This is a genomic window from Paenibacillus tritici, assembly GCF_013204885.1.
Lineage (GTDB): Bacteria > Bacillota > Bacilli > Paenibacillales > Paenibacillaceae > Paenibacillus_AQ > Paenibacillus_AQ tritici.
In genome coordinates this window covers 461,374-519,044 of record NZ_JABMKX010000003.1, presented here as the reverse complement: position 1 = coordinate 519,044, position 57,671 = coordinate 461,374, and the positions used below count along the sequence as shown (strand labels likewise).

The window sequence follows — 57,671 nt, the reverse complement described above, 5'->3', positions numbered from 1 at the left end:
TTGTCAGCCAGACCTACTTTGGCGAGCAGCTCCCGGCTTTTGGCCGTGATCTGCTGCACACTCTCGCGCTTCAGCGTTCTCGGAGCCAGCTCCAGGTTATCCCTTACGCTAAGATGCGGAAAGAGATTGAAGTGCTGAAACACCATGCCCATGGTCGAGGTGATTTCCCTAATAGCTGTGCTGCTGGTGTAGCTGCCGTTCTCGACAAGCATTTTGCCGCAGATCGAGATGCTTCCTCCAGTGACCTCTTCCAGATGCACCAGACTGCGGAGCATGGTGCTTTTGCCGGAGCCGGAAGGTCCGATCACGGCAACGACTTCACCAGGGGTGACGTCAAAAGTGATTTGCTTCAGCACATCCAGACTGCCGAAGGATTTCTGTAATTGCCGTACTTCAATCATACTGCTCATAGCCTAACAGCCCTTCTATTCAAATTTGAAACGTTTCTCCAGGATCTTGAAGAATAGCGTAAGCACCAGCGTCATCAGCAGATAAATGACGCCCGCTACGACAAAGGGAGTGACGGTAAAATCACGGTTCACCGCGGTTTTGGCGAAATTCAGCAGCTCAGGCACAGCCACGGCATACAGCAGAGCCGTGTCCTTAACCAGGGTGATGGACTCATTGGCGACCGCCGGCAGCGCCACCCGGAACATCTGGGCAAGAATCACCTTGCGCAGGGTCTGCCATTTGCTGAGCCCGAGCACCTTGGCGGCCTCATGCTGGCCTTTATCAATCGAGAGCAGCCCGCCACGGAAAATCTCGGCGAAATAAGCGCCGTAATTCAGAATAAACCCAAGGCTGGCCGCCACAAAACGGTCCATGACCAGATATTGCCCGATCACGGGGATCTGCGGCAAGCCAAAACAAAAGAAGAAAAGCTGCAGCAGCAGCGGAGTTCCGCGCATAACGTAAATATAAGTGTGTGCGATCCAGGCCAGCGGCTTAACTGTGCTTTTGGCCATCAGGGTGACCAGCATCCCGAGCGGAATGGACAATACGATTACGATCAGGAACAGCAGCACCGTGGTCCGGGCGCCTTCCAGCATCGGTCCGGAAATTCTGATAATGTAGTCGATATTCATGTCTTAGTTCAGAACCTTATTCTCGCCGAACCACTTGGTGGAGATGTCAGCGGCGGTGCCGTCACTGCTCAGCTCGTCCAGCGCCTTCTGCAGCTCCGTCAGCAGGTCTTCATTGCCTTTCTTGATGCCAATGCCGTATTGCTCAGGAGCCAGTGATTCTTCCATCAACTTGTACGTGTCCGGTTCCTTGGCTATGTAATATCTGGCCACAACCTCATCAATGACAACTCCATCCAGACGCCCGGACTTCAGATCGGTCAGAGCCAGCACATTATCGGTGAATTCGGACACGCCTGCAAGCTCCGCCTTGATCGGATTCGCATCCAGGGCATCGGCAGCAGAGGAGAGGCTTTGCAGACCGATTTCGTGGCCGGCCAGATCCTGAAGCTTATTCAGCGCTGAATCCGCCAGTACGACTACCACCTGACTGTTCTCAAGATACGGCTTGGTGAATAATACCTTGTCCTTGCGCTCATCCGTGATGGTGTATCCGTTCCAGATCATATCAATCCGCCCGCTGTTCAGCTCCGACTCCTTGGCAGACCAGTCAATCGGCTGGAAGGTGACCTCTCGGCCCATCTTAGCAGCAGCCGCCTTGGCATAGTCGATATCGAAGCCGACAATCTCATTGTTATCATCTCTGAAGCCCATCGGGGCAAATTTGTCGTCGATGCCGATCACCAGCTGCCCGTCCTTGCCTCCTGAACTGGAACAGCCTCCGATTATGGCAACCGCCAGTATTACGAATAGAACCCATATTCCTTGTCTCTTCATCTCTCTAATCCCCCTAGTAGATTGCGTGCAGTATCGGTTACTTTAGTTCGTTAATACGTTATCAGTGTATCATGATAGCATATCACGCGAGCTACTGTCGATAGAGTTGAGAGAGGCAGATGTGTCCAAAATAGATCAAATCGCAGACTGAAACCGCCTCCATCCCGGCGAAGCCGAAAGGGAGGCAGTTAGTGGAAATCTGTGTATAGTTTACGCCAGCTAACTAACCTAAGCTAACCTAACCTCAATATTGCGTATTGCCCGATTGGCTGGTCTTACCCGAGGCAAAACCCTTGAACAGGGTAGGCACATTGCGGTAGCGGGTATTGGTGATTTTGGCGGCGCTGCTGCTGCTGTCTGTGCGGAAGATGGAATCCTTAACATTCGATATATCCGAGTTGTCCAGGGTGAAGTTCACGGCATAGGAGGTGCCGCCGTTCTGACGGGCCAGCTTGCCGATATCGTCGGCTCTGAAGTTCTTGATGTTGATGGTGCCCGCAGCGTTCGCCTGGAATACTTTATCGTAAGCTTTGTACGCACCGCCGCCTGTGATATTGACTGTACCGGAGGCCTTCAGCGTCAATGCGTCCTCGCCGACATCCTGCCAGGTCACATTGGAGAGGGTTGCATTTCCATAACAGTGCACCCCGTCTGCGCCGGGAGCGCCGATAATTACATTTTTAAGGGTAGCATTCTTTTCCAGCCGGAAGATGGGCTTCTGGTTCTCTGCCTGGCTGCCGTCTCCAAGGGTGCTGGGATTGGCCACATAAGTCTGGCCGCTGCCGTTAAAGGTCTGGCCTGCTGGAACTACAATCGTAGTATTGACCACAATGGGGGTCGCGGCAGATACCTTGGGAGGACTGGCAACATAGAACGAAGACAACATGACAACCGACAGAAGCAAGCCTACAACCTTTTTCAAAAAACATTCCGCCCTTCAACAGTAGAATTGAGGTCCGGCGTACCGGTACCTTGCGGGCAATCGAGCCAGATGTGCACCTCTGACCGCACCCGATATCTAAGGTATTTCGGAACACGTGTGCATAGAACAAAAACCTTACATGGAGATGAATTAGCATATTTCGGACATCATTGGGACGGAGTCACAAGCTTGGGAATGAAGTATAACCATAGTAGAATAGTAGAATAGTAGCGAAGAGTATCAGAACGGAGGAGATTAGATTGCCCCAGGAAGAGCTTGACGAGATGATGGAGCTTCAGTGGCAGAGAGAGAAAGAAGAGAAGGTGAAGAAGTATTCTATTCTGAATACATATGCAAAGAAGGGGCAGACAGTACTGGCGGGCTCCTCGCTGATGGAGTTTTTTCCGGTGAATGAATTACAGCAGACGCTGGAGAAGCAGCCGATTCTGTATAACCGCGGGATTGCAGGCTATGTGTCACGTGAATTATTGGAGTCGCTGGAGGAATGTGTGCTGGAGCTTGCGCCTTCCAGGCTGTTCATTAATATTGGCACCAACGACATCAGCTCAGCGGATGGTGAATATGAGCTCGGGAAGCTGCTTGCGAATTACGATGACATTCTGACCCGGATTGGCGCAAGGCTGCCTGAGTGCAAGGTGTATGTCATGGCTTATTATCCGGTGAACGCCAAGGCCGACTTCCCCGGGATGGATCAGGAGACGAAAGAGAACTACTTCCGGACGAGAACGAATGCGGCGCTGCTGGAAGCAAATCAAGCTGTGGAGGAACTGGCGCTTAAGCATGGATATCTATTCATTAATGTCAATGAAGGGTTAACTGACGAAGAAGGGAACTTGAAGGAAGAGTACACGATGGACGGTGTTCACATGTACGGGAACGGGTACGCGGTGGTGCTGCAACAGTTTCAGGCATATTTGTAAAAGGCAGGAGCAGAGGGGGGCTGCTGCCCTCCCTAATCCGGCTCTCAGATCAATTCCTGTCTCCGCTTCAAATATACATACAGCACAATCCCCGACACGGAGCAGACGGCCGCGCATAAGCCGATGAAGCCGTACCCCGCCTGAAGACCGCGCAGCAGGCCAAGCTCTGAAGTGCTGCCATATACTCCTTTGACGGTCTCAATCACCCAGCCGATGATGTAATTGCCGATGACGCTTCCGAGACCCATCAACGTGACGACAAAGGTAATGGCTGTATCGCTTCCGTTCGGGTAACGGCGGGCAATAAAAGCCATCACGGTAGGATAGATAATAGCGATTCCGGCCCCGGATATAGCGAACAGAAAGGCAAGACTCTCCCCGCCGACCAGCGCGATGAAGGTACAAACCGCCGAGAAGCAGGAGAAGATAATCAGCGAGAGTACGAAGCCAATCCTGTCTGTCAGCGGGCCGATCAACAGCCTTCCCAGCGAGAAGAGCAGGAAGAAGGCCGACAATAAGCCGGAAGCGCGGACGGTATCCCAGGCATAGGCTTTTTCCAGAAAATTAACCAGCCAGCCGCCCACGGCCAGCTCTGAGACAACGCCGAACGACAGAATCATCACCATCATCCAGAGCGCGGGATCACGCATCAGGGTACGGAAGGAGGTACGGTCCTCATTCGGCAGATCATCACCGGGAAACGTGCCGCGCAGCGCCGACAGGATCGGCAGCAGACAGAGCGATAGCATAACCAGATACATCCCCCGCCAGTCCAGCGTATGCCCGAGTACACTCAGCGACATCACCCCGGTAGCCAATAACGGTGCTACAGTCGAGCTTAGTCCATAGAAGAAATGGGACAGGTTCATCATCATCCCCGTGTTTTTGACGAAAATACGTGCCCCCAGAATCGCCAGTCCAATCTCCAGCATCCCGTTCCCGATGTACATCAGGAAGTAAGAGGAAGCGAACAGCGGATAGCTGTGCGAGAGGAAGATCAGCACACCCGAGAGTACCATCGAGGCGAACGAAATAATGGTGACTGCCTTGATGCCCCATTTGCGGACAAGCACTGCGGTGAACGAGCAGGCGATCAGATAACCAAGCGCATTCAGGGAGAGCAGCGTGCCGAGCTGTCCTTCATTAAGGTTGAAGGCCAGCTGAATCCGCGGGATGGCGGGTCCTTTAATATTTTCAGAGATGCCAAAGACCACAAATCCGAGAAAGATAGTGACGAGCTGCATGATATAGACGGTGTTGCGTTTGCTTGCAGAATTGCTTGTTAGAGCTTTCACTATATAATAGCCTCCTGGATGATGAATGGTTATCGCAGCTCGCTCGGTGTCCGCAGCTTGACCTGCTTAAACACACGGTTGAAGGTACGGATATTGGAGAAGCCGCATTCCAGCGCGATGTCCAGAATGGTTTTGTCGGTATCCAGCAGCAGCCGTTCTGCCTGGTTGACGCGGATGCTGTTCAGGTACGCCACGTAGCTCATGCCAGAGATGCTTTTGAAAAAGCGGGAGAAATAGAACAGGCTCATATTGGCGTGCCGCGCGGCGTCGGCCAGGGTGATGGGGTGCATGTAATGGACGTCGAGGTATTCCAGCACCTCCTGCATGATCTTCATATTCGTGATGCGCCGCTTGTCCTTGTGAGGGTTGACGATATCCAGAGGCATATGCCGAAGGAGCAATGCACACAGCTCATGCAAAAGCCCGGTCATCAGTTGTTCGTGATGCGGAAGCTTCCGGGTATGTTCCTGGAGCAGCTCCTGCATGATCGCGGGCAGGCGGTGATAGGTAATCTCTACTTCCGGTGTAGACGGCTGGTTCTCCAGAAAAGGGGACATCAGCCGCATATTCAAGGGCCAGCCCGCAGGATATCCGATCAGGGAAGGATTGAAAATAATCATCAGCAGCTTGGACTGGCTGTTCTTGCTGTCATAATAATGAATATCACCGCTGCTGCATACGGCCAGATCCCCTGCGGTCAGCACCCGTGTCTCGGAGTTGATCCCCATGCGGATGGATCCCTCCAGGACATAGACAATCTCCAGATCATGATGCCAGTGGGCCAGGAAATCTATATTGTGACTTACAAAGGCGGTGAAGGGGAACGCCGACCCATACGTTCTGTTCTCGTGAAAAGCTCTCATGATTGCTCCTGTTCTCATCCTCCCGGCGATTTCCCCAGGAAGCGGTTTCAGTGATACTCTGCTAATCGCAGCATACAACCTTAAATTTAGCAAAAAATGACCATTCCCACAAGCAAAATGACGAGCAGGAATGCCCGCAATGGATTACAATTTCTTCAGGCAAGCTTAATCATTCTACAATCTCAATTTAATCTTAAGATACAAAGGAGAACTTGATATGGCAAAGAAGGCATTGATTGTAAAAGGCGGATGGGATGGTCATGAACCGAATGAGGTTGCTGCGATTTTTGCGGATATCCTCACCAATGAAGGATTCGAGGTTGAAGTGTCGGATACGCTGGACAGCTTCAACGATGCTGAAGCGCTGAAGGCGCTGAATCTGATTGTGCCAGTGTGGACGATGGGCGAGATCAAAGGGGAGCAGTGTGCGTCGGTTCTAGCGGCGGTGGCTTCCGGCGTAGGTATTGCGGGCTGTCACGGCGGGATGTGCGACTCCTTCCGTACCAGTACCGAATGGCAATTTTTGACCGGATCACAATGGGTGGCGCATCCCTTCAACGATGGGGTGGATTATGAAGTGAATATCGTGAAATCCGGCTCGAGCCCGATTGTCGAGGGTATGCAGGACTTCATGGTGAAGTCGGAGCAGTATTATCTGCATGTTGATCCGGCGGTGAATGTACTGGCTACTACTACTTTTGTCATGAGCGAAGGGGAGCATTCGGCCAATGGTGTCATCACAATGCCGGTGGTCTATACGAAAAAATGGGGTCAGGGCAAGGTATTCTATAACGCGCTTGGACATCATGCGGATGTATTCGATATTCCGGAAGCCAAGGAACTGATGCGTCGGGGCTTCTTGTGGGCAGCCAAATAATAAACCGGGACAAGGTGGGAAACAGTGTGCGTAAAGTAAAGGTAGGGATCGTCGGCTGCGGAAATATCAGCAGTATTTATTTTGAGAATTTGACCGGAACCTTCGTGAATACAGAGGTCTATGCCTGTTCGGATCTTAACCTGGAGCGGGCACAGCAGGCAGCGGACACCTATGGAGTCCCTAATATCTGGACAACAGAGGAACTGCTTGCTTCAGACGAGATTGAGATTGTCGTGAATCTGACGACGCCTAATTATCATTTCGAGGTGTGCAGGCAGGCGCTGCTCGCAGGTAAGCATGTCTATGTGGAGAAACCGTTGTCGCTGTCGCTTGAGCATGGTACGGAGCTGGTTCAGCTGGCACAGGAAAAAGGGTTGTTCCTCGGCTGCGCCCCGGATACCTTCCTTGGTGGAGGCTTGCAGACCTGCGCGAAGCTGATTGCGGACGGCTATATCGGTGAGCCGGTAGCAGCCACGGCCTTCATGCTCTGCCATGGTCATGAGAGCTGGCACCCAGACCCTGAATTCTATTATCAGGCCGGAGGCGGCCCGATGTTTGACATGGGTCCGTACTATCTGACGGCACTGGTGTCCTTGCTGGGCCCGGCTACAACGGTCTGCGGCATGACCAAAACCTCCTTCCCCACCCGGACGATCACGAGTGAGAAGAAGTTCGGCAAGGTGGTGGATGTCGAAGTGCCTACGCATGTGGCCGGAACGATTCAGTTCGCCAGCGGTGCCGTGGCTACGATGATTACCAGCTTCGATGTCTGGCACAGCACGCTGCCGCGAATCGAAATCTACGGCTCGCTGGGCACCTTGATTGTGCCTGACCCGAATACCTTCAGCGGACCAATCCTGCTGCGTCCGGCGCATAGCCCAGAATTCAAGGAAATCCCGGTGGTTCACAGCTATGAGGGGAACAGCCGGGGCATTGGCGTGGCCGATATGGCCCGCTGCATCGAGACCGGTGAGACTCCGCGGGCAAACGGCGAGCTGGCGAATCATGTGCTGGAGATCATGCACGCCTTCCACACCAGCTCCGATTCGAGGCGTTACGCCGAGCTGACCACCACCTGCGAGCAGCCGAAGCTGCTGCCGCTGGGTCTGGTTAAGGGGTATTTGGAGTAATCATGAGTAAGAGAGTTATGGAAAGAAAAAAGAGTTATAGAGAGAAAAGAGATGTAAAGAAAAAAGAGTTATAGAGAAAAAGAGATGTAAAGAGAAAAGAGATATAAAGAGCTAAAAGAGTTATAGAAAGATACAAAGAGATTCAAAGAGATTCAAAGAGGTATAAATAGGTGCAGTGAGGTAAAGAGGACTAGTAATAGGCAGCGTTTCTGTCTCCGGTATTCGGGGAGGGGGCGCTGTTTTTTTATTGTTTGGGAAATTATGAGAGTGCACCCGTTCTCACCTGACGCGTGCTAATAAGCTAATGAGGAGCAATAGTGCACCTGAATTTAGTGAGTGCGTGCTAAATCAGCTAATGAAGAGCAGTAGTGCACCTGAATTCGGTGGGCGCGTGCTAAATAAGCTAATGAAGAGCAGGAGTGCACCTCATTATGCCGGATGCCGCCAGAAGTAGACGAATGGAGAAGGGGGAGGGCAATCAGCTGTGTACTTCGTCTCGTCGCGCCAACTGCGGAACAAAGTCGCTGTCCCTCGCCACGCCACCGCTCCGCTGGAGCCTGCTTGAAGCAAGTGGAAAAAAGGCACTTGCTTTAACGCAGAAATACAAAAGTAGGACAACGAGTGGAAAAATTACATTTAATTTTGCTTCAAATGCCCAGAGGCAGGGGAATGGAACCTAGTAGATGCTGTTTATCCAATTAAATTCCCTCTGAAGCCTATTTGACGGAATTTAAATGTACAATTTCCACCTGCTTACCTTATATCCGCGAGTTTCCTGCCCCAGCTATCAATCAATCAACTAACTACCTCTCAACTACCTATCAATCAACTATCTACCCACTACCTACCAACTACCTATCAATCAACTATCTATCCACTACCTACCAACTAACTATCAATCAACTATCTATCCACTACCTACCAACTAACTATCAATCAACTATCTACCCACTAACTACCTATTAACTACCCATCTAATAATCCAACATCTACCAATTCACCCGTTAATCCCCTGCCGGACCAGCTACTTATCCACTCTTGATCCACCCACTAAATCACTCGTTAATTCACCTACTAATTATACTCCGCAAGGATAACCGGTAATCTGATTTGAGCTGGGGGCAGCAATGCTGCGACTGCAGTTCGCTCATGGCAGTCAGTATTATATGCATCATCCTCCAATAGTCAGCTAGTCAACTCTGCAACATCTTCCAATAGTCAGCCATATTGACAACCTGTATATACAGGTTTACACTGTGTGAGGTGTTTGATCTTGTATATACAAGTGTAATGAATGACAATAAAGCGATTTTTGCTGGAGGACAACACAGAAATTCTACATGGAGGTGCTAACTTTGAGCCAAGCCCGGCATTCGGAATGGTGGCGGCGGTCCACAGTGTATCAGGTGTACCCGAAGAGCTTCAAGGATACGACAGGTAGCGGAACGGGAGATATAAGAGGTCTGACGGAGAAGCTGGATTATTTGCAGGAGCTGGGGATTGATATCGTCTGGCTGCAGCCGGTATATGTCTCGCCCGGACATGATAACGGTTACGATGTTGCCGACTATGAGCGGATTAACCCGGATTTCGGTACGATGGAGGATTTTGACGAGCTTGTGGAGGAGCTGCACCGGCGCGGAATGAAGCTGATGACGGATATCGTTGTCAATCATACCTCGACGGAGCATGAGTGGTTCAAGCAATCCATTTCCAGCAAGGATAATCCGTACCGTGATTATTATATCTGGAGAGACCCGGCTCCCGGCGGCGGCTTGCCGAACAACTGGCAGTCCAAGTTCGGCGGACCCGCCTGGCAGTTCGATGAGGCTTCCGGCCAATATTATCTTACCTTGTTCGACAAAACACAGGCTGATCTGAACTGGGAGAACGAGCAGGTCCGACAAGCGGTGAATGAGATGATGCTGTTCTGGGCCCGCAAAGGGGTGGACGGCTTCCGTATGGATGTCATTAACTTAATCTCCAAGGACCAGCGCTTCCCGGACGATGACGGGAGTGTGCCACCGGGGGACGGGCGGAAATTCTACACCGATGGTCCACGTGTCCATGAATACATCAGGGCGATGTATGATGAGGTGTTTGGCCCGCATGAGATGATCACGGTCGGCGAAATGTCCTCCACTACGCTCGAACAGTGCATCCGGTATTCCAACCCGGAGCAGCGGGAATTCTCTATGACCTTCAACTTCCATCATCTGAAGGTGGATTATCCGAACGGCCGGAAGTGGGAGCTGATGCCCTACGATTTCGAGGCTTTGAAACGGCTGTTCAGTGAATGGCAGACCGGCATGCAGGAGGGCGGTGGCTGGAACGCTTTATTTTTCAACAATCATGATCAGCCGCGGGCCCTCTCCAGATTCACCGACGATGAGACTTACCGCGAAGAAAGCGCCAAGCTGCTGGCAACAACACTGCATGGGCTTCAGGGCACACCGTATATCTACCAGGGTGAAGAGATCGGGATGCCGAATCCGAGATGGAAGAGCATCGAAGAGTTCCGTGATATTGAATCGCTGAACATGTACCGTATTCTCTGTGAGCAGGGGGCAAGCCCCGAGGAAGCTCTTGCTATCCTTCAGGAACGCTCGCGGGATAATTCACGTACCCCGATGCAGTGGGAGGACAGCCCGAATGCCGGATTCACTACCGGTACGCCTTGGCTGAAGGTGGATGAACGTTACCCGGATATCAATGTGCAGAGGGAGCTGGAGCGGCCGGATTCTATTTTTCATCACTACCGTAAGCTGATTGCGCTGCGCAAAAAACATGAGGTCTTCATCGAAGGCTTATACCGCAGGCTGGACGAAGGACATCCCGAGGTGTTTGCTTATGCACGGACGGGAGACGGTGAGGCGCTTGTGGTGGTCTCGAACTTCAGCAGCAAAGACGTCAACTTCCGGTTCCGGGAGGAGCAATGGGCGTACTTAAATGTAGCCGGTAAAGATAAGCTTCTGCTAGGCAATACGGAAGAGCATCCAGCATTCACGCAAGAGCTTCAGCTCAGTCCGTATGCTTCATATATGTGGCTAATCAGCCAGGAGTAATCATAAACTACGCGAGGAGTGAAAATATGGCTATAGACCGCAAAAATGTTGAAGAGATTGTCCGGGCGGTTGGAGGCAAGGAGAATATTGAGGTTGCAACGCATTGTGTGACCCGGCTTAGATTCTCGCTCTATGACGAGAGCAAGGTGGATTCGGCGGCGCTGGACGCAAATGACCTGGTCAAAGGACAATTTTCTTCCCAGGGGCAATTCCAGATTGTGATCGGACCGGGAACGGTAGATAAAGTATATGATGAGATGATTCAACTGACCGGCGGTGCCCGTTCCTCCAAGGATGAGGTAAAATCAGCCGCTGCCCGCAACCAGAATCCGCTTCAGCGGGCGATTAAGACGCTGGCCGATATTTTCATTCCGATTCTTCCGGCCATCGTCACTGCTGGTCTGCTGCTTGGAATCAACAATCTGCTGACGGGCCCGGGGATTTTCTTCAGCCAGTCGTTGGTGGATGTCTATCCGCAGTGGAAGGATATCGCCGCGATTATCAATACGATTGCCAGCACGGCATTTACCTTCTTGCCTGCGCTGATCGGCTGGGCGGCCGTGACCCGCTTCGGGGGCAGTCCGCTGCTAGGGATTGTATTAGGACTTATTCTGGTTCATCCGGATTTATTAAGTGCTTACGGATACGCAGAAGCCTCTACGAACGGGACCGTTCCGACCTGGAACCTGTTCGGGTGGCATCTGGAGCGGATCGGTTATCAGGGACAGGTATTGCCGGTCCTGGTATCGGCTTACATTCTGGCCCGCATTGAGAAGTTCCTGAATAAGCGGGTCCATGATTCTGTCAAACTGCTGGTGGTAGCGCCGGTGACTCTGCTGATTACAGGGTTCCTGGCCTTCACAATCATCGGGCCTGTTACGTTCGGTATTGCCAATGCAATCACCTCCGGGCTGGTCTATATATTCGATCATTTCGCAATTCTGGGCGGCGTAATCTACGGGGGATTCTATGCATTGCTGGTTATTACGGGGATGCATCACACGTTCCTGGCCGTGGATGTTCAGCTTATCGGCAGCGAAGGCGGCACCTTCCTCTGGCCGATGCTGGCTCTCTCCAACATTGCCCAGGGTGCTGCGGCGCTCGCCATGATCTTTGTAGTCAGAGAACAGAAGACGAAAGGTCTGGCTGTAACGTCCTCAATCTCGGCATTCCTCGGCGTCACCGAGCCGGCGATCTTCGGGGTGAATATCCGCTACCGCTACCCGTTCATCTTCGGGATGATCGGCTCTGCCCTAGCCGGAGTCCTGCTGACCATCAATCAGGTTCGCGCGACTTCCATTGGCGTAGGGGGAATTCCCGGCTTCCTGTCGATTTTCCCTAACCAGTGGGGAGTGTTCTTCATTGGTATGGCTATCGTGCTGATCGTGCCGTTTGTAGCCACTGTGCTGTATGGCCGGGCAGTCGTGCAGCGGGCCGCGAACAAACCGGAAGCGGCTGGAGTAGGCGCGGCGGTATCCGGTCCAACAGACACAAGTAACGAGCTGAATAGCCGCAGCTCCGTTCAAGGCTCGCAGGAGCCGGTGAATATTCTGGAACTGGCGTCACCGCTGAGCGGAACTGCAGTACCGCTGGAGCAGGTTCCTGATCCCGCTTTTGCCGAGAAGCAAATGGGTGAAGGAATTGCCGTTGAACCTTCGGAGGGCAAGGTATACGCTCCATTCGATGCTACCGTTGCCCATGTAATCAAGAGCAAACATGCGCTAATTCTGGAGCACGCCAGCGGTGTCCAGGTGCTGATTCATGTCGGGATCAACACCGTGTCGCTCAAAGGCAGCGGGTTCACCGCGCGCAAAAATATCGGGGATAAGGTACAGGCCGGCGAGCTTTTGCTGGAATTCGATATGGACGCCATCCGCGCTGCCGGTTACCCGCTGATCACTCCGATTATTATCCCTGCCGGGCAGGAGATGGTGGAGCGGATCGAGGAGAAGAGTGGACCTGTCACTGCGAAGCAGACGAGTATTCTAACGGTTCACCTCAAGGGGTAATCTGAGCGGAGCAGGTGAGAATGGTAAGGAGAGGAACAGCCCTGCGGGGCTGTTTTTCTATAGATGGGGGAAGATAGGATGACTGGATGGCGTGGAAGTGGGGAGCGGGAAGAGAGGGATAAATCCCGCTGAACCGGCTGAAAGTGGACGGGAAGTCCGAATGAAGTGTATAAATACACTTGAATTCCTTAAAGTTGGCCGACGAACCTGAATGAGGAGTATAAATACCCTTGAATTCCTTAAAGTTGGCGGACGAACCTGAATGAGGTGCATAAATACCCTTGAATTCCCAAAAGTTGGCGGACGAACCCGAATGAGGTGTATAAGTACACTTGAATCCCCAAAAGTGGCGTAGGAGCCTGAATGAGGTGCATAAATACACTTGAATCCCCAAAAGTTGGCGGACGAGCCTCAATGAGGTGTAAAAATACACTTGAATTCCCAAAAGTTAGCGTATGAGCTCGAATGAAGTGTATAAGTACACTTGAATCCCCAAAAGTTGGCGGACGAGTCTCAATGAGGTGTAAAAAAACACTCACCCGTGACTAATCCGCTTGCTTATAAACCAACGAAGCAAGGGCGTGTTACAATATAGGACGGTGATTATAAATGAGAGAAAATATATATTTGCAGATTTACGCGGAATACAGCAACCGCATCCAATCAGGGCAATTAGCGCCAGGGACTAAGCTGCCTTCCGAGAGTGAGCTGGCGGAGGCCTACAAGACTTCGCGGGAGACCGTGCGCAAAGCGCTGAACCTGTTGTTCCGTGAGGGGTACATCAACAAAATCAAAGGCAGAGGCTCCTTCGTGCTGGATAGGACCCGGATGGACTTTCCGGTGACCGGGCTGATATCCTTTCAGGAAATGTCGGGGACTCTCGGGGTGCCCTCACGGACTCTGGTGGAGGAGACCGTCCTAGAGCCGGCGGGCTCTCTGCTGGCCAGTCAGCTTCACATTGCCGGGGATACTCCGGTATGGAAGGTGATCCGTGCCAGAGAGATTGAAGAAGAGCGGATTATTCTGGACAAGGACTATTTCCGCGCCGATATTGTTCCCTTCCTGAGCAAGGAGATCGCAGAAGGCTCTATTTACGAATATCTGGAGACCGGGCTGGGGCTGAAGATCAGTTATGCGAAAAAGCTGATCTCTGTGGAACCCTCAACCGAGGAGGATGGCCGCCTGCTGGATCTGAAAAAATACGAACATATTGTGGTAGTGCGGAACTACGTGTATCTGGAGAACACCGTGCTGTTTCAATACACCGAATCCAGACACCGGCTGGACAAATTCCAGTTCGTGGATTTTGCCAGAAGGGTGAGAAGTTGAGGAGCTGGATACGACGGATTAGAGAGAGTGAGCTTGTATTCTAGTATGGAATTGCAGTGACTCCAGAGAATGTTTGACCCTCCGGCCGCGGCAGTTAAGCTATATTAGCTATGCTTGTAGCGGCGAACTATTAGCATGTTGAGGGCCGTCCCGCAAGGTCAGATGATGACCGGGGACGGCCCTCTTTTTTTGTCGGCTGAGAGTACTTGGGGCTACCGGTAAACTCAGCAAAAAATGACCATTTGCTCTAGCAAAATGGCGAGCAGGGAGCTTTTATATAGATTACAATCGGAGAAGGGCGGCATGTCTTATAATTTTCGGGGGAAGTTCTTTATTATGTGCATGGGAAAAAACAAGATGGGCTTGTAGAATGATAATGTTGATTGTAAACGCTTGCTTTCATTTTAGAGGGAGGATATGGTGCATTCTATGAATTATCGCAATCCCGTGATCGCCGGATATTATCCTGACCCCAGTGTTGTCCGTGTAGATGAAGATTACTATCTGATCAACAGCTCCTTCGAATACTTCCCGGGCGTACCGATCTTTCATAGCAGAGATCTGATCCACTGGACACCGCTTGGGCATGTATTAACCCGGCAGTCTCAATTGGATCTGAGGACAACCAAGAGCTCGTCCGGCATTTACGCCGCTACCATACGTTATCATGCGGGCCGCTTTTATATGATTACTACGGATGTCAGAGGGATCGGGAATTTCTATGTCACTGCGGACAAGCCTGAGGGTCCCTGGTCTGATCCGATCCTGCTGCCGCATGGGGGAATCGATCCCTCGCTGTTCTTCGATGATGACGGGCGTGCCTATGTGACTGTGCAGAACGGGGCAGGCTACGAATCCCATATTATTCAGTATGAGATTGATCCGGTGTCGGGTAAGGTGCTGTCTGAGCCAGTGAACATCTGGAGCGGGGATGAGGGTCCGTGGGTCGAAGGCCCGCATCTGTACCGGATCAAAGGTGTCTATTACCTGATGACTGCTTCAGGCGGCACCTCTGTGGATCACCGCGAGATTATTGCCCGCAGCAGCACGCCTTACGGGCCGTTTGAGGATAAGCCGGAGCCGATCCTGACTCACCGCGGACTGAAGGACCATCCTGTCCAGTGCCTCGGACATGCTGATCTCGTGGAGGATACGAAGGGCAACTGGTGGGCGGTCTTCCTGGGGATGCGCCCGGTGGAAGGCAAATATTCTCCGCTGGGCAGAGAGACCTTCCTGGCTCCGGTCACGTGGACGGAAGACGGCTGGCCGATGATTGACAACAATGAAGGTACGGTAGTATCCGCTGCTGAATGCAGTGCAGAGGTTAGTATTCAGCGTATGGAGCTGAGCGGGGGCTTCGGCCCGGAATGGGCTTTTCTCCGCAGCTATGAGGAAGAGCGATATTCCTGGACAGAACGCCAGGGGAGCCTTACCCTCCGGGGCAATGCCTACACGCTGGACGATGAAGCACCCGCCGTGCTGGCCTGTATCCGCCAGCAGCATCACCGGATGGAGCTGGGAGTCAGCCTTGACTTTGATCCGGTTCGCGAAGGCGAACAAGCCGGACTGGCCGCCCGTCTGAACAACCGGGGGTATCTCTTCTGGGGACTGGCTGGACGCAGCGGCAGCCGGGTGATGGAGCTTGTGGTCAAGAACGGGGAGCAGAGGCAGGTTCACCGGTATGAGGTGAGCGGTCATGGTCCGGTTCAGCTCCGTTTACATTCTGACGGCTTGTTCTATGTTTGCTCCTATTCGGAGGATGGCGTCACCTGGCATGTCGCCGAGGAACAGATCCATGTCTCCGTCCTGTCACCGGAGGTGAACGGCGGATTCACAGGGGTCTGCCTGGGTCTGCACGCCTCGGGCGATGGTGCGGCTAATGCAAGTCCTGCTTATTTTGAGAGATTCTATTATTCCAACACCAAAGGAGATGTCCTATGAAATCATCACCACAACCCAATCAACCACTGGTAACCCACATCTATACGGCGGACCCGTCCGCCCATGTCTATGAAGGCAAAATCTACATCTATCCGTCCCACGATCTCGACCATGACGAACCAAGCAATGATAACGGTGACCAGTACAAGATGGAAGACTATCATGTTCTGTCCATAGACAATTTCGATTCCCCTGTGACCGATCACGGCCAGGTACTGCATCTGAAGGATATTCCTTGGGCATCCAAGCAGCTCTGGGCTCCTGACGCAGCTTATAAGAACAATACCTATTACCTGTTCTTCCCGGCCCGTGACCATGACGGAATCTTCCGGCTCGGCGTGGCCACTTCCGATTCTCCGGCAGGTCCGTTCAACCCGCAGCCGGATTATATTCCAGGCAGCTACAGCATAGACCCGGCGGTATTAGTGGATGAGGACAACCAGTCGTATATCTATTTCGGCGGACTCTGGGGCGGACAGCTGGAAAAATGGCAGACCGGCACCTTCGTGCCGGATGCGGAAGGACCTGCGCTGGATGCACCGGCGATTGGACCGCGTGTAGCGCGATTAAGCGAGGATATGCTGACTTTTCAGGCGGAGCCAACAGAGATATCCATTGTGGATGAAGAGGGGAAACCGATTCTGGCCGGGGATGAGGACCGCAGATATTTTGAAGGCCCATGGGTCCACAAGTATAATGGCTACTACTACCTCTCCTACTCTACAGGTACCAAGCATACGCTGGTGTATGCGATCAGCAAGAATCCAATGGGGCCGTTTACCTTCAAAGGCGAGATTCTCTCTCCGGTCATCGGCTGGACTACCCATCACTCGATTGTGCAATTTGGAGACAAGTGGTACCTGTTCTATCACGACAGCTCCTTATCGGAAGGGGTTAACCACAAGCGTTGCGTGAAATACACCGAGCTTCAATACAATGCAGACGGAACCATCCAGAGAATCGATCCTTACCCGGCTTCTGAGTAAGTTGGGTGAGTGAAGAGAATGAGGCGGTACACAAGACAATCAGCTCCCGGTGGGGGCTGTTTTTTGTTGTGCAGAATTTATAATATCCGTCTGTTGTGTATAAGGGGGGCATGGCGTGTGGAGTCGTGCTCGTTGAATGACCTGGAGGCCGGATGAGTAAATGAGGAGCCTAGAATGTGCGTGAAAAACCGAATACAATCTCCAGGAGCGAGGGTGCAAAGGGCGGATGTAAGCGAAAAAGCGAACACATTGGGGAGTGCGGGGGTGTGCGAGTGGAATGTAATCGGAAAACCGAACACATCAAGGAGTGCGGGGGCGTGTGAGCGGAATGTAATCGGAAAACCGAACACATTGGAGAGTGCGAGGGCGTGCGAGCGGAATGTAATCGAAAAACCGAACACAATTGGACTGGGAGCACCACGTAGGCCAAATGTAATCGGAAAACCAAACACAAATGGACTGGTAGCGCCGTGTAGGCCGTGCGTTTATCGCAGTGCCAGACTTATTTTCACAGAAAACCGAGTACAATGTGCGGGAGCGAGGGTGCATGGGCCGGATGCCCTGGAAATGGGTAGACGGGTATGGGGAGGTAGCCATACGAGTGGTGGTTTGGACCGCAGAGGTTTTTACATTATCCACCAGCAGAGTGATCTTGTTCTGAAATACAGGACAAGCCCTCCCCCTGAATATGAGGTCAGCGAAAACAGCAGATGGATTACCTCCACTTACTGATGAACAAATGGACGTTTCTGGGACAGTAATTGGATAAAGGGCACTTAATTTAGCGCGATTTTCACTTTAGTGAAGAAACTGCCCATAGTAGTTGCTGTTTTTCCACTTGCTTCCGTACATCTCCCGGACATCGGCGGATTAAGCTACATTTTTCCACTTGTTCTTTGTAGGCGGCGATACCCGTATTTACTTTGCTCTTAAATTCCCTATATTCCTCATTTTCCTTTAATTTGACCAGCTTATCTTTAATTTCGCTTCTATGTGACGGGGCAGGAGCTGCTATATAGTAAGCTTGGATGAACAGTAGTTGGATAATCAAATATAGAGAAGGGAATTGGAATTCATTTGTTGTGACTCTAATGATTGTGAATCGTTTCATTATGAATGCGTTCTCATGAATCCGTGTCTGAACCGGAGGAGCTGAGGATGACCCCCAGAATGAGGAGAGTGAACAATGGTATCTCAACCCCGAACACGCAGAATTCGTAAGCTCACAGGAACGGTATTAAGCGCAGCGCTTCTGGTTACCCTGCTGCCGCAGACAGCTCTGGCCGGAGACACTTGGCCGTTCAAGGATGAAAGCGCACACGGAGCCAATCAGCCCAGCGTACACGGCTACACCAGTAATCAGATTGCGGACTGGAGTCCGCAGACCGATCAGGATGCGGCGCTGCTGCGTTCCCGGGTGCCGCTACAGCAGCGGATCACGCCCTTCAAGCAGACACAGGCGAATCCTGCTCTGAATCCGGAAGTGCAGATGATCAACGTAGCGGGCGACTACGGGAATGCGTTCATCGAGAATGCTCCCTACACCAACAAATTTGCCCAATACCATTTCAACTTCTGGCAGTACATTGACTATTATTCCTACTGGCACGGCACGGCAACGGCGTATACACCGCCGGAATATTACGATGATCTGGCCCAGTCCGACTGGCAGCAGAAATGGTTCGAGTTCGGGATGCTGAACATTCCCAATCCGACGTATACGGATGCTGCGCACAAGAACGGGGTGATGTCGCTGGCCGGTGTGTTTTTCTCCAATAATGACCGGGGGCAGCAGACCTACAAACAGATGATCGTGAAGGATGAGAACGGTAACTTCCCGGTCGCGGAGAAAATGATTGAGATGGCCCGTTATTTTGGATATGATGGTTACTTCCTGAACCAGGAGGAGCAGAACCCGAACGTTGCTCCGGCCGATGTTCCTGATTATATGGCCTTTATGAAAGCGCTGCAAAAGGGCGGGCTGTATGTCCAGTGGTATGATTCACTGAATACGGCCTCGGGAGCAAATACCTTCGCCAGAACGTTTAACGATAACAATATCTCTATGCTGTATGACAAGACAACCAAGGAGCAGGTCTCGAACTCGTATTTCTTCGATTATGGAATGGGCAATACACAGATCAATGCTGCGGTGAATTATTTGAATAATCTGAATAGCTCACAGGGGACGGACTTTGACCTCTACGATGTAGGCTTCGCCGGACTCGAAGCAGGGCGGGACCGCTTCAAGAGCGTACAGGGCACAGCGCTTAGCAATAAGCTGGCCGGGGGGCTTCCACGCCTTAGTCTCGCTACGCTGGGAGCTGACTTTGTCCATGCGGGTCTCGATGAGGATATGAACAAGTCCTGGCCGGTCTCGAACCGCTCGGATAACAAATACCAGTGGATGACGAACCTGCGGGAGCAGCTCTGGTGGTCGGGACCGAACGTGAATCCTGAACATACAGCGGTGTCAGCCACGAATACCGTATCCGATGTATATGCCGATAACCGCTACTGGCCGGGAATCGCTTCGGTCATCGCGGAACGTTCGGTGGTGAAGGATTCCAACTTCTATACAGACTTCAATACTGGCCACGGCCTGTCCTATTATGTGAACGGAGCTGAATCCAGCGGGGACGAGTGGTCCAACATGAGTCTGCAGGATGTTCCGGTGACCTGGCAATGGTGGCAGGATACTACAGGCAACCAGCTGGATGTGGATTTCGATTATGGTCCGGAATATGACATCTCGGCCAATTCACGGATGAACTACAAGCAGATCGGCGGCTATAACGGCGGCAGCTCGCTGGTAGTGAACGGGGCACTGGATCAGGAGAACTTCCTGCGCCTGTACAAGAGCGACCTCTCTGTTAAGGCGGACTCCAAGCTGTCGATCGCCTATAACAAGCCTTCGGCTGACGATGCCTCCGTCCTGAGTGCGGGCTTAATCTTCCAGGACAATCCGTCGGAAGTAGTGAAGGTGCCTGTTGCAGACAGCGGCAAGCACACGGCGGGTTGGGTGTCTGCCGAATTGAATCTCGGAGCATACGCCGGCCGGGATATCGCCGCATTCGGTCTTGTGTTCACTCCAGGACAGAGTACGATTGCGGATTACCAGATGAATATCGGCCAGCTCCGGATTCATGACGGCTCGGCTGTTCTGCCGTCCGCTCCTGCCGGTCTCTCTATTGCGCAGGCTCTGCCCGGCACGGACGAGATGATTGTGAAGTGGGAGATGGAGCCTGATTATTCCAAGGTGAAGCAATACAATGTATACGTGAACGACAAGTTCATGGGCGGCAAGTACGACGAGACCTTCTATATTAAGAAGCTTTCGTCCAAATCCGGTGTCCTGAAGGTGGTTGCAGTAGGTGCCGACGGGCGTGAAGGAGATGCGGCCACACTATCCTTCGATTTGAATTCGGCGGTATCCGGGGTTGAAGCCGAGTCTGCTGCGAATGGTGATTTCCTGGTGAAGTGGTCCAATCCAGGTGCCACAGAGGGCGCGGTTAAGGTTACGGTGAAGTCTACCAACTGGATTACTACACCGGAGCCTGTATCTAGGGAGATGACATTGCCGGAGGGCACAACTTCCGCCCTGTTCCAGGATATGCCTGTGAACGGTGACGAGTATACAGTGACTGTACAAGCAGGCAATACCGACAAGGTCAGCTATAACGGAACCTTTATCGACACGGTGTCGGAGCCTTATGCTGAGTCCTGGTCCTGGAATGGCAATACGCTGAACCTGCCGATGCCGACTACCAGAGATTGGCGGTATCTGTACATCAATGAAGACGGCAAGGACAGGACCTTCCCGGTAACTTATTTTTCAGGAGATGCGGCCAACAGGCCGATGATTATCCGCGGCCGCACGACCAAAGCCAGTCTGAGCTTCACCTCAACGGCTAAAGTGGTGACCGCAGTGATGGAGGATTACAGCGGGAACAAGTCGCAGCCTCTATATCTCAAGGGACTCCATAAGGTGACCTTTAACGGCAATGGAGGAAGTCCGGCCGAGACAGTCGTTCAGGCGGTGTACGGTGAACCCTTGAACGCTCCGGCTGTGACGAAGCAAGGATATGAGCTGGAGGGCTGGTACAACGGGGCAGAGAAATGGGATTTCGCCGGCCGGACGGTGCCTGGCGAGTTGACGCTGACGGCGAAATGGACACTCCAGGCACCGGAGGTGCAGATTGTCAGTGAAGGCTCGCTGCGGGCCGGAACAACCCAAATACTCCGCGCTGCGGGCCAAGGAGCCGGAACCCTGTCCTACACCTGGTATGTGGACAAGGGAGCAGGGTATGGTGAACCCGTCGGAACGGGCGAGGCGCTGACGCTTGCCGAATTGTCAGAGTCGATGACCGGCTACCGGTATAAGGCTGTCGTGACCGGCGAAGGCGGATTAACCGGAGAAGCTGAATATACCCTGCAGGTGCTTCCGGCCGGGGAGGAATGGATCACTCCGGCCTTCGGGACCGATCTGCCTCCGCTGCTGGAGACCGTTCAAGGTGAACCGCTGACGCTGGTGGTTGAGCCGGTGGGGGATATTGCGTCCATCCGGTGGGAGATGAGAGGCGCTGAAGCTGAAGAGTGGCTGCCGGTTCCGGGGGTTACCGGAGCGGTATACCGCTTCACTCCGGGAGTGGAGAATAACGGAACGCAGTATCGTGTGGTGCTCACCGGCAAGGGAGAAGGAGATCCGGGCAGGATCACCGGAACAGAGCTTACGCTCAAGGTATATCCGGCCCATGAATCCCCCGCCGTCCAATCGTTCACCGTGTCTGCTAATCCGGTAACGGAAGGCAACCCGGTCACCTTCAGTGTGGTTGCCACTGCAACTTATGGAGAGCTGAGCTACCGCTGGCTGAAGAATGACCTTATGCTGGAGAGTGCCGGAGGAAGCAGCCTGACCATTGGACAGACTCAGGCTGCGGATGCCGGAGCCTACAAGGTGGAGGTAATCAACACCCGTATCATCGGCAACCGTCCCTATGTGGATATACTAAAGACAGAGTCCATCGAACTGGCTGTGAACCGTCAGGCCGTAACGCCGACGACCCCGCCTGCCTGGTCGGGGAATCCTGCAGCAACCCCATCGCCATTGCCAACCCCATCGCCAACGGCTGGTGCACAGCCTAAGGCTGTAGTGATTTCAGCCGCTGAGCTGAGCAGTCCTGCTGTGAACGGTGTCGTGACCGTGCAGCTCGGACAGGCAGCAGCGATGGAGCTGCCGGTGAATGCCGGGGAGCTGCTCGGAACAAGCTCCCTGCGTGTGCAGGGAGACGGAATCGGGCTTGTCCTGGTGCCGGAGCTGCTGGGGCAGCTGGCCGGAGTCCTGCCTGCGGATCAACTCAGCGGGGCGAAGCTCCTGCTGAAGACCGGGCTGAAGGCACTGGACGGGGCCGTGCTGAAGACAGAAGCCGGCGTAACGCTTAAGGGCAAGCTGCTGGAGTATGATCTGAGCCTGTCCGGGGCGGACGGAACGCTACGCCGGCTCGAAGCTTATCCTCAGCCGGTAAGTCTGAGCTGGACGGCTGAGGGATTCCAGTCCAAGCTGCTTGGACTGTACCGGGTAGAAAGTGACGGTTCTCTCACTTATCTGGGCGGAGTAGCGGAAGACGGCGGGCTGAAGGCATCTCTTGACGCCAAGGGCACCTATGCGCTGCTGGAGTACTCCAAGCAATTCAGTGATGTGCCGGCCACGCACTGGGCGTTTGATGCGCTGCGCGAGCTGTCGGCGAAGCATCTGATCCAGGGGGTCTCGGAGCTGGCCTATCAGCCTGCCCGGAACATGACCCGGGCTGAATTCGTACAGCTTACAGCGAAGGCGCTGCGCTTAAGCGGCGACGGCGGTACCGCCGCCTTCGCCGATGTCCCGGAAGGCGCCTGGTATCAGCAGGCACTCTCCGGCATGGTACAGGCGGGCCTGATTACCGGCCGGTCGCCGGGAGCCTTCCAGCCGAATGCGGAGATCAGCCGCGAAGAGATGACGGTTATCCTGATGCGTGCTTACCATAAGCAGCAGGGATCAAGTCCGGCCGCAGCGGGCAGCCTGTCTGTTAAGGATGCCGCCGAGATCTCGGACTGGGCAGCAGGACATGTGGCTGAAGCGGCAGCGCTTGGCCTCGTGAAAGGACGGGCGGACGGAACCTTCGCTCCGAAGGCTCCAGCCACCCGTGCAGAAGCTGCGCAGATGCTGCTGAATTATATGAAGTAAGCCAAGGCGCTTCCCCTCTGAAAAAATTCATCAGAGGGGAGCGCTTCTTGTGTATCCTATAGAGAGGAGGTGGACCATGCGCAGTATTTCGTTATACCGCAAATATTTCAAAGATAATATGTTTATGCGTTTTACGCTGATTGTGTCATGCATCTTCATTGCAACGATTATTGTCTTCTCGTTTCTGGTGCTGATGCTGATCTCTGATTCGGCAGTGCAGCGGCAGATGGATATCCAGCGCAAGACGATGGAGAGCATCAGCAACTATGTGGAGAGTAAATATCAATCCGTCCAGGATATGATGCGTGACGTCTACCGGGACGCGAGCCTGGCGAGCAATACTACTTTTCTGCTGGAGAATCCCTTCGGCGATTACATTGAACACCGGCTGGACCGCTATTTGCTGGGGGATCAGTCTACGTCCAACGCCGTTCAGTATTTCCAGAACAAGATTGACGATGATCCCGATATGCGCAGCCTGATCCTCTACAGTGCCAATCAGCAGGTGATGTATTACTACAACAACCGCAGGCAATTCGAGCGGATATCTACCAATGCGGCGCATTCCTTTGTCCCGGATTCCATGGTTCTGGATGAGGAGAGCCTCGTCTCGGTCCCGAACATTTGGGTGCTGAAGAGTATCGGTATACAGAAGACCCCTATGTTCTCGGTGAAAATACCCATTAATAATAAGTCCTCGCTGCTCAACATCGGCCAGATCCTGGTCTACTTCGACTCCGAATCCATCCGGCAGGCCATGAGCAATTATAAGCAGGATTTCAAAGGCGACATCCTCGTGCTCTCGGCCCAGAATGAGGTCATCTTCGATTCCTCGGGTAAGGGGTACGGCCGGAAGCTGCCGAAGCTGAAAGGGATTAACGCCGGCGAGGAGTTTACGATAGAGGGGATGGAGGTCACCAGTCTGACCCAGAGCCAGGGCGGTTATACTGTTGTCAGCCTGATCTCCAAGAAGGAGCTGGCCGAGACTTACAGCAGTGCGCAGAGCACTATTATTACCATCGCCCTCGTCTGCATTCTGTTTGCTGTGCTGCTGCCGGCGATGTTCATTTCTAATTTTGCCAAAAGAACACACCGTATCATCCGCTTCACCCGCAAGGTGAAAAACGGGGATTTAAACACCCGGATTGTGGACGGCCGCGAAGACGAACTGGGCCAGATTGCCAAGAGCTTCAACAGCATGCTGGACGAGCTGAACCAGTATATTGATCAGGTGTATAAGGCGGAAATCAAGCAGAAGCATACGGAGATTGCTACCCTGGAGGCCAGGGTGAATCCGCATTTTCTCTATAATACCTTGGAAGTGATACGGATGCGGGCGATTTCAAGCGGCGCGAAGGATGTGGGGGAGATGATCTACAGCCTGTCCATGCTGTTCAAATCCTATGTCCGCCCGAAGGTGAAATATACGTTCAAGGATGAGCTGGAGGCATGCCGCCTGTATCTGGAGTTATTCCGTATCCGGTACAAGGACAGATTCGCATATACCATCGAATGCAGCAAGGAGCTGGAAGAGCTGCCTGTGCTCAAAATGTCCCTGCAGCCGGTCATCGAGAACTATGTTCTGCATGGCATGCGGACCGGACAAACCGATAATGTGATTAGCATTGTGATCACATCAGACTCGGGGAATATCCGGGCAGTAATCACGGATAACGGAAAAGGGATTGCAGAGGAGCGGCTGAGCCGGCTCCGCGAAGTACTGGAGGATAACGGCGAATTGTCCGGATCGGAGTCCTTCGGGCTGCGAAGTATTCATGAGCGTCTAAGACTCATGTACGGTAAGCCGTACGGGGTGGAGCTGACGAGTGAAGCAGGCGCAGGTACGGTGGTTACGATAACTTTTCCATATCCCCATAAGGAGGAGACCATTGATGTATAAGGTGTTTATTGTGGATGATGAGCCGTTCATTCTTAGCGGCCTAGAGGATATATTGGACTGGGAGCAGCTGGGTCTTGAAATTACAGGCCAGGCGGAGAACGGGCAGGAAGCGCTGAATAGGCTGCGGGAGTCCCCTGCTGACATTCTGATTACCGATATCTCCATGCCGGTGATGACCGGCCTGGAGCTGATCCGCGCCGCCCGGGAATTCCTTCCGGAGATGAAGGTGGTTGTCCTGAGCGGATATGATGAATTCAGGTATGTGAAGGAAGGCTTAACCCTCGGAATTGAGAATTATCTGCTGAAGCCGATCAATCTGGAGGAATTCCAGCGAACGCTGGAGACGATTGTAGAGAAGCTGGATGTCTCCAGGCTGGATACGCAGTGGTGGGAATATACGAACTCCGTGCTGAAGGATAATGTGCTGCTGCGCTGGCTGCGGGGGCAGATTGATCCCGGGGAGCGTTCCGAACGGCTGAATCTGGTTGGCCTGCCGCTCGGCGGCCGATATGTTCAGGTTGCCCTGGTGCAGGCAGATCCGTCCACGGAAGCCTTCCGGAAGAACGTGGAGGATCTGGTCAGTGCACAGACTTCCTTCTTCATGTTCTGGGATTCCGACAATGATCTGGTGCTCATACATAACTATGAAGAAGCTCCCAAGGGAGCAGAGCAGATGGCCTCTATGCTCCAGGAGATCTCCGGCTTATGCGCTGCAGGCCAAGGTCTGCGCGCGGCCGTAGGCTCGGCTGTGGAGGGAGTGGATGCTGCACCCTCCAGCTATGAGCAGGCGAAGCAGGCCCAGGAGTTCATGGAGATTCATCCGGAGCAGAGCCTCATTCATTATGAGCAGCTGAAGGACCGGAAGGAGGATCTGGGGGCGGTGCTGCCAGAGGACTGGAGCGAGTATTCCAAGCTGATTATGGGCAAGAATCTTCCAGCGCTGACAGAGAGAATTGAATTGTATTTCTCCGGGAAAGCTATGGAGGCCCTAACACCCGAGCTGCTCCGGGAGATTTCGGTAGAATGGATTCTGTATTTCCGGATGCTGATCAAGGATATACGCAGTGAGATGGAGCGTGAGTTCATTGCCGAGGGGTTAACGGCGATCCGCAGGGCGAACTCGCTGCCCGGGCTGTCCGCTGCCATCCAGCAGACCTCTGCAAGCATTATTGAGCTGCTGGACCGGGAGCTGAAGAGCCCGGTGGTGAACCAGGTGCTGAATTATATCGAGAAGTCTTACAGTGAGGATCTGTCGCTGAAGAAGCTCGGCTTCATGTTCAATATTCACCCTGTGTATCTGGGACAGCTCTTTCATAAGACAACCGGAGAGTCGTTTGCGGAATACATGAACCGTTACCGGATCGACAGGGCGAAGGAGCAGCTCCGCTCGACGAACCTGAAGGTTCACGAGATCGCAAGGAATGTGGGCTACTGGGAAATGGGCTATTTTTACAAGCAATTCAAGAAATATGTGGGCATCTCACCGACGGAATTCAAAGGGCTGCTCTAATGGAGGCACTGGGGGGAAACGTATATGTGAGGTTATTTCTTTATTTCATACCTGAATATATATAGTTTCTCTTCTATTTGAAAATGCTTTCATCTTATAAAGTAAAGATATAGCTCAAGGAAGCCAGCAGCCGGAAATGCCCGGCAGGCCTGGGTTTTCCGGACGGCTAATTAAAAGGGGGTACGGCAAATGAGTAAGAAAAAGAAACACTTCTCCTTGTTGTTGACAACGCTTTTAACTGTCTCACTGGCGCTTAGCGCATGTGGTGGGAACAACAGTAAGAATGCAGGCGGAGAAGCGGCTTCAGGCGGCAACAAAGCTACGGAGTCTACGGAGAAGCCTGTAGAGCTGATCTGGTACACTATCGGGCCGCCGCAGAAGGATATGGATAAGGTGCTTGCAGAAGTCAATAAATACACACTTGAAAAAATCAACGCAACCCTCGATATCAAAATGCTCGACTTCGGGGATTATACGCAAAAAATGCAGGTTATGGCTGCTTCGGGCGAGCCAATGGATATTCTGTTCACTTCTTCCTGGGCCTTCGATTATGTGCAGAATGCACGTAAGGGTGCCTTCCTGGAGCTTGATGAGCTGCTGAAGAACCAGGGCAAGGGCATTGTGGACACCATTGATCCGGCCTTCCTGGAAGGCTCCAAGGTAGACGGACATAACTATGCGATTCCGGCCAACAAAGAGCTTCCGGCGCAGGAAGTCTTCCGCTTCAACAAAGAGCTTCTGGACAAATACAAGCTTGATCTGACCAGCGTGAAAACGATGGCTGATCTGGAGCCGCTGCTCAAAACCATCAAGGAAAACGAGCCTGGAGTGACCCCGTACGCGATGGTCAAGGACTTCATGCCGATCATGCCTTTTGACTATGTGATCGAGAAGATGCCGATGGCTGTATATATGGACACCAAGGACTACAAAGTGGTCAACATCCTCGAAACTCCTGAGCTCAAGGAAGCGCTTAAGACGGTCCGCAAATTCTACCAGGCAGGTTACATCTCTTCTGAAGTAGCCACTACATCGTCTGTGGATGACTTGTACAAAGCCGGCAAATGGTTCACCGACCGCGCGTCCACCCAGCCGCTGGCCGACAATCTGTGGTCCGCAAGCTACGGGTATCCTGTAGTGTCGACACCAGCCAGCAAGCCTTATATCTATAATTGGTCCGTTATGGGCTCCATGCAGGCGATCTCCGCCAACTCCGAGTATCCTGAGAAAGCCATGGAATTCCTGAACCTGCTGAATACAGACCCTAAGCTGCGCAACATGATTGACTCCGGTATCGAGGGCGTGCATTACGAGAAGGTCAGCGACAACATGATCAAGAACCTCCCGGATGCGAAGAACTACGATATGCCAACGTTCTCCCTGGGTAACATTATGATCAACTACCTGAACGAAGGCGACCCTGAGAACAAATGGGAAGAATTCAAGAAGTTCAATGATGCCGGTATCAATGCACCGCTGCTCGGCTTCAACTTCGATACTTCCAAGGTGACGAATGAAATCGCCGCCGTTCAGAACGTGAAGGAAGAATTCTGGGCACCGCTGATGACCGGATCTGTAGATTCGGAAGAATACCTGACCAAGGCCAATGAGAAATTGAAAGCCGCCGGTCTGGATAAAATCATCGCCGAAGCCCAAACCCAGATCGACGCCTGGAAAGCAGCGAACAATAAGTAGCATTCTATTCAAGGATCGGGCGGGTGATTAGACTTGGCCCGGTCTTTTTGTATCAACGGAAGAAATTTCCGGTATAGGAGGAACTAGGAATATGGGCAAAATAGGAAAGTCCGCCAAAGACGTGTTGAGAAATAAAGTGCTGCTGTTTATGGTTCTGCCGGGCACACTGTGGTTTTTATTCTTCTCCTACCTGCCGATGGTGGGTACGGTCATTGCATTTAAGGAGTACCGCTTCAGCCGGGATGGCTTCTGGGCCAGCATCATCAACAGCAAATGGGTCGGCTGGGATAATTTCAAGTTTCTGTTCAGCACCAATGATGCCTATCTGATCACACGCAATACTCTTTTGTATAATTTAGCCTTCATCATCCTTGGCCTGATCCTGTCAGTGCTGATGGCGGTGGTGCTGTCCGAGATTGCCAATAAGAAGCTTGCCAAGTTCTATCAAACAGGCATGTTCCTGCCATACTTTCTGTCCTGGGTCGTTGTGGGATACTTCGCATTCAGCTTCCTTAGCTCGGAGCGGGGGCTGCTTAATGCCATGTTCGGCAGCAATATCTCCTGGTACTCGGAATCGAAATACTGGCCGTTCATTATTATATTCGTGTTCCTATGGAAGGCCGTCGGCTATAACAGCGTGGTCTATCTCGCCGCAATTATGGGCATAGACAAGTCCCTCTACGAAGCGGCGATGATCGACGGAGCCAGCAAGCTTCAGCAGATCCGCAGCATCACGCTGCCGATGCTGAAGCCGATCATTATCATTATGACGCTGCTTGCGATCGGGAAGATTTTCTATGCCGACTTCGGGCTGTTCTATCAGGTGCCGAGAGATTCGGGGACGCTCTACAGCGTGACCAACGTAATTGATACGTATGTGTACCGTGGACTTAAGACTACCGGCGAGATCGGAATGAGTACGGCTGCGGGCTTATATCAATCAGTGGTCGGGTTCGTGCTGGTTCTTACCTCTAATTACATCGTGCGCAAATTCGATAAGGACAGTGCTTTATTCTAGGGAAAATGAAGGAAAGTGAGGTCATCCAAATGTCTGCTAATCCTGTGAAATCGCGCGATTTCCATCGGCTGTCGCCGGTGCTGAACACCATCTTCAACTGTATCGCCGGAGGCTTTGCCATCCTGTGTATCTTCCCGTTCCTGTTCGTTGTCCTCATCTCGTTCACGGACGAAGGGGCGCTTGCGCGGGACGGCTATCAGTTAATCCCGGCCAAATGGAGTCTGGAAGCCTACAAATATGTATTTAGCTCAGGGGACACGCTGCTCCGTTCTTACGGAGTGACCATTGCGGTAACGGTCATTGGTACGATTGTCAGCCTGCTTATTATTTCACTTTATGCCTATGCCATTTCACGTAAAAGCTTCAAATACCGCAATTTCTTCGCGTTTTTTTCCTTTTTCACCATGCTGTTTAACGGCGGGCTGGTTCCGACCTATATTGTCGTGACACAGATGCTGGGCCTGAAGGACAGCATTTGGGCGCTGGTGCTGCCGCTGGCGGTGAATGCTTTTTACATTATGATCCTGCGTACGTTCTACATCACCAGCGTGCCGGATGCCCTGATCGAGTCGGCCAAAATCGACGGCGCAGGAGAGTTCCGCACCTTCCTGGGAATTGTGCTGCCGCTGTCCTTGCCGGGCCTCGCTACGATCGGGCTGTTCAGTACCCTCGGGTACTGGAATGACTGGTTCAATGCCCTGCTCTATATTGATAATCCAAATCTGGTGCCGCTGCAGTCGATGCTGATGCGGATTGAGACCAGTATGCAGTTCATTCTGCAGAACTCGCAGAACAGCTCGCTCAGCCTGGAGGCACTCCGCAATATGCCGCAGGATACCTCGCGTATGGCGATGGTGGTACTGGCTACCGGGCCGATTATTTTTGCGTATCCGTTCTTCCAGCGTTACTTCATTCAGGGTCTTACTGTGGGTGCGGTTAAGGAGTAGGAGTCTATGTAAGAACTATTAAAGAAATTAACGGAAAGCAAAGAAGCGGAGGGGAAATTTGGAACTGTAGGAGCGGTAGCGACCGCCTTTGTCACCGGATTTCTACCGCTAAGAGCGGTTCCAAATCAAGAAATCTGGGGACAACAGCGGCCGAAAGTCCAAATGTTCACCGCAGTGACGATCAAGCTTCGAGTTCAAATCTTAAGTGCATCTTATATAGCGGGAGTACAACAGGAGAAAGGGTGTGGGAGCCGTAATGTTATATAAAGACTCTGCGAAGCCCGTCAAAGAGCGGACAGAACATCTGCTGGGGCTGATGACGCCGGAAGAGAAGGTAGGCCAGCTCGTTCAGCTGTTCGGGTGGCAGACCTATGATCATACAGAAGGAAAGATAGAACTGACAGAAGACTTCAAACGCCAGATCCGCGAAGGCGGCATCGGCGCATTATACGGCACACTGCGGGCAGATCCCTGGACAGGGGTCACTCTGGAGAGCGGACTTGGGGCGCGTGCCGGAGCCGAAGCTGTGAATACCATCCAGCGTTATGTGCTGGAGCATTCCAGGCTGGGTATCCCCATACTGATCGGCGAGGAATGCTCGCACGGGCATATGGCGATCGGGGCGACGGTATTTCCGGTTCCGCTGCTGATCGGCAGCACTTGGAATGTGGATCTCTACCGGGAGATGTCGCGCGCGGTAGCACTGGAGACCCGGGCACAGGGGGGCGCCGTAACGTATTCCCCTGTACTTGATGTGGTGCGTGATCCTCGCTGGGGCCGGACCGAAGAGTGCTTCGGCGAAGATCCGTATCTCATCGGTGAATTCGCTGTAGCTTCTGTGGAAGGACTGCAGGGCGACCGGCTGGACAGCGCGACCAGCGTGGGAGCGACCCTCAAGCACTTCGTAGCTTACGGCAGCTCGGAAGGCGGCAGGAATGCCGGTCCGGCGCATATCGGCAAGCGGGAGCTGCTGGAGGTCGATATGTACCCGTTCCGCAAAGCGGTGGAAGCCGGTGCAGTATCCATCATGCCCGCCTATAACGAGATTGACGGAGTGCCATGCACAACCAATCAGGAGCTGCTGGAGGATATCCTGCGCGGCGAATGGGGCTTCAAGGGCATGGTCATTACCGATTGCGGCGCTATCGACATGCTGGCCTCGGGCCATGATACCGCGGACGGCGGGGAAGATGCGGCAGTGCAGGCGCTCACCGCCGGGATTGATATGGAGATGTCCGGTGTCATGTTCGGAGGCTATCTGCTGGAGGCACTCCGTTCCGGTAGGCTGGATGAGCAGCTGGTGGATCAAGCGGCTGCACGTGTGCTGGAGCTGAAGTTCCGGCTGGGCCTGTTCGAACAGCCGTTTGCTGATCCGGACCGGGCAGAGCAGGTGATCGGCAGCCGGGAGCATGCGGAGCTGGCCCGGAGCGTTGCGGCAGAAGGAATTGTACTGCTGAAGAATAACGGTATCCTCCCATTGTCGAAAGACAAAGGCACAGTTGCCGTTATCGGCCCCAACGCGGATATCGGCTACAATCAGCTTGGAGATTACACCTCTCCGCAGCCGCGTGACCGGGTAGCGACAGTGCTGACCGGGATACGGGCTAAGCTTGCGGCTGAACCGGAGCGGGTACGTTATGCGCCGGGCTGCCGGATCAAAGACAGCTCCACCGAGGGCTTCGAGCTTGCACTCCAGGCAGCGGCAGCAGCGGATACGATTGTGCTGGCGCTGGGCGGGTCGAGCGCCAGAGACTTCGGCGAAGGCAGCATTGATCTGCGGACCGGCGCCTCGAAGGTAACGGAGAATGGGCTTAGCGATATGGATTGCGGCGAAGGCATTGACCGGATGTCGCTTCATCTGTCCGGCGTTCAGCTGGAGCTGCTGAAGGAGCTAAAGACGCTCGGTAAACCGGTCGTTGTCGTATATATCAACGGACGTCCTATTGCCGAGCCTTGGATTGACGAACAGGCGGATGCCATTCTGGAAGCCTGGTATCCCGGGCAGGAGGGCGGTCATGCCATTGCGGACATCCTGTTCGGCGATGTGAATCCGTCCGGCAGATTAACTCTCTCCCTTCCTGCGGATGTAGGACAGCTGCCCGTATATTACTTAAGCAAACGTTCCCGGGGCGTACGTTATCTTGAAAGAGATTCGCAGCCGCTGTATCCTTTCGGGTTCGGACTCAGCTACACCGAATTCAGCTATAGCGGACTACAGGTAGAGCCGGCGGTGATCACAGCAGACGGAACGGCTGAAGTTACAGTGGAAGTGGAGAATACAGGCTCCCGAAGCGGTGCGGAGGTCGTGCAGCTATATATTTCCGATCTGGTCAGTAAGGTGACTAGACCGGCCAAGGAACTCAAGGGCTTCCGCAAGATTGTTCTGGAGCCGGGAGAGAAGCAGACTGTGACATTCAAGCTGAGTGCAGAGCACCTGAGCTATATCGGGCAGGATTACAAACCGGTGGTTGAGCCGGGGATCTTCCGGATCGGAGTCGGCCGGAATGTGACCGACACGCTGGATACAGATCTTGCGGTGATGGAGGGTTAGTGATGGAACGAATGAATACGGAACGAATAGATAGATTTATCCGCGAATGTTCGCAAGCGCAGTGGCTGGAATACCGGGCGATTGAAGACTGGAAGGTCTTCTCCACAACCTACCGGCTGCCGGGGCAGTATGACGAATTACAGCCTTATGCGGGCAGCGAATCCTTCGGATTGTTCCCCAGTGTGCAAGGGACGACTTATTTCTTCCGCACGACGCTTGATATTCCGGCAGAGTGGACCGGTGCGGACACAGGGATCATTTTCCACTCCGGCGGAGAAGGGCTGCTGCGTGTAGGCGGAGCTTCCCGTCAGGGGCTGGACCGCAATCATACCTTCGTTTCCCTTGACCCTGCCTCCGACGGAAGAAGCCCGGAGCTTGAGATCGAGCTCTATGATCCAATTCCCGAGCCGGATGATCCGCTGAACAAGCAGGCGGTGATTCAGCCGCCCATCCGGTCCATCACTGCTGCGCTCGTCAGGGTTAACCTGCCGGTACAGTCGCTGATGTATACAGTGACTGTCATCCGGGATACGGCGTTGCTGCTGCCGGAGCAGGACTTCCGGCGCGTCCGTATCCTTGAAGCGCTGCACCAGGCGATGGATGCATATGTGTCTGTGGAACCTGTGGACGGACGGGAAGGCGGCAGAATTAGAGATATTGAGCAGGCGCTGACCGCAAGTGTACGGGCCATCGGCGGCAACAGTGAAGGCTTCATTCATATGATCGGGCAGTCACATATTGATATTGCCTGGTTATGGCCGACGAGGGAGACGGTGAGGAAGACCAGCCGGACCTTCTCCACGGTTCATGCCTTGATGGAGGAATATCCCGATTACCGTTATGCCCAGAGCCAGCCGCAGCTATTCGCTTATCTTAAGGACAATGATCCTGATTTGTACGCGAAGGTGAAGGCGCGGATTCTTGAAGGCCGCTGGGAGCTTGTTGGCGGTATGTGGGTGGAGCCGGATCTGAATATTCCCAGCGGCGAATCCCTGATGCGGCAGATGCTGTACGGGCAGCGGTTCTATCAGGAGGAGTTCGGACGGCAATCCGAGATTGAATGGCTGCCGGATACCTTCGGGTATTGCGCTTCCCTGCCGCAGATCCTGAAGCACGGCAAGGTCCGTTATTTCATGACCACCAAGCTGGGCTGGAATGATACGAATCTGTTCCCTTATGATCTGTTCCACTGGGTAGGCATCGACGGAACGGCACTTCTGTCGTATATGAACCACGGAGTGAATGAGAGTACGCTGCCTAAGGATATTCATGAGCACTGGCAGTCCTACCGTGAAAAAGCCGTACACAGCGAACAAATGCTGCTCTACGGACACGGCGACGGGGGCGGCGGGGTGACCCGGGAGATGCTTGAATATCTCTCGCGCTCGGAGCTGATGGTAGGCCAGCCGGCCTCCGGCTACAGCACGGCGGCTGATTTCTTTGCAGGCATCGAGCAGGCGAAGCCTGAGCTGCCGGTCTGGCAGGGCGACCTCTATCTGGAGCTGCACCGGGGAACCTATACCACACATGCCCGGAACAAGCGCAATAACCGCAAGGCCGAAATTCTGTACAGGGAAGCGGAACTGTGGCAGACGCTGGCCGGGCAGTATCTGGAGCCGCAGCAGCGGGAAGAGATCGGGCAGGACCTGCATGCTGGCTGGAAGCTGATTCTGCTCAACCAGTTCCATGATATTATTCCCGGCTCGTCGATTCCCGAGGTCTATCAGACCTCGGACAAGGAGTACCAGAGTATCTTCGCTCTTGGAGAGAGCAGTCTGAAGTCGGTGATGGAGGCCGCCGTATCGGATATTGACACCCGTGGAGAGGGACAGCCTTATGTCATTCTGAACGGTCTGGGCTGGACCCGGGATATGGTGGCCGAACTGGAGCTGACCGGAGTGGAGCCTTCCGCTTCAGCCATATATGACAAGAGCGGAACCCGGCTGGAATCAGAGCTGGTTACTGCTGGAGAACAAGCCGTTCTCCGTGTCCGGGTGCCGGAGGTTCCGGCTTTCGGGTATGTTACTGTGTGGCTGAGAGATGAGCAGCCGGAGACGGACAGTGAAGGCGGTAACGGCGGAGTTGGCGGTAACAGCGGAAACAGTGGAGTTCACGGTAGCGTTGAAAATAGCGGAATTGTAGCTAATGACCGAAATGGTGGAGATAGCGGAGTTGTCGGAGATGCCGGAGAAGGCACGCGTGGCGACAATGGCGGAGATGAGCTAATATCGGCAGCCGCAGCTTCGTTCGATCTGGAATGGGAGACCGGTTATTACCGTCTCCGGTTCAATGCCCTGGGCGAGATCATCAGCCTGTACGATAAGGAAGCCGGGCGTGAGATTGTCAAGGCCGGAGAGCGCCTCAACCGGCTGCATTTCTTCCATGACCGCCCTATCCTATGGGATGCCTGGGATATAGACAGCCGTTATGAAGAGCAGCCTGCCGGAGAAGCGGTATTGCTGGAGAAGAAGCTGCTGTCCTCAGGGCCAGTCTGCGAGGTGTTGTCCTTCCGCTGGAGCATCGGCCAATCCGAAATCGCGCAGGAGCTGATCCTGTATCACAGTGACCGGCGGATCGACTTCAAGACGAAGGTAGAATGGCATGAAGCGCATAAACTGCTGAAGGTTGGCTTCCCGGTAGATGTAGTGACCAGCAAGGCTACCTATGAGATTCCGTTCGGTGCCCTGGAGCGGTCCACGCACCGCAACACAAGCTGGGAGCAGGCACAGTATGAGGTCTGCGGACACCGGTATGCTGATGTGTCGGAGCATGATTACGGCGTAAGCCTGCTGAACGACTGCAAGTACGGCTATGACACGCAGGGCAGCACGATCCGTCTGTCCCTGCTGCGCGCACCGCGCTGGCCGGATCATTCGGCGGATCAAGGCCATCATGAATTCACTTATTCCCTATATCCGCATACAGGAGACTGGCGCAGTGCGCATACTCAGCGTCAAGCTGCCGCGCTGAATCACACTTCCTATGCTGTAGCCTGTGATGCAAGTGCAGGGCAGCGTCCGCCGGCCGGCACCTTCCTTCCTTACGAAGGGAAGCAAGTTGTGCTGGACACCGTCAAGCTGGCGGAGGACGGAAGCGGCAGCATCCTGCGGCTGTATGAATCGGCTGGAGGCCGTGAGACCGTCAAGATCGGCTGGCCGCTGCCGCATTCGGCAATCTATCTGTCCAATGCCTTAGAAGAGGAGACAGAGCTGCTGCCGGATGAGGCGGGAGAGCTGACGCTTGACTTCCACCCGTTCGAGATCAAGACAATCAAGATTATTCATTCTAAATAAGCTGAATAAATGAAGATAACAAAAGCTAGAAGGAACGGAGGGGAATTTTGGAACTGTAGGAGCGATAGCGACCGCCTTTGTCACCGGATTTCAACTGCGAAAAGCAGGTTAAATCAAGAAATCTGGGGACAACAGCGGCCGAAAGTCCAAATATTCACCGCAGTGACGAGCAAGCTTTAAGTTAATAGCTTTATTTCAGCTACACTATAGATTAAGCCGAAGGAGACTATCATCTTGGAACAATTCAGACTTCCCCGCATTCAGATGCCGGAGCTGCCGCTCCCGTCATCCATTCAGGCCGTATTGGCCGAAGCTGAAGAGAAGCTGGCCCACCGGCCCAAGCTGCAACGCCTGTTCCGCAACTGCTTCCCGAATACGCTGGAGACGACCACCAAGCTGCTTGAGGACGGAACCACCTTTGTCATTACGGGCGATATTCCCGCCTGCTGGCTGCGCGATTCCGTGGAGCAGGTCATTCATTATGTGCCTTTTGCCGCAGAGGACCCGGAGTTGCAGCGTATTATCGGCGGGCTGATCAAACGTCATACTGAGTATGTGCTGATTGATCCTTACGCCAACGCGTTCAATGAGACGGCCAATGACTGGCACTGGAATGCCGGGGATGTGACGGAGATGTCGCCCTGGGTGTGGGAGCGCAAGTTCGAGATTGACTCGCTGTGCTTCGTGATCCGGCTGGCCCATGCGTACTGGGAAGAGACGAAGCAGACCGACTTCTTCACCGCTGATTTCAAAAAAATGCTGCGGGTCATCACCGATCTGTTCAAGCGGGAGCAGCATCACGCCGAACAGTCCCCTTACCGCTTCACGCGGAACAACGGGATTATGGAGGATTCGATCCGGAATAGCGGCCTAGGTATGCCGGTGAATTACACCGGAATGATCTGGTCCGGCTTCCGCTCCAGCGACGATGCCTGCGATTTCCACTACAACATTCCGGGGAATATGTTCGCCGTTGTGGCACTGCGCCAGATGCAGGATTTCGCCGAGTGGGTATTCCGGGACCTGGATTTCCTGGCTGAGCTGAAGGAACTGGAGCAGGAGGTGGACCACGGCATCAAGCTGTACGGCACCTACCGCCACCCGGAATTCGGACCGATCTACGCATACGAGACAGACGGCTATGGCAACTACAGCCTGATGGATGATGCCGGAACACCGGGCCTGATGTCCATTCCGTATCTGGGCTACGTGACGAATGACGATCCGGTCTACCAGAATACAAGACGTTTTGCGCTGAGCAGCGAGAATCCGTTCTATTTCGAGGGCAAGGCCGCCAAAGGGATTGGCAGTCCGCATACCCCTCCGGGTTATATCTGGCATATGGCGTTGTCCATGCAGGGAATCACGGCAGACAACAAGGAAGAACGGCTTGCCCTTATCGCTATGCTTGAAGCTACCGATGCCGATACCGGCTATATGCACGAAGGCTTCCTCGCTGACGATCCGTCGGTGTTCACCCGTAAATGGTTCGCCTGGTCGAACAGCCTGTTCTCCCAGCTAATCCTGCGGGCGCTGAAGGAAGGCATTCTCTAAACATACGGTCCGGCACATAGAGTGCGGTCCTTGTTATAACCTACTTTTTCACACACAAAGGAGAACTGAGCATGAGTACAATTATTGGAGAAGCATTACCGAACATCCCTTGGCAGGAGAAACCGGAGGGCAACCATTCGCCTGTATGGCGATATTCTGCCAACCCGATCATTCCGCGCAACGCTATCCCGAACTCGAACAGTGTGTTTAACTCGGCGGTGATTCCTTTTGAGGGCGGCTTCGCAGGCGTGTTCCGCTGTGATTCCAGATCGGTCAGCATGGATATCTTCGCCGGCTTCAGTGAAGACGGTGTGAACTGGAAAATCAATCATGAGCCGATCGTATTCGAGGGCGATGAAGAGATTATCAAGCGGGAATACCGTTATGATCCGCGCGTCTGCAAGATTGACGACCGTTATTATGTCTCCTGGTGCAACGGCTATCACGGGCCGACGATTGGACTGGCATATACGTTTGATTTCAAAACGTTCCATCAGCTGGAGAATGCCTTCCTGCCGTATAACCGCAACGGCGTGCTGCTTCCGCGCAAAATCGGCGGAAATTATGCGATGCTCAGCCGTCCGAGTGATACCGGGCATACGCCGTTTGGCGATATCTTTTACAGTGAGAGTCCTGACCTTACCTTCTGGGGTAAACACCGCTATGTAATGGGTACGGTGGACGGCGATGCTTCCGCGTGGCAGTCCAAAAAGATTGGCCCCGGTCCAATTCCGATTGAAACCGACAAGGGCTGGCTGCTTATCTACCATGGCGTAATCAACACCTGTAACGGGTTTGTCTACCGCATGGGTGTCGCGCTGCTCGATCTGGATCAGCCTTGGAAGGTGAAGGCACGTTCGCGCAATTACATTCTCGGCCCGGAGACGCTGTATGAATGTGTGGGCGATGTGCCGAACGTAACGTTCCCTTGCGCGGCATTGACAGATGCGGCTACAGGACGGATTGCCATCTACTACGGCTGTGCGGATACCGTTACAGGTCTGGCCTTCACCACTGTGGATGAACTGATGAGCTATATGGAGGAATATCCGCTGGAGATTGAGGGGTAAGCAGCTATGACAAAACAACAGACAGCGCACATTATCTCGCATACGCACTGGGACCGGGAATGGTATCTCCCTTATGAACGCCATCATCTCCGGCTTATCCGCCTGGTGGACAGCCTGCTGGACACGCTTGAGAATAACCCGGGCTTCAAAAGCTACTTTTTCGACGGGCAGACGATTATTATTGAGGATTATCTCCAGGTCCGCCCAGAGAACCGGGAGCGGCTGGTGCGGCAGATCCGTGAGGGACGGATATTTATCGGACCGTGGTACATTTTGCAGGATGCTTTTCTTACCAGCCCGGAAGCGAATGTCCGCAATCTGCAGCTAGGGCATCAGGACGCGGGCGTCTACGGAGAGGTATCCAAAATCGGTTATTTCCCTGACACCTTCGGGCTGACCGGACAAATTCCGCAGCTCATGGTTCAGGCAGGCATCACCAATGCCTTCTTCGGACGCGGGGTGAAGCCGACGGGCTTCAACAATACCGTCTCCAGTGACGGTTATGAATCCTCCTTCTCGGAGCTGGTCTGGGAAGGACCGGACGGGTCGAAGGTGCTGGGTATCCTGTTCGCCAACTGGTATTCTAACGGGAATGAGATTCCAGTTGAGATTGAGGAGGCCCAGCGCTTCTGGGAGCGCAAGCTGGCCGATGCCAGGCAGTATGCAGCGACGGATCAGCTCCTGTTCATGAACGGCTGCGATCATCAGCCGCTGCAGACCGAGCTGCCGGAGGCGATCCGCACGGCGGAGAAGCTGCACCCGGAGGTTGCTTTCGTTCATTCTAACTTCCCTGACTATATTGAAGCGGTCCGGACTTCGCTTGCCGGCCGCAGCCTCTCCACTGTTAAGGGCGAGCTGCGGAGTCAGCGCACCGACGGCTGGGGGACGCTGGTCAACACGGCTTCCGCCCGGGTGTATCTGAAGCAGCTGAACCAGCGGGGACAGGCCATGCTGGAGAAGGTGGCCGAGCCGCTGGCGGTTATTGCCAAGCTGCATGGCGGCGAGTATCCGCATCATCTGTTCACCTATGCGTGGAAGACGCTGCTCCAGAACCATCCGCATGATTCCATCTGCGGCTGCAGCGTGGACGAGGTGCACCGGGAGATGATCACCCGGTTCGACAAGAGCTATCATACGGCCGAAGGCATCGTAGCGGATAGTATGCAGGCGATCACCGGAGCGGTGGACACCTCCGGCTTCGCCGCTTACGGTGAAGAGGTCCTTCCGCTTGTGGTAACGAATACCAGCGGCTGGAGCCGCACTGGTACGGTGACCGTAGAGCTGGACGCGGCCCGTCAGTATCTGCGTGATGGGCTGCCGCTTGAAGAGAACGCCCGCCTCATGAAGGCGGAGGATCTGAGCGGAAGAATCCTGGTGGATGAACAAGGTAACCGGATTCCTTGTACCGTCCAGGATCTGGGGTTGTCCTTCGGCTATGATCTGCCGGATGACCGGTTCCGTCAGCCGTATAGCTGCCGGAAGGTGCGGCTGACCTTCGAGGCGGCGGATGTGCCTGCCTTGGGGCTGCGCACTTACGCCTGGGTTCGTCCGCTTGGGGAGTCTGCTGCTGAAGGTGCTGCTGCCGGAAGCGCTTCGGCGGATAACATACAAGCGGTGACTTCCGTCCCGGCTTCACTGGTTCGCGGCGGGCGTATGCTGGAGAACGATACGCTGCGGGTAGAGGTTATGGCCGACGGCTCCTTCACACTGGAGCATAAGCCGAGCGGGAAGGTCTACCGTGACCTCGGTGTCTACGAGAATACCGGAGATATCGGGAACGAATACATGTACAGACAGCCAGCGGGCGAAGCGGCGCTGACTACCAAGGGCCTTGCGGCTGATATCACTATCAGTGAAGATACGCCGTACCGGGCTTCCATAGAAATTACCCATGCCTGGGAGATTCCGGCTGCGGCAGACGCGCTGCTGGAAGAAGAGCAGCGGGCGCTGGTCTACTATCCCGAGCGGCAGGCGCAGCGCGCTTCTGCAACGGTAACCCTGAAGCTGCGGACTGTCTTAAGACTGGAACGCAGCGGCCAAGGCCTGGAAGTGAAGAGCTACATCCAGAATACAGCCAAGGACCACCGTCTGCGGATGCTGTTCCCTGCGGATCTTGCCGCAGCGTCGCACCGCGTAGATTCGATGTTCGAGCTGGCAGAACGGCCGAACGAGCCAGCACCAGAGTGGCGGAACCCGAGTAATGCACAGCATCAGCAGAGCTTCGTGGATGTGTCGGGAGAGAACGCAGGCCTGACAGTCGCCAATCTCGGACTCCAGGAATACGAGATTCTGCGTGACGGACGCAATACCATTGCTGTTACCCTGCTCCGCAGTGTCGGGGAGATGGGCGACTGGGGCTGGTTCCCTACGCCGGAAGCCCAGTGCCTGGGTGAACAGACAGCAGACATGCTGCTCCTGCCGCATAACGGAGATGCAGTCCTCTCCGGCGCTGCCGCCGCTGCTTACCAGTTCCAGATTCCCTGGACCTGTGCTCAGGCAGAGGTTCATACGGGACATCTGCCTGCCGTGTATTCGGCAGTCCGCTGGAGCGGCCAGCGTGCAGCCTTCTCCTCACTCAAGCTGAACAGGGAGAGCGGCGATCTGCTGCTTCGCTGGTTCAATATGACGAACCAGCCTGGTGAACTGAAGCTGGACACAGACCTTCCGGTTACAGGCTTCTATCTATCGAATGTGCTGGAAGCTGAGGTTGCGGAGGAGAATGCACGGTTGAAGCAGGGCGGTGCCAATGCACTGGAGCTGCAACTGGGCAGTCATGAGATACTAACCGTAGGCATCCGGCTGGACTGATCCCTTGAGAGATCCAAGGGTGAAGAAGATGCTGAAGATAAAGCTGTAATATAAGAGGTGACCCGCAGAGGATGGATAAGCTAACGAGTGATCAAGGCCCGTTTCCGGGCGTACAGCAGTATATTAAGGCTTCTGAGGGGCAATGGCGCCTGTCTGACGAGTCCCGGATTAGAATTGTAGACAATGCAAGGTCAGAGGGCAATCGGGTGCTGAATGACACCATTCTCATTGTTCTCTCGGAATACGCGGGCAGTCTGACTCCATCTGACCAGCTCCTGTCTGTTGTTTATGGAGCGGGTGAGTCATCCGCTTCAGGAGATATTATCATTGAATTGAACGACAGCGGAGATAACGAAGATAACGGAGCAGGTGTGACAGGCGGAGGCATCGGCAGCCCGGAGAGGTATGTGATTGACATCGGCGAGTCTGTGCATATCACGGCTCCTGGCGAAAGAGCCGTAATGTATGCCATGCGGACGCTTTTGCAGCTGCTGGTAACTGACGGATTCCTGCCCTATGGAAGAATAACCGATTACCCTGTCATGCCGGAACGGTCCTTGCATATTGACATCGGCCGTAAATTCTATACCGAAGATTGGATCTTGGAGCAGATTAGGGCGATGTCCCGGCTCCGGCTGAACACGCTGCAGCTTCATTTCTCTGAGAATGAAGGCTTCCGGCTAATGAGCGAGAGCCATCCCGAGGTGATGTCGGATCAATATGTAACCAAGCAGGAGATGAAGGCCATTATCCATGCGGCCCAGCGGTATCATGTAGATATTATTCCTTCACTGGATTCACCGGGGCATCTGGGACAGGCGCTGCGTACTCATCCCGAGTGGCTGCTTAAGGATTCGGAGGGTAATGCCGCTCCGGGTGCACTGGATATTACGAATCCTGCCGCCCGCCGGTTCGTGCTGGATTTGATTGACGAGTATGCCGGGTTATTTGCCGGCAGCCGTTATTTTCATATCGGCGGGGATGAATTCATCAACTTCGCGGAGTTCGATAAGTATCCACAGCTCGCGGAGTATGCCCGGAAGGTCCTGAACATCGAAAGCGGAACCGGAGTAGACACTTACATTGACTATCTCAACGGAGTAGCTGAACATCTGGAGTCGGCAGGCTGGACCGTCCGTGCCTGGAATGATGGCCTGTACCGTGCGGACCAGACCCAGAGAGTGGCGCCCAAATCCTCCATTCAGATTACCTATTGGACGAAGTGGCACCCGATGATGGCCCCGGTAGAAGACATTATGGCCAAAGGGCATCAGGTGATTAACTTCAACGATGGCTACTTGTATTACGTGCTGGGCGAAAATGCGGGCTACACTTATCCGACTGGAGAGAAGATCCGCGATTCCTGGCATCCGGGACTATTCCCGATCCAGACTGGAGCACCCAAGCAGGAATACAGCGGCGCTTATCCGCTCGAGATCATCGGCTGCACCTTCTCTATCTGGAGTGACAAGCCGGAAGCGCAGAGCGAAGCGGAAGTGGCGGAAGGTATCCGCGGGCCGCTTCGGGCTATGGCGGAGTTAGCTTGGCTGGGGAAGCAGGATGCGGCCGAGCAGATGGCTGAATAGACAGCAGAGTAGACAAATCGTATATTCTTTATGATTGCAGCAACGGATACCGTCCGCTTTAGGGGGCGATCCGTTGCTGTTTTTTGGTGTGAATGCGAAAAACCGAACACAATATGCAGGGATGTGGGCGTGTGATCCAAATGTAATCGAAAAACCGAACACAATGGGCAGTGCGGAGGAGCGCGGGCGAAATGTAATCGAAAAACCGAACACAATTCGCTAGCGCGGGGTCTTTGGACGGAATGTATGCGAAAAACCGAACACACTATGCAGGGACGTGGGCGTGTGATCCAAATGTAATCGAAAAACCGAACACAATATGCAGGTACCGGTGCTTGAGGCAGGAAGTAAACAGCATCTTTTTATCTAAATTTCTAAGCTAAAAGCAATGAAATTATGCTAACATATTAAGAAAAAAAGACAGGCGGTGCAGGTGTGCAGAATATCAAAGTCTATCATTACGATGCGTTCAGCAGCATTCCAAACAAAGGGAACCCGGCAGGGGTGGTCCTGGACGGCGAGGGTCTCACGGAGCAGCAAATGCAGGAGGTTACAGCGAAGGTGGGTTTTAATGAGACGGCATTTCCGCTAAAATCCAACCAGGCGGATCTCAGAATCCGCTATTTTACACCCGGGCATGAGATTAATCTCTGCGGCCACGGGACCATGGCGTTATTGTATGCCATGAAGACGAAGGGGCTGCTTGGAGACGCCAGCGAGCTGACCATCGAGACCAAGGCAGGGGTCTTGCCCATCCGCTTCACAGAAGAACACGGCGGATTTTATATGACGATGAGACAGGCCAGCCCCCAGTTTGAAGCTTTTAAAGGATCACTTGAGGACCTGGCCCGCTCGATCGGCCTTGAGCCCGGTGATATTGATGAGAGCCTGCCAACGCTGTACGGCAGTACGGGAACATGGACCTTGCTGGTTCCTATCAAAAGCTTAGCCGCCTTCACCCGGATGCAGCCTGACAACCAACGGTTCCCTGAGGTGCTGAAGGAGATGCCCCGCTCGTCCATTCACCCGTTCTGCCAACAGACGTATGATCCTGAGGCACATATGCACGCCCGCCATTTTTCCTCCCCGTTCTCTGGGACCACCGAGGACCCGGTGACTGGCACCGCCTCTGGGGTGATGGGGGCTTATTATTCCAGGTACATCGGCGGACAAGCCCCCTCCTTCGAGCTGCTAATTGAGCAGGGCCTTGAGATCGGCAGGGACGGAAGAGTCAGGGTGTCCGTGTCGGACAACGGCAACACTATAGAAGTGACTGGCAACGCAGTTTATGTGAATGAATTTGATGTGATGCTGTAATCCCCCTCATTTCTGTGATTTGTCAGTTCTCCCCCTTGCCGTAATGCAGTCCCGCCTGATAGGCCTGTTCAAGCAGCACTTCATAATGCGAGGGCGGCGAATCCAGGGTCTCGTAAAAGAATTCAACCTTGGAGTCTGTGATTCCACAGTAATCGGCAATTCCCACGTTCAGCAGACGCGTGGTGGCCTCATCATAATTACGTTTCTTCATCTGCTCCTCCGTTACGCCTGCCAGAGCCAGCCATAGCGCACGATAACCATGCAGATTACTTGTGCCGTAGGCAACCCTGTTGTTCAGCACCCGGTCGATATATCCCTTCAGCATGGCCGGCAGATGCCACCACCACAGCGGAAAAACAAAGGCCAGGCCGTCATGCTGCCGCAACCGCTCCATTTCCCGCTCTAATTCAGGAGAATAGGGCTGTTCCTGTTCACCTGCGGTCATATGGAGTTCCTCCCTCCCCTGTAGAACAGGGTCAAATCCTATCCCATGCAAATCCAATATCTCATAATCATGGCCGGCCTGGTTCAATCCCTCTGCGAAACGGCGGGCAACCTGGAAGGTCAGGGAATCCTGCCTCGGGTGCGAAACAACGATTAATACGCTCATGTGTATCTTCACTACCTTTCTGAAGTTGCGAGTTTGTAGCCATGTTCCTTGGCTGATGCTATTATAAACAGGAATAAAATAATGTGGAAGTACGCACTTTGATGTCCTATAGGAAGGTGTATGTTCCATAGGAACATTGAAGTTCCCTACATAACGGAGGCAGCAGCAATGACTGAACAGAACAATAATGGTGTTCCCAAAAAGTACAAAGTCGGAGTGGAGGCAGCGCTTGAAGTGATGGGCGGCAAGTGGAAGCCATTAATCATCTACCATCTCATGACCGGACATAAGCGCAGCTCCGAGCTGCGGCGGCTCATCCCCGGCATTACGCAAAAAATGCTCACCACGCAGCTAAGAGGGCTGGAGAAGGATGAGATTATTACGCGGCAGATTTATCAGGAAATCCCGCCCAGAGTGGAGTATGAGCTGACGGCCTATGGCTGGGGACTGAAGCCCGCGCTGGACCTGTTATGCTACTGGGGAGAGGAGCATCTGGACAAGGTGTATGGCGACAAGTCCAAGGTGCTGGAGGACTTTTAGGCAGCAGAGAGAGACAGAGGAAGGGGAAAGAGCATGGAATTTGCAAGTCTAACCACAGTCGTCACCCTCATTAATATCATTCTGGCACTGGGCTTTCTATTCATTGAACGCAGGGAGGCGGGGTATACCTGGGCCTGGCTGATGGTGCTGTTTTTCATACCGATTCTGGGATTTGTCCTATACATCTTTTTCGGGCGTAATCTCAAAAAGAAGAATTTCTACAAGCTCTTCATAGAAGAGCAGGAATACGTCCAGGCCGAAGCAGATAAGCAGCTGGCGGCATTTGCCGAGAGCGAGGAGGATAAGTCGCAGCTCCTGCAAAAATACACACAGCTCATCAACATGAACATCCGCTCGTCGCACGGCCTGCTATCCAGCGATAACGAGATTGTCATCTACAGTGACGGCCATCAGAAATTCGCCGCGTTGTTCGAGGATATCCGCTCTGCCCGTTCAGAGATCAATGTTCAGTATTACATCATTCAGCCGGACGCTCTGGGGAAGCAGCTGAGGGATGAATTAACCCGGAAAGCGCAGGAAGGCGTTAAGGTGCGGCTGCTCTACGATGAGGTCGGCTCCAAGGGGATATCCCCCCGGTTTTTCAGGGAATTACGTGCGGCAGGAGGAGAGGTCGAAGTGTTCTTCCCGTCTCTGCTGAAGCCGCTGAACTTCCGGATCAACAACAGAAATCACCGCAAGCTGTGTATTATTGACGGCAGTACCGCCTATATCGGCGGGTTCAATGTGGGGAATGAATATCTGGGTCAGGTTCCGAAGTTCGGCTACTGGCGGGACACTCATCTCCGGATCACCGGAAATGCGGTCAATCAGATTCAGGGCAGATTCATCCTCGACTGGCATCAGGCCGGGAAGCATGAGCGGGGCGATTACGGGGAGTTCAGCTTTGGCACAGAGCCGCATACGGGGACAAGCCCGGTTCAGATCATTACAAGCGGCCCCAATTCGGCAACAGAGCACCTTAAGAACATGTACATTAAGCTCATTTTGTCGGCCAAGGAGAGCGTGTATATTCAGACCCCGTACTTCATTCCGGACACAAGCTTCATGGATGCCTGCAAAATCGCCCTGCTCTCCGGAGTGGATCTGCAGATCATGATCCCTAACAAGCCGGACCATCCGTTCGTGTATTGGGCCACTTGGGCCTATGCCGGAGATCTGCTGAACTACGGGGCCAGAATCCTGCTCTACGAGAACGGCTTCCTGCACGCCAAGACCATTGTGGCAGACGGGGAGGTTGCCTCCGTGGGGACGATGAATATTGATTCGCGCAGCTTCCGGCTGAATTTCGAGGTCAATGCCATCGTGTACGACCGGAAGATTGCCGGACAGCTCCAGGACATTTTCCTGAACGACACCCGGCTGTGTTCTGAGCTTACCCTTGAACGCTATACGCAGCGCTCGCTGCTGATCAAGCTGAAAGAGGGGATTTCCCGGCTGCTGTCGCCTATTCTGTAAAAGAGTGGAGCGTGGGCAGCTGTATTTTATTGAGGGAGGGTATATGAACTATGGTTTGAATGCAGACTTTTCATCTCACCGAGAGCAGATGCCTGAACCTCTCAAACCTGACCCGGGGAATTCACGAGAGCTGTGATGGTTTATGTCTGGTATCCGGCCGCAGGCAAGAGCAGTAAGCAGAGGGAAGCTTTTGCCGGATCCTTGGGAATCCCATCATTCTCCCTTGATTATTACTGTTACATTCATACGAAGGCTATTCCTAATGCCGACTGACTGCGCTCAGAAGATCTTATCCGTTGATCCTGATCAATTCTGGCCTCGGTACCTCCAGTTTGCTGCATACCTCGCTTACAGACAATCTGGAAACAAATGGTTATGATGTAGCGGCTGTAGATCTTACCTACAGTATAGCAGCAACTCTATTTTCATAGGGCACAGTTGCCGGATTTTAATCAGCGATCATTTCAAAGCAGTAGATACGCAACTGGGCAAAGTATGAAACGACGATAAACGCTTTGTCCTGAGTCAATTGAAGCAACAAAATTGTGGAATCAACTTGTGCTGGATTTCTTCAACGGGCATTCGAAAGAAATTCATGAGGAAGGAGAGGATTTCGGGACTGGCAGGCATGAGGAGGAGGTTACAGCCAAAAATATTAAGATTATTACATATTGATTTAAAAAGAGGGAAGCGATCTTCCGGTGAAATACCAGGAAAGATCACTTCATATTTCAGACTCTATTTATTATTTTTTAACTTAAACTTTCTTAATAATGCACCGACAGCTTTAACGATTGAAAACACCAATATCCCTAAAATAATTAAAGATAATATGAGATTGGGCCACATTATTTCCAAAGTTTTCACTCCGTCTCAGCGATTAAGTTTTTTATATTATTCATTATATGCCATTATCTTCGCTAAATGAACAACTTCATACAAATCATTAATATATAGAGTAGAGTTCTCATAATTGGACTTATTATTTTTTTTAAGATAGTTATCTATATATTCTAGCGTTTTCTCTTTGTTCTTAGAATTATTAATTCCATTGATATCTTTCAATACTTCATTTGCTAAACTTGTAGATAAAATATCTCCATATTCGCTACCATTTATTTCTATTTTTTTCTGCTCATCAACTGGTAGAAAGAGATAACTGCCGTCAGCAAGTTTTAACTGATTGAGCTTTTCAATTATATCTTTCTCATTTATCGGTATCTCCAACCATTTTTTTATAAAATAAGTATAATAGATGGCTTTCATACTTTTTTGCTCTATTTGAGTTAAATTATCTTCAACTTTTATTAAATTATCTTTAATAAGATTCATAACAGGTGTAGATATTTTCATATTTAATATGTTATTAATGAATAAGTAATTGTAGTGGATTTGTAGTTTATATTGATGATTAATATTTATCGTTGTTTGATCAGATTCAGGAGTTTGCTTTAATTCGTTTTTTAAATGCTCTTCCAAGGAATTATTAATTTTATTTTTTAAATCACTATCAAATTGAACCTTTAACTCTTCTGCAAGAGAAATCGTGTTTTTTTCTTCTGCGAGTGACCTACTAAGATTTTTTTCTTCTGTCATGTTTAAGATTTTAGACAACACTATTAACTTGAGTTTTTCTTCATCTATCTTTATTAAACTTCCAAAAAACTGATTGATTTCAAAAGAATAGTATGTCGTAGTAATATCAATTTGATTTGTAAATGTGTTTAAAAATCCGGCTACTTGATCATTTTCAAAATAAGTTTCTTGGAGTGATTCAACGAGTCCATTATCACGACTTGTAGAACTACAGGCAAAAGTAAAGAGCATAAATATAAAGGTTAAAGCGACTAGTAAAATTTTTCTACCCAAAGCATTCATCCTTCGTTAGATAAAGTAGCTATGTCAGAAAATTTGTTCTGACATAGCTCTTTATATAATAATTATTCAGATTATTATTGTTTTGTCGCTGTTCCAGTTACATTTAGTATCCCACCAGCGTGAGTGAAAACAGCTTCGGGATACATCATATAAACAGAAACATTTGCGTATGTGAGTTTTGAAATGCCTACGCTTGCTGATGTACTACCACTTGCTGTCTGAGTCCAGTCGGCAACTTTACCAACATACGGAGACTGCGTTGATAATAAACCGTATGCTACAAACTTGTATTGAGCTGTGGTGTTTGTAACAGCCCCATGAACTCTATTCGCTGACAAATTTCCATATACATTAACTGATATTAATCCAACATCAACTGTAACACTCCCTCCAACTTCACCCTCTACTGAGTTATCTCCACTTCGTTTCATACCATATATACTCCAACTATCTGCAGAAGCTATTGAGTATTCTGACTTAGCAGCACTACTTTCTACCGAATAGCCATTATCAAGAATGAATTTCAGATCAGTTTCAGAGAGTTTGTCACCAACATTATATTTATCTGCTATTTTTTTACCTTCAATTTGAATGTTCTCATCTTTAGGAGTTAGAGAATTTGCATACGCCGAAAATGGAAAAACCATTGAAGCGCATAAAAGAGCGGATGTGAATAATTTAATTTTTTTCATAATAAATCCTCCTTTTAATAATTTATACTAACTTATTCTGCCTACACAGCAGCATTCGACTTTGAATCCATAAATGCAATTAGTATCAATCAACTCCATTATTTTCCTTAATAATATATTAGCCTATTATTTCATTTAAAACAACATTTTCCATTTATCTTCTATTAATTGTCACATGAAGTGTGCTTCTGAAGATAAATGCCTATGAGTGTATTTGATATATTACTTTTCATATAGAAATAAGCTCTTCCTCTGCTCATTCATATGAGAGAGAATGACTGGAAATGAACATCGATTTTCTCATAAATAAACTCCTATGTGCTGCTGTCTGCATTACAGGCACTTCTGTTACTGCTAACCCATATTGGATTTAGCAGTAACACCTGATATAGATGGATAAAAATGAAGCTACTCCTGTGATTTAAAAATAGAGTTGTTTTGTTTTCTTTGTTTTCGCTTGGGACATTTCGAGAAATAAACTTATGAGCTGCTGAAGCGCAGACTGGTTTTCCAAATTGCTGAATTCATCGGTAAAGTGGAAAAATAATCCTCCCACTCACGTTTTTGACTACGGTTGCGGACAAAGACAAACTTTACGGGTAACTCACAAGCCTTTTGTACAATAATCGAGCCTTTAATGTCTTTTTCATTCGAGGCAGGAAGGCTTTGAAACACTTCAAGTAGTGTCATTCGTATGCGTTGCACCAAGGGTCAATATGTCATGGTGGATGAGTATACGCTGGAACGGATGATGGAGATGGACGGGGCGGAGATGATGGATACGCTGGAGAAGCTGGAGAAGCTGGAGAAGCTGATTGAAGGCGGAAGTGAACACTACGATATCGATAAGCTGTGAGAGGAGCTGCATCTCGCGCTTACCGGAAAATCTCGGCCAGTGAACCTATCGAAGGGGACCCGTTAAGTGAAGCTGTTGTCGGCGTCCATGTGTAAGAGGAGGACGGGTTCTTCGCCTGCACCGAGCAGGATGAACTGGAAGATATTATTGCGGCGATGCAGCAGGTGGACCTGGACAAGCTGGAGCTGGGTGACATTAATGAGGCGTTGAGGCAGCAGGTGAAGAGTCAGTTTACCGGACTTTTGGACTATTATAGGAGGGCAGCGGCTGCCGGGAAGCATGTTATTTTCAGTGTAGTTTGAACGGAATAGTGCGAAGCGCCGGGACCTCCTTAGAGGGGGAGCCGGGCTTCAGTTGTTTCTGGAGATAATATTTCGTCTGGCCTTCATTCGGACAATCCTTGATTTCACCGAAGATCTCATACCCCTGCTTCTGATAAAAATGCGGTGCCTGCCAGCTCATCGTGGTCAATTCGCTAACTTTACAGCCGCGCCCCGCTGCTCTGGCTTCCAGCTCCTTCAGCAGAGTTCCACCGAGTCCATGCCCCCTGTATCTGGGGTCAACGGCCAGCAAATGCACATTCAGGATATTCCAGACCAGTTCCCCGGTAATGCCGCCAACGAAGATGCCGTTCTCGTAAGCGGCGAGGGAGATTACCTCACGTTGATAAGGCGGAATGCTGCTGTCCATTCGGCGGCTGTGTTCCTCCAGGAGCCTGGAGATTTCCTGCTGATTCTGAGCAAGGTCGAGTTCTATGATGTTCATAGGTATGCCTCCTTAGTATCTGAATTCAATTATAGCCATTATATCAAAATAGAGCCTGCGGACGATGCCGCAGGCTCTATTTAATTTAACCTTCTATTTCTCGCTGAAACGGTACCGTCCTTACTAGGACGGCAAAGCCGTTTCTACTTGTTTTGTCCACTCTCAGCATTCAGCTTGGCGATCAGCTTATCGCCTTCAACATCGAGATTCGGCAGCAGGCGGTCCAGCCATTTCGGCAGCCACCAGGCTTTGTCGCCGAAGACGGCCATGACGGCCGGAACGAGCGTCATCCGGATGATGAAGGCATCAATCAGGATACCGAAGGCCAGCGCGAAGCCGATCTGTTTAATCATCGCATCAGGGGCGAAGATGAAGCCGGCGAAGACGGAGACCATGATAATGCCTGCGGCAAGGACAACCCGGCTGGCCAGATCGTAGCCGTGAATGACACTATCCTTGCCATGGCGGCCATGGACATAAGCCTCACGCATGGAGCTGACCAGGAAGACCTGATAATCCATTGCCAGCCCGTACAGGATACCGGTGACCAGGATCGGCATGAAGCTGAGCAGCGGCCCGCCGGTATCGAAGCCGAACAGGGAGTGCAGCCAGCCCCATTGATAGACGGCTGTAGTTACGCCGAAGGTGGCAATAATACTTAGTACGAAGCCGATGGTCGCTTTAATAGGAACGATAATGGACCGGAACACCAGCAGCAGAATGATCAGCGACAGAATGACAATGATGCCGATGTATACAGGGAACGCATCGGACAGCTTGGAGGACATATCAATGTTGATAGCGGTGAAGCCCGTCACGCCAAGATTAATGTTATTGCCGGAGGCCAGACTGGACGCCGGATCACGCAGTTCATGCACCAGCTCTCTTGTTGCAGTGTCTGTAGGACCTGTTTTGGGAATGAGGCTGATGATGGCGAGTTTGCCGGTGGCATTTACACCCAGCGGGGATACCAGCGTAACGTTATCATGCATTTGCAGTTCCTGAACCAGCTTGCCTACGACTTGCATCGAGAGGGTATCAGACGGATTCTTCGGCTCTGCTACCAGCAGGAGCGGGCCGTTGAAGCCTTCGCCGAAGCCCTTGGAGATCACATCATAGCTCTGGCGGGCCGGAGTATCGAGGTTCGCCGAGGCGCCGGATGGAATACCCAGCTCCATCTTGGTCACCGGAATGGCGGCTGTTCCAAGCACCAGCACGACCAGAACAATAATGGCCCAGCGGAATTTCACTGTGGCATTAGCCCAGCGGTGCGAGAAGCTGTGCTGCGCTTTGGTACCGGCAGCGGTGTTCTTCGTCCGGGCTTTGGCAGTTACGATACGTTCACCGACCAGACCAAGCAGCGCAGGCAGCAGGGACAGTGCCAGCAGTACGTTGACCAGAACACTGGCTGCAGCCACAAGTGCCATAGTCGATAAGAAGCCGATGCCAATGACAAGCATACCGCACAGGGCGATAATTACGGTCAGACCGGCGAAGAATACGGCGCTGCCGGCGGTGCCGAGTGCCCGGCTGGACGCTTCTGCTGCACTTAATTTCTCATCAAGGATCAGACGGCGCTGCCGGTTAACAATGAACAGCGAGTAGTCAATCCCTACAGCAAGGCCGATCATAACGGCCAGAACCGGTGTAATGTCGTTCATCTGGATCAGACTGCCGAGGGCAAACGCACCTCCGACGCTGATGCCGACCCCAAGGAGTGCGGTAAGCAGCGGCAGACCGGCAGCAACCACCGAGCCAAGCGTCATGAACAAGACGACGGCAGCAACAGCAACACCGATAGCTTCAGTGGAACCGATGGCCGGGATGGTTTTTAACGAGTCGCTTGGAATGGCAGTGATCCCTGAGCCGGACTGTTCAACTTCGGTCACGGATTCAATAATGTTGTCCGGTACGGACGAAGGCAGCGAGGTCTGCTGCACGGTGAACTGGAACTGGAACAAGGCAATATTACCGTCAGCCGACAGCATCACGCCGGGAACCGGAGCGCCGTCAGCCATCAGCGGGCCGAACGGGGCCGCCTGGCCCTGGCCCGCGGCGGCAGAAGGGTCAGCGGCAGCAGCCTGGCCTGCGGCAGCAGAAGGATCAGCGGCAGCGGGTTGGCCTGCGGCGGCAGAAGGATCAGCGGCAGCGGTTTGGCCTGCGGCGACGGAAGGATCAGCGGCAGCGGCCTGTCCTGCGGCGGCAGAAGGATCAGCGGCAGCGGCTTGGCCTGCGGCGGCAGAAGGATCAGCGGCAGCGGCTTGGCCTGCGGCGGCGGCAGCTTGGGCAGCCAGCTCCACAGGGTTGATTACATACTCCATGTTGTAGACATCATTAATGGCTTTCAGGAGCAGCGCTGTGCGTTCAGGCGTATCCAGACGTTCTCCGTCAGGTGCAGTGAAGGCGATGCTTGCCTGGCCGCCGGCAGCAGCGGGCAGCTCCTTAGTCAGCTTATCCAGCACTTTTTGCGACTCTGTGCCTTCAATTTTCATCTCGGAGCTGGACTGAATGCCGTTAACTCCAATCAGGGTGCCTATAACACCGAGTACGATGATCCAGGCTGCGATGAAATACCAGGGCTTGGAATAAGCCGATTTCCCTAAGCGGTATAGAAAGGTAGACATGAAATGGTTTCTCCTCTTTATCTGTGAATTTAGAAGCCGTTGCGTAAGTAAGCAAACATGGAATTCAAATATTGATCAAACGGCATAGCTCCGGAGCCTTCACTCTGCTGTTCACCCGGCAGCATAACATTAAGCCGTCCGTCCATTATGGGCACGAAGGCTCCATAGACAGCACCGGCAAGCAGATGGGTATACCCGTCGGAATAACGCCCATGGGAGAATTGCTCAAGCACTTCCTGTGCTGCGATCTGCAGACGGCGGAATACGCTGAGAATATAAGGCTCCAGGGACGGATACTGATTCGCAAGCGATACGAACTGCCGCAATTTATGCAGGAACTCAGAGGTGAATTGCAGCTTGAGCAGATTGTACAGGGCGTCGAGCGGTGTAGCATCCGGCGGCAACCCGGCAAGCAGACTTTTATCGTCCTCCTTCGTAGCACTGCTAATGAAATAGGACGCCACGGCTTCCTCCTTGCAGGAGAAGTAATTGGCAAAGGTCCGCCGGGAGTATCCGGCCTTCCGGACCACATCGTCAACGATGAAGCCATCCATTCCATGCACAAGGGCAAGCTCGAAGGCGGCTACGGCCAAGGCGTAGGCGGTGGCTTCCTTTTTTTTGTCCCGCAGATTCAGTTTGGAGTTCAAGTTTCCAGTTTCCTCCTTTCTATATGAAGTGAATGGCTGAATATGACCTATAGACTATATTATTGCCCAAAGGGAAAGAATGCACAATGAGCAATTAGTGTCTGTAATGTGAATAATTCAAATTTAATATATTGGGATAAGGGATCAAGAATACCGGTTATGGAAAAACGAGCAAAAACGAGCAAATCACCGGCCGCTTAAGAGCGCCAGCGAAGAATACGCCTTCATTCGTGAAGGGACGGTATTTTTGGCTTCTGTTGTCAACCGCCGGGTTTTACATTAAATGGCTGCAGGCGTAAGATTCAATCAACAACCGAATGAAATGACACTGTTCTTGAACGGCTGAATTCCGTAACGGGAACGGGGGACCCAACTGGTGAAGGCGGCTATTCTTTTGCTCAAAATCGCTGCCTCACACCCGGGGTGAATCCTTGCCGCGTGCAATTATGGCATTGCGGCAAGGTAGGGCAATCTCGCTGCCCGAATCCGTCAGCTAACCCCGTAAGCCTCGAAGAGAGAGGATGAGCGCCATGATCGAATAACCGACCACGGAGAGCCCTGCTGCTGTGGTCTTTTTGCTGTCCGTGAAACGATGATCATTGTGGGGAGCAGAAGTGCACCTCATTCCGCCGGAAGCGGGCGAGAGGCAAGAAGGAGGAGCAGAAGTGCACCTCAATCCGCCGAAAGAGGGCGAGAGGCAAGAAGGAGGAGCAGAAGTGCACCTCATTCCGCCGAAAGCGGGCGGGAGGCGAGGAGGAGGAGCAGAAGTGCACCTCAATCCGCCGAAATTGGGCGAGAGGAGAGAAGGAGGAGCAGAAGTGCACCTCAATCCGCCGAAATTGGGCGGGAGGTGAGAAGGAGGAGCAAAAGTGCACCTCAATCCGCCGAAAGCGGGCAGGAGGCAAGAAGGAGGAGCAGAAGTGCACCTCAATTCAGCGGATGCTGATCTGTAAGCAGTAAGCAGTCTGAGATGCTGTGCAGCCAGCACAGCTCCATCCGCTTCAACTTGCTATCCTTGCAGGACAGCAAGAGGGTCTCACCTATAAGAGGGAAGATAAATCGTATAACAACGTAAATTAACTAATTTGTTCAATCTGTATTCAATCGGAAATGAAAGGCATGAAAGAAGGGATTGTTATCGCTACTGTATTCATCGTCTGCTTCTGGGTCGGACTCCTGCTCCTCCTCAGCGGCAGCATTCATGGTCACGGCCTGGCGGGTCATCTGCATACGGGCGGCGGTGACAGCGGGGGACCTGGATTCCTGCCCATCCTCCCGCTGATGGTATTTGTTACAGTCTGGGGCGGCACGGGGTACGTGCTTACCCGGTTCAGCGGAATGCAGCTGCTTGCAGTGGTGCTGATCTGCACTTTGGTTGCCCTGCTGCCCGGTATCCTGCTCTACACGGTGCTGGCCCGGGTAATGACCCGGTATGACAGCAGCATGAGTGAACTGGATTACGAACCGGCAGGCCAGCTTGGGTACATCAGTGTCGCCGCAGAGGACGGGGCAGTGGGGGAGATGAAATATGTGCTGCACGGGACCATGCGCTCGATTGGCGTGCGGGCTGAAGCGGGCCAGCAGCTAATGCGGGGCGACAGGGTGATTATTGTGAGGGCGGATAAGGGAATCGCAGCAGTAACCCTTTTTGAGAGGGAAATCGGACAAAATTAACGGGGAGTGTCGGACCAGATGGTTATTCTGTATGTAATTGGAGCTATCGTTGTTGTAATTCTGCTGGCTTTATCCAGTATCGTGACCGCTTATAAAAAGGTTCCGCCCAATCAGGCAATGATCGTATATGGCCTCGGCGGAAAAAGAGTTGTGCAGGGCGGCGGAACGTTCGTTATCCCCGGCTTCCAGAATAATAAGACCATCTCCATGATGCTGATGAGCTTCGATGTGATCCCGGCGCAGGCCATGTTCTCCCGTCAGGGCATCAAGCTTAACCTGGAGGCGGTAGCCCAGATTAAGATTAAAAGCGATCCAACGGCTATTTTGACCGCCAGTGAACAGTTCATTGACCGGCCGGAAGAAGACCGCGAGACCATTATCCTGCATTCGGTGGAAGGTCATCTGCGCGGCCTGATCGGACAGCTCACCGTAGAGTCGATTCTGAAGACCCCTGACGAAATCAACAGCAAGATGCGGGAGACCTGCTCGGAGGATCTCGACAAGATGGGGCTTGAGGTCGTCAGCTTCACCATCAAGAAAATTACGGACGACAAAGGATATATCGACAATATGGGGGTTCCGGAGATTGAGCGTATCCGCCGCGATGCCAGCATTGCCAAGGCGGAAGCCGAACGCGACATTCAGATCAAGCAGGCCGAGGCGGAGAAGGAATCATCCATTGCCAAAGCCAATGCGCATCAGGCGACGATTGAAGCGGGGACTGCCGCCCGTGCGAAGGAATCCCTGTTCGAGAAGGAGCTGAACATTAAGCAGGCTGATTTCAAGCTGGAGACAGAGGTGAAGAAGGCACAGGCGGATCTGGCCTACGAACTGCAGCAGAATAAGATCAAGCAGTCGCTGGTTACGGAACAGGTCAAAATCACACAGATGGAAGCAGAGGCCAACCGGACGGTCCGCGAGATTGAAGTGGAGCTGAGACAGAGGGAGCTGGAGGCGACGGTGATCAAGCCTGCCCAGGCGGAGAATCAGGCTACGGTTATGAGAGCGGAAGCCGCCAAGCAGCGGCAGATTCTTGAGGCGGAGGCAGAAGCGGCTACAACGACCAAGCGCGGACTGGCCACAGCAGAAGCAGAGCTGGCCAAAGGGAAGGCGAATGCGGAAATCGTCCAGCTCGCCGGAGCGGCGGAAGCGGGGGCATTACAGAAGAAGGCGGAAGCGTACAAACAGTTCACACAAGCCGCGTTGACTGTGGAATTCCT

General features: G+C 52.7%; 39 protein-coding genes, 1 pseudogene and 1 riboswitch (2 of these 41 only partly in view). Of the genes and pseudogenes, 27 read left to right on the top strand and 13 right to left on the bottom strand.

The genetic code is table 11. From position 1 onward, the window contains the following. The 4 genes from HQN87_RS07620 to HQN87_RS07605 all read right to left on the bottom strand — a co-directional run. On the bottom strand, positions 1-410 hold the 5' portion of the coding sequence (locus HQN87_RS07620; RefSeq protein ID WP_301953158.1) for an amino acid ABC transporter ATP-binding protein. The gene continues 334 nt to the left of window position 1, outside the view; 410 of the gene's 744 nt are visible here — the first part of the coding sequence; its start codon is at positions 408-410; its stop codon lies off the left edge, out of view. Between the two features lie 15 nt (positions 411-425). After that, positions 426-1,085 (bottom strand): amino acid ABC transporter permease, encoded by a 660-nt coding sequence (locus HQN87_RS07615; protein WP_173130082.1) that lies wholly within the window; start codon positions 1,083-1,085, stop codon positions 426-428. A gap of 3 nt (positions 1,086-1,088) precedes the next feature. Continuing rightward, positions 1,089-1,859: an amino acid ABC transporter substrate-binding protein gene (locus HQN87_RS07610; RefSeq protein ID WP_173130080.1), complete on the bottom strand. Its 771-nt coding sequence runs from the start codon at positions 1,857-1,859 to the stop codon at positions 1,089-1,091. A 244-nt stretch (positions 1,860-2,103) separates the two neighbouring features. Continuing rightward, the gene (locus tag HQN87_RS07605; RefSeq protein WP_173130210.1) at positions 2,104-2,745 is read right to left on the bottom strand and encodes a pectate lyase; all 642 of its coding nucleotides are present in this window, start codon (positions 2,743-2,745) and stop codon (positions 2,104-2,106) included. Between the two features lie 296 nt (positions 2,746-3,041). Here HQN87_RS07605 and HQN87_RS07600 point away from each other — a divergent pair, with 296 nt between their 5' ends. After that, positions 3,042-3,722: a GDSL-type esterase/lipase family protein gene (locus tag HQN87_RS07600; RefSeq protein WP_173130076.1), complete on the top strand. Its 681-nt coding sequence runs from the start codon at positions 3,042-3,044 to the stop codon at positions 3,720-3,722. A gap of 44 nt (positions 3,723-3,766) precedes the next feature. Here HQN87_RS07600 and HQN87_RS07595 read toward each other — a convergent pair whose 3' ends face one another. After that, positions 3,767-4,966 (bottom strand): MFS transporter, encoded by a 1,200-nt coding sequence (locus tag HQN87_RS07595; RefSeq protein ID WP_173130207.1) that lies wholly within the window; start codon positions 4,964-4,966, stop codon positions 3,767-3,769. A gap of 80 nt (positions 4,967-5,046) precedes the next feature. Then, positions 5,047-5,880, bottom strand: coding sequence for an AraC family transcriptional regulator (locus tag HQN87_RS07590; protein WP_173130073.1), 834 nt, complete (start codon positions 5,878-5,880; stop codon positions 5,047-5,049). 217 nt (positions 5,881-6,097) lie between these two features. On the opposite strand from HQN87_RS07590, the gene HQN87_RS07585 reads away from it, so the two are divergent. The 20 genes from HQN87_RS07585 to HQN87_RS07490 all read left to right on the top strand — a co-directional run bounded on the left by HQN87_RS07585 (position 6,098) and on the right by HQN87_RS07490 (position 44,689). Then, positions 6,098-6,757, top strand: a complete 660-nt coding sequence (locus HQN87_RS07585) for a ThuA domain-containing protein (protein ID WP_173130070.1) — start codon at positions 6,098-6,100, stop codon at positions 6,755-6,757. Between the two features lie 26 nt (positions 6,758-6,783). Continuing rightward, on the top strand, positions 6,784-7,887 hold the full coding sequence (locus tag HQN87_RS07580) for a Gfo/Idh/MocA family protein (RefSeq protein ID WP_173130066.1): 1,104 nt from the start codon (positions 6,784-6,786) through the stop codon (positions 7,885-7,887). A 1,355-nt stretch (positions 7,888-9,242) separates the two neighbouring features. Beyond that, the gene (gene treC, locus HQN87_RS07575; protein WP_436836459.1) at positions 9,243-10,952 is read left to right on the top strand and encodes an alpha,alpha-phosphotrehalase; all 1,710 of its coding nucleotides are present in this window, start codon (positions 9,243-9,245) and stop codon (positions 10,950-10,952) included. A gap of 26 nt (positions 10,953-10,978) precedes the next feature. After that, positions 10,979-12,961 carry a PTS system trehalose-specific EIIBC component gene (gene treP, locus HQN87_RS07570; protein ID WP_173130060.1) on the top strand — a complete coding sequence of 661 codons (1,983 nt, stop codon included), beginning with the start codon at positions 10,979-10,981 and terminating at the stop codon, positions 12,959-12,961. A 609-nt stretch (positions 12,962-13,570) separates the two neighbouring features. Then, a complete protein-coding gene (gene treR / locus HQN87_RS07565) occupies positions 13,571-14,290 on the top strand; it encodes a trehalose operon repressor (protein ID WP_173130058.1) in 720 nt (239 codons plus the stop codon). 429 nt (positions 14,291-14,719) lie between these two features. Then, positions 14,720-16,231, top strand: coding sequence for a glycoside hydrolase family 43 protein (locus HQN87_RS07560; RefSeq protein WP_173130056.1), 1,512 nt, complete (start codon positions 14,720-14,722; stop codon positions 16,229-16,231). Further along, positions 16,228-17,217 carry a glycoside hydrolase family 43 protein gene (locus HQN87_RS07555; RefSeq protein WP_173130053.1) on the top strand — a complete coding sequence of 330 codons (990 nt, stop codon included), beginning with the start codon at positions 16,228-16,230 and terminating at the stop codon, positions 17,215-17,217. Before HQN87_RS07560 ends, HQN87_RS07555 begins: the two co-directional genes overlap by 4 nt. A gap of 1,186 nt (positions 17,218-18,403) precedes the next feature. After that, positions 18,404-23,440, top strand: coding sequence for an endo-beta-N-acetylglucosaminidase (locus HQN87_RS07550; RefSeq protein WP_173130049.1), 5,037 nt, complete (start codon positions 18,404-18,406; stop codon positions 23,438-23,440). A gap of 76 nt (positions 23,441-23,516) precedes the next feature. Further along, positions 23,517-25,340: a sensor histidine kinase gene (locus HQN87_RS07545; protein WP_173130046.1), complete on the top strand. Its 1,824-nt coding sequence runs from the start codon at positions 23,517-23,519 to the stop codon at positions 25,338-25,340. Continuing rightward, complete coding sequence (locus HQN87_RS07540; protein ID WP_173130043.1) at positions 25,333-26,850, top strand: response regulator transcription factor; 1,518 nt, start codon at positions 25,333-25,335, stop codon at positions 26,848-26,850. Before HQN87_RS07545 ends, HQN87_RS07540 begins: the two co-directional genes overlap by 8 nt. 189 nt (positions 26,851-27,039) lie before the next feature. Then, on the top strand, positions 27,040-28,545 hold the full coding sequence (locus tag HQN87_RS07535) for an ABC transporter substrate-binding protein (RefSeq protein WP_173130040.1): 1,506 nt from the start codon (positions 27,040-27,042) through the stop codon (positions 28,543-28,545). Between the two features lie 91 nt (positions 28,546-28,636). Continuing rightward, on the top strand, positions 28,637-29,563 hold the full coding sequence (locus HQN87_RS07530) for an ABC transporter permease (protein ID WP_173130037.1): 927 nt from the start codon (positions 28,637-28,639) through the stop codon (positions 29,561-29,563). A gap of 29 nt (positions 29,564-29,592) precedes the next feature. Continuing rightward, positions 29,593-30,510: a carbohydrate ABC transporter permease gene (locus HQN87_RS07525; RefSeq protein WP_173130035.1), complete on the top strand. Its 918-nt coding sequence runs from the start codon at positions 29,593-29,595 to the stop codon at positions 30,508-30,510. 256 nt (positions 30,511-30,766) lie between these two features. After that, entirely contained in the window at positions 30,767-33,061 is a 2,295-nt protein-coding gene (locus HQN87_RS07520; RefSeq protein ID WP_173130204.1) for a glycoside hydrolase family 3 N-terminal domain-containing protein, read from the top strand. Between the two features lie 2 nt (positions 33,062-33,063). Beyond that, positions 33,064-36,354: an alpha-mannosidase gene (locus tag HQN87_RS07515; protein ID WP_254075388.1), complete on the top strand. Its 3,291-nt coding sequence runs from the start codon at positions 33,064-33,066 to the stop codon at positions 36,352-36,354. A gap of 234 nt (positions 36,355-36,588) precedes the next feature. Continuing rightward, positions 36,589-37,908, top strand: a complete 1,320-nt coding sequence (locus HQN87_RS07510) for a glycoside hydrolase family 125 protein (RefSeq protein WP_173130032.1) — start codon at positions 36,589-36,591, stop codon at positions 37,906-37,908. Between the two features lie 71 nt (positions 37,909-37,979). After that, the gene (locus tag HQN87_RS07505; RefSeq protein WP_173130029.1) at positions 37,980-38,978 is read left to right on the top strand and encodes a glycoside hydrolase family 130 protein; all 999 of its coding nucleotides are present in this window, start codon (positions 37,980-37,982) and stop codon (positions 38,976-38,978) included. Positions 38,979-38,984: 6 nt separating this feature from the next. Further along, positions 38,985-41,786, top strand: a complete 2,802-nt coding sequence (locus HQN87_RS07500; protein ID WP_173130026.1) for an alpha-mannosidase — start codon at positions 38,985-38,987, stop codon at positions 41,784-41,786. Positions 41,787-41,857: 71 nt separating this feature from the next. Beyond that, on the top strand, positions 41,858-43,372 hold the full coding sequence (locus tag HQN87_RS07495) for a beta-N-acetylhexosaminidase (RefSeq protein WP_173130023.1): 1,515 nt from the start codon (positions 41,858-41,860) through the stop codon (positions 43,370-43,372). 435 nt (positions 43,373-43,807) lie between these two features. Then, a complete protein-coding gene (locus HQN87_RS07490; protein ID WP_173130021.1) occupies positions 43,808-44,689 on the top strand; it encodes a PhzF family phenazine biosynthesis protein in 882 nt (293 codons plus the stop codon). Between the two features lie 22 nt (positions 44,690-44,711). Here the strand turns inward: HQN87_RS07490 and HQN87_RS07485 are convergent, their stop codons facing one another. Next, a complete protein-coding gene (locus HQN87_RS07485) occupies positions 44,712-45,299 on the bottom strand; it encodes an NAD(P)H oxidoreductase (RefSeq protein WP_173130019.1) in 588 nt (195 codons plus the stop codon). A gap of 168 nt (positions 45,300-45,467) precedes the next feature. Here HQN87_RS07485 and HQN87_RS07480 point away from each other — a divergent pair, with 168 nt between their 5' ends. Beyond that, positions 45,468-45,839, top strand: coding sequence for a winged helix-turn-helix transcriptional regulator (locus HQN87_RS07480; protein WP_173130016.1), 372 nt, complete (start codon positions 45,468-45,470; stop codon positions 45,837-45,839). Positions 45,840-45,872: 33 nt separating this feature from the next. Continuing rightward, positions 45,873-47,315 (top strand): cardiolipin synthase, encoded by a 1,443-nt coding sequence (gene cls / locus HQN87_RS07475; protein ID WP_173130014.1) that lies wholly within the window; start codon positions 45,873-45,875, stop codon positions 47,313-47,315. 894 nt (positions 47,316-48,209) lie between these two features. Here the strand turns inward: cls and HQN87_RS07470 are convergent. From HQN87_RS07470 to HQN87_RS33190, 3 genes and pseudogenes are all read right to left on the bottom strand, one after another. After that, positions 48,210-49,184, bottom strand: a complete 975-nt coding sequence (locus HQN87_RS07470) for a hypothetical protein (protein ID WP_173130012.1) — start codon at positions 49,182-49,184, stop codon at positions 48,210-48,212. A gap of 83 nt (positions 49,185-49,267) precedes the next feature. Next, positions 49,268-49,885 carry a hypothetical protein gene (locus HQN87_RS07465; protein WP_173130011.1) on the bottom strand — a complete coding sequence of 206 codons (618 nt, stop codon included), beginning with the start codon at positions 49,883-49,885 and terminating at the stop codon, positions 49,268-49,270. Positions 49,886-50,309: 424 nt separating this feature from the next. Next, positions 50,310-50,593, bottom strand: a pseudogene (locus HQN87_RS33190) (hypothetical protein); the annotation flags it as partial. Here HQN87_RS33190 and HQN87_RS07460 point away from each other — a divergent pair. Continuing rightward, positions 50,580-50,741, top strand: a complete 162-nt coding sequence (locus HQN87_RS07460; RefSeq protein ID WP_173130009.1) for a hypothetical protein — start codon at positions 50,580-50,582, stop codon at positions 50,739-50,741. The pseudogene HQN87_RS33190 and the gene HQN87_RS07460 sit on opposite strands and share 14 nt — an antisense overlap. Before the next feature lie 155 nt (positions 50,742-50,896). Beyond that, positions 50,897-51,043, top strand: a complete 147-nt coding sequence (locus HQN87_RS07455) for a hypothetical protein (RefSeq protein ID WP_173130006.1) — start codon at positions 50,897-50,899, stop codon at positions 51,041-51,043. Here HQN87_RS07455 and HQN87_RS07450 read toward each other — a convergent pair. From HQN87_RS07450 to HQN87_RS07440, 3 genes are all read right to left on the bottom strand, one after another. Then, positions 51,030-51,506: a GNAT family N-acetyltransferase gene (locus HQN87_RS07450; RefSeq protein WP_173130003.1), complete on the bottom strand. Its 477-nt coding sequence runs from the start codon at positions 51,504-51,506 to the stop codon at positions 51,030-51,032. The genes HQN87_RS07455 and HQN87_RS07450 overlap by 14 nt on opposite strands. A gap of 143 nt (positions 51,507-51,649) precedes the next feature. Then, entirely contained in the window at positions 51,650-54,130 is a 2,481-nt protein-coding gene (locus HQN87_RS07445; protein WP_173130001.1) for an MMPL family transporter, read from the bottom strand. A gap of 29 nt (positions 54,131-54,159) precedes the next feature. Next, positions 54,160-54,777 (bottom strand): TetR/AcrR family transcriptional regulator, encoded by a 618-nt coding sequence (locus HQN87_RS07440; protein ID WP_173129999.1) that lies wholly within the window; start codon positions 54,775-54,777, stop codon positions 54,160-54,162. 330 nt (positions 54,778-55,107) lie between these two features. Then, a riboswitch (cyclic di-AMP (ydaO/yuaA leader) is annotated at positions 55,108-55,300 on the top strand. A gap of 596 nt (positions 55,301-55,896) precedes the next feature. Here HQN87_RS07440 and HQN87_RS07435 point away from each other — a divergent pair. Together HQN87_RS07435 and HQN87_RS07430 are read left to right on the top strand one after the other, a co-directional pair. After that, complete coding sequence (locus HQN87_RS07435) at positions 55,897-56,451, top strand: NfeD family membrane protein (RefSeq protein WP_173129997.1); 555 nt, start codon at positions 55,897-55,899, stop codon at positions 56,449-56,451. Positions 56,452-56,469: 18 nt separating this feature from the next. After that, positions 56,470-57,671: the 5' portion of a flotillin family protein gene (locus HQN87_RS07430; protein WP_173129994.1), read on the top strand. 217 nt of this gene lie beyond the right edge of the window; the window shows 1,202 of its 1,419 coding nt (coding positions 1-1,202); the start codon lies at positions 56,470-56,472; its stop codon lies beyond the right edge, outside the window.

Bases quoted from the DNA above. Each gene is read 5' to 3' on its own strand.
- cls (WP_173130014.1), top strand. From the start codon at position 45,873: ATGGAATTTGCAAGTCTAACCACAGTCGTCACCCTCATTAATATCATT.
- HQN87_RS07595 (WP_173130207.1), bottom strand. From the start codon at position 4,966: ATGCAGCTCGTCACTATCTTTCTCGGATTTGTGGTCTTTGGCATCTCT.
- treR (WP_173130058.1), top strand. From the start codon at position 13,571: ATGAGAGAAAATATATATTTGCAGATTTACGCGGAATACAGCAACCGC.
- HQN87_RS07605 (WP_173130210.1), bottom strand. From the start codon at position 2,745: ATGTTGTCTTCGTTCTATGTTGCCAGTCCTCCCAAGGTATCTGCCGCG.
- HQN87_RS07540 (WP_173130043.1), top strand. From the start codon at position 25,333: ATGTATAAGGTGTTTATTGTGGATGATGAGCCGTTCATTCTTAGCGGC.
- HQN87_RS07590 (WP_173130073.1), bottom strand. From the start codon at position 5,880: ATGAGAGCTTTTCACGAGAACAGAACGTATGGGTCGGCGTTCCCCTTC.
- HQN87_RS07465 (WP_173130011.1), bottom strand. From the start codon at position 49,885: ATGAAAAAAATTAAATTATTCACATCCGCTCTTTTATGCGCTTCAATG.
- HQN87_RS07460 (WP_173130009.1), top strand. From the start codon at position 50,580: ATGCGTTGCACCAAGGGTCAATATGTCATGGTGGATGAGTATACGCTG.
- HQN87_RS07545 (WP_173130046.1), top strand. From the start codon at position 23,517: ATGCGCAGTATTTCGTTATACCGCAAATATTTCAAAGATAATATGTTT.
- HQN87_RS07525 (WP_173130035.1), top strand. From the start codon at position 29,593: ATGTCTGCTAATCCTGTGAAATCGCGCGATTTCCATCGGCTGTCGCCG.
- HQN87_RS07610 (WP_173130080.1), bottom strand. From the start codon at position 1,859: ATGAAGAGACAAGGAATATGGGTTCTATTCGTAATACTGGCGGTTGCC.
- HQN87_RS07480 (WP_173130016.1), top strand. From the start codon at position 45,468: ATGACTGAACAGAACAATAATGGTGTTCCCAAAAAGTACAAAGTCGGA.
- HQN87_RS07495 (WP_173130023.1), top strand. From the start codon at position 41,858: ATGGATAAGCTAACGAGTGATCAAGGCCCGTTTCCGGGCGTACAGCAG.
- HQN87_RS07530 (WP_173130037.1), top strand. From the start codon at position 28,637: ATGGGCAAAATAGGAAAGTCCGCCAAAGACGTGTTGAGAAATAAAGTG.
- HQN87_RS07455 (WP_173130006.1), top strand. From the start codon at position 50,897: ATGCAGCAGGTGGACCTGGACAAGCTGGAGCTGGGTGACATTAATGAG.
- HQN87_RS07505 (WP_173130029.1), top strand. From the start codon at position 37,980: ATGAGTACAATTATTGGAGAAGCATTACCGAACATCCCTTGGCAGGAG.
- treP (WP_173130060.1), top strand. From the start codon at position 10,979: ATGGCTATAGACCGCAAAAATGTTGAAGAGATTGTCCGGGCGGTTGGA.
- HQN87_RS07555 (WP_173130053.1), top strand. From the start codon at position 16,228: ATGAAATCATCACCACAACCCAATCAACCACTGGTAACCCACATCTAT.
- HQN87_RS07485 (WP_173130019.1), bottom strand. From the start codon at position 45,299: ATGAGCGTATTAATCGTTGTTTCGCACCCGAGGCAGGATTCCCTGACC.
- HQN87_RS07520 (WP_173130204.1), top strand. From the start codon at position 30,767: ATGTTATATAAAGACTCTGCGAAGCCCGTCAAAGAGCGGACAGAACAT.
- HQN87_RS07585 (WP_173130070.1), top strand. From the start codon at position 6,098: ATGGCAAAGAAGGCATTGATTGTAAAAGGCGGATGGGATGGTCATGAA.
- HQN87_RS07445 (WP_173130001.1), bottom strand. From the start codon at position 54,130: ATGTCTACCTTTCTATACCGCTTAGGGAAATCGGCTTATTCCAAGCCC.
- HQN87_RS07450 (WP_173130003.1), bottom strand. From the start codon at position 51,506: ATGAACATCATAGAACTCGACCTTGCTCAGAATCAGCAGGAAATCTCC.
- HQN87_RS07560 (WP_173130056.1), top strand. From the start codon at position 14,720: ATGAATTATCGCAATCCCGTGATCGCCGGATATTATCCTGACCCCAGT.
- HQN87_RS07550 (WP_173130049.1), top strand. From the start codon at position 18,404: ATGGTATCTCAACCCCGAACACGCAGAATTCGTAAGCTCACAGGAACG.
- HQN87_RS07615 (WP_173130082.1), bottom strand. From the start codon at position 1,085: ATGAATATCGACTACATTATCAGAATTTCCGGACCGATGCTGGAAGGC.
- HQN87_RS07535 (WP_173130040.1), top strand. From the start codon at position 27,040: ATGAGTAAGAAAAAGAAACACTTCTCCTTGTTGTTGACAACGCTTTTA.
- HQN87_RS07435 (WP_173129997.1), top strand. From the start codon at position 55,897: ATGAAAGAAGGGATTGTTATCGCTACTGTATTCATCGTCTGCTTCTGG.
- HQN87_RS07515 (WP_254075388.1), top strand. From the start codon at position 33,064: ATGGAACGAATGAATACGGAACGAATAGATAGATTTATCCGCGAATGT.
- HQN87_RS07500 (WP_173130026.1), top strand. From the start codon at position 38,985: ATGACAAAACAACAGACAGCGCACATTATCTCGCATACGCACTGGGAC.